This window comes from Curtobacterium aurantiacum, assembly GCF_018598555.1.
GTDB classification, from domain to species: domain Bacteria; phylum Actinomycetota; class Actinomycetes; order Actinomycetales; family Microbacteriaceae; genus Curtobacterium; species Curtobacterium aurantiacum.
Window position 1 is genome coordinate 55,676 of sequence record NZ_JAHEWN010000002.1, and the last position, 56,642, is coordinate 112,317.

Below are 56,642 nucleotides of genomic sequence, written 5' to 3' on the forward strand. Positions count from 1 at the left end.
GTCGGTCGTGTGCGTCCTGTTCGCCGGAGCCGTCGGGTTGGTGATGAATGTCCTCGTCTGATGCACGCAACAACGCGGCCGCGTACCTGGGCCTCGGGTCGGTGCTGGCCGCGGCGCTCTGCACGCTGTGGCTCGCACTGGTCGGGCACCTCGACCTGTACATCAACCCGCGGTACTCGGTGTTCACGGTCGTGCTCGCGGCCGTGGGCGTGCCCGCGTCGATCGCCGCCCTCGTCGTCATCGCCCGGGGCCACGGCCACACCCACGGCGACGACGACGACCTCGATCTGCACCAGCAGCAGCGGACGGGAGGCCGCGGTCGCGCCGTCCGCATCGCCCTCGGCGGAGCAGCGGCCATCATCACGATCGGCGTGACCGTCGCGATGCTCGTCCTGCCCCCGACGACCCTGTCCGCCCGCACCGCACAGCAGCGGAGCGTCGACTCGGCGACCCTGTCGAACGCCACCGGTTCCGAGGCCGCGGTGTCGCTGCTCGGCAGCGAGGGCGTCGACACCTCGGAGTACGGCGTCAAGGACTGGGCCGCCCTGATCCGGCAGACCACCGACACCACGGCGCTGGTCGGCAAGCAGGTCGAGCTGACCGGCTTCGTGGTGCCCGGCGCCGACGGGTCCTTCACCCTCACCCGCTTCGTCATCAGCTGCTGCGCCGTGGACGCGCAGCCGGTCGGTCTCGGCGTCGTGACCGGCGACGGCTCCGTCCCCGACGAGGGCCAGTGGGTCACCGTCCGCGGAGCCCTCGCGGCCAACCCGGACCAGTCCGCCGACGCCCGCATCGTCGTCAGGGCCGCGAAGATCACCGACATCGCACAGCCCGAGGACCCGTATGAGTTCTGAGCGGCGCGGTGACCAGCGCCGCGAGCGGCGCGGTGACCAGCGCCGCGGGCGGCGCCCCGTCGCGCACCGGTTCCACCGCCGGTACGTGGCCGTCGTGGTGGTGCTGGCCGTGGTGGCAGCGCTCGCCGCGGTCGTCGGCTCGCAGCAGGGCCCCAGGCTCCGCGACGTGTCCTACGACGCCACGGGTCTCGTCACCCGCCCGGCCCAGCGCGTCATCCTCACGGCGAACCAGGCCCTGCAGAAGGTCTCCGCCGCCGACGTCCGGGTCAGCCCGGCAGCGGCGCACACCGTGACGTCGAGCGGCAACACCATCGCCGTGGAGTTCGCCGGACCCCTGGCCTACGACCGCGACTACACGGTCACGGTCGCGGGCGTCCGGGCGCCCGGGCAGCGCGCCACGTCGGACCTGACGGCGTCGATCCGCACCGGCAGCACCGACGTGCTCGCACTCGTGCCCGGTCAGGCCGGGGCGAAGGACCGCATCGTCCGGCGCTCCCTCGACGCCGGCGGCGCGACCACCGTCTACGAGGGCACCGCGATCTCCGAGTACGCCAGACTCGGCCGTTCCCTGGTCGTCGTGAGCGGCACGGACGCCAGCTCGTCGGTCGACGTCGTGGCCCTGAGCGGCGGCGTGCAGGACGACGACGCCCCCGTCGAACACCTCACGCTGCCGACCTCCGAGGGGCGGGTCACCGCGCTGCACGTCGCCGACGACGGTGCCTCGTTCGGGTTCGAGTACGCCGACACCTCCACCGGGCAGTCCCGGAACACCGGCCTGTACGTGGTCGACATGACGGGCACGCACCTGCCCACCGCCATCGCGGCGAACGGCAAGCCGACGACGGGTGCCGTCCCGATGACGGTGGCCCAGTGGGCCTACGTGCCGCGTACTGAGAGCGCACTCGTCCGGACGGGCAGCGACGACCTGGTGCTGGTCGACATGAGCGGACGTGCCGACCCGGTCCGGCTCGGCAGCGCCACGTACCTGCACGGCTTCGTCGGCACCGGCACCACGGCCGTCGTCGAGACGGGCACCGGCATCGAGCGGCTGGACCTCACCGACGGGTCGAAGTCGGCGTTGCAGGCCCCCGCCGCGAGCACCGACGCGGCCGTCCTCGGCCGCATCGCCCAGCTGACCGACGACACGTACCTGCGCGTGCTGGGGGACGTGCGGTCGGACGGCACGATCTCGGCACGGATCGTGCGTGTGGACGGAGGACGGGCCTCCCGGCTGCCGGTGACCATCCCGGACGACGCGAGCGTCACCGCGGTCTGCCCGTCCCCGAACAGCCAGTTCGTCGCGGTCGCGACGAAGTCGGCGACCGGCGAGCTCGTGAGCATCGTCGACGCGGCCTCCGGCGCGCTCGAGGCGAGCATCGACGCGGGCTCCGTCGACTGGTGCGGCGCGCTGCCGTCCGGTGACGAGGTCGGCTGACGGCACCGAGACCACAGACGGGAGGCCCGTTGCCAGCCGGCAACGGGCCTCCCGTCTGTCAGGTGGTGACGACTACGCCAGCGTGGCCGCGTCGATCACGAAGCGGTAGCGGACGTCCGAGGACAGCACGCGCTCGTAGGCCTCGTTGATCTGGTCGGCGCTGATGAGCTCGGTCTCCGGGAGGATCCCGTGCTCGGCGCAGAAGTCGAGCATCTCCTGGGTCTCCTGGATGCCGCCGATGGCGGAACCGGCCCAGCTGAGCCGACGCGGGATGAGCGCGAAGGCCGGCACCTCGAGCGGCTCGGCCGGAGCACCCACGTTGACGAGCGTGCCGTCGACCTTGAGCAGGCCGAGGTAGGCACCCATCGGGATCTTCGCCGAGACGGTGTTGATGATGAGCTCGAAGGAGTTCGCGAGCTTCTCGAACGTCTCCGGGTCCTTGGTCGCGTAGTGGGCCTTGGCACCGTAGCGGAGCGAGTCCTCCTGCTTCGAGGTCGTCTGCGACAGGACGGTGACCTCGGCGCCGAGCGCGACGGCGATCTTGACGGCCATGTGACCGAGTCCGCCCATGCCGACGACGGCGACCTTGGTGCCGGGGCCGGCGTTCCAGTGGTGCAGCGGCGAGTAGGTGGTGATGCCGGCGCAGAGCAGCGGCGCGACCTTCTCGATGTCGAGCGACTCGGGGACGCGGAGGACGAAGTCCTCGTTCACCACGACGGCCTGCGAGTACCCGCCCTGGGTGATCGAGCCGTCGGCCGGGTCGACGCTGGCGTAGGTGCCGATGTTGCCCTTGAGGCAGTACTGCTCCTGGCCGGCGACGCAGTTCTCGCACTCGCCGCACGAGTTCACCATGCAGCCGACGCCGACGCGGTCGCCGACCTGGTGCTTGGTGACGTTCTCGCCGACCTCGGTGACGTGGCCGACGATCTCGTGGCCGACGACCTGCGGGTACTGGATGGGGCCCCACTCACCGCGGACGGTGTGGATGTCCGAGTGGCAGATGCCGGCGTAGGCGATGTCGATCGCGACGTCGTCCGGGCCGACGTCGCGACGGGTGATGGTGGTCTTGACGAGCGGCTCGGTGGCTGACGGTGCCGCGTACGCGTTGACGGTGCGCAATGATCTCCTCGTGGGGGTGGTGCGTTGCGGGCCGGTTCCGGCCCGGAACCAGTGTGCGCGCAGCCGTGGCCGGGTGGGAGGTACAACCAGGACACCCCTGTGCCCGCGGACGGGCGAGTCGCGGCGCGGCGGTGCCGTGCGCTGCGCTGTGCTGTGCTGTGCTGTGCTGTGCTGTGCTGTGCTGTGCTGTGCTGTGCTGCGCTGTGCTCGCTCAGGCGAGCCGGGCCAACCGCTGCCCCGCGATCGTGGCGAAGCGCAGCGGGTCGGCCAGGGCGTCGTCGGGCTCGCCGGTGGTCTGCGTCGCGAGGACGGTGAGCGAGGCGGCAGCGGCGTAGTCGTCGAGCGGTGCCTCGATCGCGCCGGCGACGAGCATCGACCGGGCTCCGGGAGCGTGCGCCACGGCCAGGTCGCGGACCACCGAGGGCACCTTGCCGACGGCGCTCTGCCCGTCGAAGCGCCCCTCGCCGCTGATCACCACATCGGCGCCGTCGAGCAGCGCCGGCAGCCCGAGTACCTCGGCGACGGCCGCGGCCCCACCGGCGAGCGTGGCGCCCCACACCAGCAGGCCGAACCCGACACCGCCCGCGGCTCCGGCCCCCGGCGTGCTCGGGTCGATGTGGGGGAAGCGTGCGGCCCAGGTGGCGAGCCGCTCGTCGAAGGACGCCACACGGTCGGGCGTGATGCCCTTCTGCGGGCCGAAGACGGCGGCGGCACCGGTCGGGCCGAGCAACGGCGAGGTGACGTCGGTGAGCACGGTGACGCCGAGCGGGGGGAGTGCGCGGAGGCCGCCGGCGCCTTCGCTGTCGAGGCCGAGCGCCTCGAGCACCGGACGCCCGCCGTCGGTGGACGCGCTGCCCCCGATGCCGAGCACGAGCCCCGTGGCACCGGCGTCGAGCGCGGCGGCGACCGCCTCGCCGAACCCACGGCTCGTCGCCGTGTCCGGCATCGGTGCGTCGAGCAGGGGGAGGCCGCTCGTCGCCGCGAGCTCCACCACCGCGCGACCGTCGGGCAGCCGCAGCCAGTGGGTGTCGACCGGCGTGCCGCCCGGCCCGGTCACGGTGACGGGGGCCCGGACGGCTCCGGGGACGGCGGTCTCGAAGGCGTCGAGCGTGCCCTCGCCGCCGTCGGCCATCGGGACGAGCACCACGTCGTCATCGGGGCGTTCGGTCAGCCAGCCGTCGCGGACGGCCGCAGCGATCGACGCCGCGGTCGCGGTGCCCTTGAACGAGTCCGGAGCCACGATGATGCGCACGGCTCCCACCGTAGTGGCCCGTTACGAGACGCCGGCGTGTGCGCGTTTGCGAGACGCCGGCGTGTGCGCAGGACGCCGCGTTGTCCGCGAGACGCCTCCGGATCCGGCGGCGTCTCGACGACATGGCGGCGTCCAACGAACACGCCGGCGTCTCGCGAACGACCCCGCGCTGGCGTCAGTGCGCGGGCACCGCCGCCGGCAGGGCGAAGCGCGGGTGCGGCGCCCCACCCGTCGCGAGGTCCGCGAGCATCTCCCCGAGCAACGGCGCGAACTTGAAGCCGTGCCCGGAGAACCCGGTCGCCACGGTGAGCGGCCCCACCCGGTCCATCACGAAGTCCTCGTCGGGGGAGTTGTCGTACAGGCAGCTGATGAACGTCGGCCGGGTCGCGTCGACCCCCGGCACGTACCGCGCGACGTACGCCTGCAGCCGCTCGGCCTCGGTCGGCACGGGTGCGAAGTCCCGGTTGTCCGGTTCGACGACGGGACCGGTGCCGTGGAACCCGACCTTGACACCCTCGCCGGGCGTCAGCAGCCCGTACACGTCGTCACCGTCGGCCCAGTGCACGAAGCTCGGCCAGGCCTCGTCCGGCAGGTGGCTGGGGAAGTGGGCGGGCTGCTCCTGGGTGACGCGGATGGCCGGGAGGTCCGCCCCGCGTCCGGCGAGCAGCCCGCCGACCAGCACGGGGGCCCACGACCCCACGGCGGCCACCGCGGACGCGGTGCGGATGGCGGTGCCGTCGGACAGGACCACGGTGACGTCGTCACCGTGGTCCTCGAGCCCGGCGACCCCGGTGTCGAACCGCAGGTCGGCGAGACCGGTCCGCTCGGCCAGCGTCAGGAAGACCTCGATCGCCCGATCGGCGCGGATGCGTCCGGCGGAGGCATGGGTCAGCACGCGCCCCTCGAACGCGATGCCGGGCCAGCGCGCCGCTGCGTCGTCCGGGGTCAGCACCTCGTGCGGGATGTCCGCGTCGGTGAGGGCCGCGGCGATCGCGTCGACGACCTCGGGCCGACCGTGGTCGACGGCCCCCGTGCGGACGATGAGCTCCTCGCCGGCAGCGGCCTCGAGCGCTTCCCACAGTTCCAGCGCCCGGGTGGTCAGGGCGACGTACTCCGCGTCGGCGTAGCCCTGCCGGAAGATCCGGGTCGCACCGTGCGAGGAGCCGAGGTGGTGTCCGCGGGCGTGCTGTTCCAGAAGCAGGACGCGCTCGCCGCGGGCGGTGAGGGCGAACGCGGTCGCAGCGCCGACGACCCCGGCACCGATGACGACCACGGGTGCGACGTGTTCGGGGGAACCGGGAGAGGAGGACATGCGGCGAGCGTACGTCCGACGGAGCGAGTGACGGGAATCGAACCCGCGCTACCAGCTTGGGAAGCTGGAGTTCTACCATTGAACTACACTCGCGCGCCCCGGTGAACGGGACTCGGCAAGCCTAGCGGATTCTCGCCTGGAAGCCAGCCGAACGTGCACCGTACGCCTCCTGCCGGGCGTGTGTCGCGCCTCCCGAGTCTCCGCTGTGAGGGTGCGAGCCTGACGGACAGGTGTCGTACCCGTGTGTACCGTCCAGGGAGTTCCAGCCCCGAACCCGAGGAGGCCCCGGATGGTCAGGCATCCCCTCATCGACGACGTGGTCGGCCCCGCCATCGTGGTCGAGTCGGCCTCGCCCGTCGTGTGGCTGACCGACGCGCTCGCCTCGCTGCTCCGCCGGTCGGCGGACGCCGGACGGACGGTCGTGCTCCGCACCGGACGTTCGGCGGCGATCACCCCGGCGCTCCGGCACGCACTCGGTGCGTACGGTGCCGCGTGGGCCGTCTCCGACTTCGACGGCACGCTGCGGGACGGCCGGACGGGCGTCGCCGCATCGGGCATCGAGGACTTCGTGCACCGCGGCCCCGAGCTCGTGGGCACGCCGTCGCCCGAGCACCCGGTCTCGGCCGACTCGGTGCGTCAGATCAGCATCGACCTGACCCTCCGCCACCACCCGGGCCGCGCGGTCGACATGGGGTCCGCCATCGAGGCGCTGTGCCACACCGTCGGCACCTGCCCGACCCGGTGGGGTACCGCAGAACCACTCACCGTGCCGTGGGACCGCTGGGTCGTCACGCAGTACGCGAAGCACGAGGCGCCCGGCATCTCGACCTCGTACGCCGTCGGCGAGGGCTTCTCCGCGACGATGACCGCGCACCTGGTGGGCGGAGTGGTCGTCGAGACCATGTCCGCCGTGCTCACCGTGCCCGAGGAGAACACCGATCCGGGCCTGGCCAACCGCATGTTCGACGCGGTGCAGCGGGTCGCCGACCAGGTCGTCCCCGTCTTCGGCGTCGTCATGCAGCGCCGCGGCGACGCCGACCACCTGGTGCGGGCCGTCTCGCACGGCGAACCGTCACCGCTCGCCGTCGTCATCGGACCCGAGGCCGCCGGCTTCCTGGACCGCGACGGCGTCTGGCCTCCGCCGCGCACCACGACCGCAAGGTTCGCAGCCGGCACCGGCCCGTCGACCCGCCCGGGTTCCGACGCCGACGCCGACGGCGGGATGATCGTCCGCTTCGAGGACGGTTGGGAAGCGCTCGAGGCGTTCCTCGACCGCATCGACGAGGACCGCTTCCTGCAGCTGGTCGGCGGCGCGCCGCTCGACCCCGCCCACGACGAGGGCACGCTCGACGGCCACGTCCGTGACGACCGGATGGTGGGCGGCCACGGTGCCGCGTGACGTCACCATCCTCTGCCGGCAGCCGGTGGAGGCGCGCGACGTCGCCGAGGCGCTCCTGCTGCACGACGAGACCTGGGGAGTCCGGGCACTCGACGACGGTCCGATGATGCAGGTCTGCCGTGACGCCACGCACCCCGTGATCACCGTGCTCGGCGTGCGCCGGGTGGACTCCTTCGACGAGGTCGAGCGGATCCTCCCGGACGCCCCGACCCTGGCGACGCCGCTGTGGTGGGTCGACACCGTCATCCCCGCCGGCCCGGACGGCGAGTCCGGGATCTCGGCCGCGCTCGAGGCCGCGATGGACCTCGACGCGGTCTGCATCGTCCACGGGGACTGAGCGCGGCCGCACTCACCCCGGGCCCGGTGCGGCTCAGTCCCGCTTGCCGGGCGCGGCTCAGTCCCGCTTGCTCATCGCTGCGAGGCGCTCGTTGTACGCCTTGAGGTCGGCGTCGCCGTCGCGCTCGGCCTTGCGGTCCAGGCGCTTCGCGTCGCGCTTGTCCGAACGCATCCAGTTCCGCACGACGAGCAGCGCCACGAACACCATCGGCAGCTCGGATGCACCCCAGGCGATGCCGCCACCGGTGTGCTGGTCGTCGAGCAGCGCGGCGTCGTTCGTCTGCCCGAGAGCGTGGAACCAGTCGACCGCGAACACCGACTGCGACGTCATGACCGCGACGCCGAAGAACGCGTGGAACGCCAGGGTGGCCAGCAGGGTGATGATGAGCATCGGGTACGGCGGACGCTGCGGGCCCGGGTCGACCCCGACGAAGACCCAGAAGAACAGGTACCCGCTCAGGACGAAGTGGATGATCATCGCGACGTGCCACTCGTGCGACTGCATCGCGGCCTGGTACGCCGGCGTGAAGTAGAACACCACGAGGGACCCGGCGAAGATGATCCCCGCGACGGCCGGCTTGCCGAGGAACTGCATCCAGCGGGAGTGCACGAAGAGCATGAGCCACTCGCGGGCTCCGCGTGAGCCGTCGTTGCGGACGGGCAGGGTGCGGAGCGCGAGCAGCACCGGGCCGCCGAGCACGAGCGGCAGCGGGACGAACATCATCAGCAGCATGTGCTGGAGCATGTGCGACGAGAAGTGGATCATGCCGTACACGGCAGGACCGGCCGACGTGGTCCAGATGAACAGGGCGCAGCCGATCAGCCAGGCGATGGTGCGACCGACGGGCCAGGCGTCGCCGCGCTTCCTGAGCTTGCGCACCGCCAGCAGGTACCAGACGGCCCCGACGACGGCCAGGCCGAGCCACACCCAGTCGATGTGCCACTGGGTCAGGTAGGTCTGCGTGGTCTGTGCCGGCGGGAACGGGAACCCGATCAGGCCGGAGCGGGTGTCCTCGCCCGTCGCGGGGGTCTGCGGGATCGGCGGCTGCGAGCGGGACACGGCGACCGAGACACCGATGGCCACTGCCATGAACACGATCTCGGCCAGGGCGAACCGGGTGAACAGGCGGCGGTCGAGCGGCGCGCGGAGCAGCCCGGGCACGAGCTTCCGACGCTGCACGACACCGGCGATGCCCAGAAGCACGAGGATGAGCGCCTTGACGGTGATGAGCCAGCCGTACGTCGTCGTGAACAGGTCGAGCGGGCCGGTCAGACGCAGCGACGCGTTGACGATGCCGGAGAACGCCACGGCCCCGAACGACCAGCCGGCGAGCGTCGAGTACCGGGCGATCACGCGGCCGGTCGCACCCTTGGTACGGGTGCGGAGCAGGACCACGGCGACCAGGCCGCCGGCCCACACGCACACCCCGACCAGGTGGATCGCGAGCGAGTTCACCGCGTTCGCGTGCTCGAGCGACCCGGCAGCGTGGCCGGACAACGCCAGCGGGAGCAGGGCGAACAGGCCGATCACGGTGGCGAACGCCAGGGACGTGACCCGGGTGGCGAAGGCGGCGATCACCGTGGCGACCAGGATCGCGACGGCGGACACGACGAGGGCCTGGCCGATCTCGACCTGGAACGCGAAGAGCATGAAGTTGCGCGCGAACACCGGGCTGGTGAGCGGGACGCCCAGGGTGTTCGCGCCGGTCAGCACGATGCTCACCGCGGCCGCCAGGAACCAGACGGCACCGGTCGCTGCGGCCCACCGGGTGGCCCGGTGCTGCACGCTCGACAGGGCGCCGTGGTCCTTCTTCTGCGCGGGCAGCGCGAAGGCCGCGACGATGAGGAGCCCGACGGTGAGTGCCGCCATCGTGTCGTGCACGACGCGGGCGATCGGCAGGCCGTACTCGACGACCTCGCCGGCGGACACCAGCTGCTGACTGGCGCTGAAGGCACCGGTGATCGTCAGCCCGAGGATCGAGCACGCGACGGCGAGCGGGATCGCGATGACGAGGACCGTCGCGACCGTGGACGAGCGCCCGGTGGTGGGGGCGGCGTCCGGCGCTGACCCGGTGGGCTGGGTTTCGGGTGACGTGACGGTCATGACCGTCCAATGGTAGGCGCGTCGGCTGGCAACCGGCCCCTCGGATGCGCGCTCAGACCCGCCGTTCCCAGATGCCCTCGCAGCCGACGCCGACGAACCCGACGGCCTCGTTCACGTCGAGCATGTGGCGGTTCTCCTCCGCGTTGAACGTGATGATCGAGGGGCGCCCCGGGAACCGTCGCTCGAGCTCCTGGATCCCGACGACCTTGAGCAGCCAGCCGAGCCGGTGCCCACGGTGTTCGCGCAGCACCAGGGTGTCCCACTGCTGTGCCGGACGAGCGGGGTCGTTCGGCACCGACAGCTGCGTGAAACCGGCCAGGGCGGTGCTGGGCACGTGCTCGACGGCCACGGTCAGCAGGGCGCGCGGGGCCGTGGCGAGTTCGTCCTCGTGCTCCCGGAGGCGTTCGGCGGTCCAGACGTCCTCGGGCTCCTCCATGTCCCCGGCGGGTGCGTCGGTGCTCATCCGGGTCTCGAGCAGCGCGATGCCGTCCAGCCACTGTTCCGGGGTACGCCCGGTCCAGGCGTGCACGCGGTACTGGTGACCAGCGGCGGCGGACGCCCGGTCGTGCAGGCCGCCCACCACGGACGCGTCGGCGGGCAGCGGGAGCCGGCTGATCCGGTTCACCTGGCCGAAGTGCCAGCCGCGAGCGGTCAGGAAGCGCACCCCGGCCTCGTCCTCGGGGACTGCGCCGAACCCCGTCGGGGCCTGCACGTACCCGGGTCCCGAGGCGGGGCCGACCTGCCGTGAGACGGCGTAGGTCTTCCACTGCGTCCGGCCGTCCGCACGGGCCATCGCCTCGAGGTGGTCGGCGAGCAGCGTCCCGACGCCACGGCGCTGGTGCTCGGGGGCGACGCCGACCGACATCCAGCAGTTCGTGGTGCCCGGCTCCTGCTTGGTGTCGTAGGAGCCCGCACCCACCACGGTGCCGTGCTCGTCCCGCGCGACGACGAGCCGGCTCGGGGCACCCGGCTCGCGGCACAGCGGCAGGTACTCCTCCGGGGTCCAAGCGAGCTCGCGCAGCCCGTGCACGGCGGCCTCGGCCCCGTCGGACACGGCGAGCCACGCGGCGAAGGTCGCCACCGTCACGGGGTCGTCATCCATGGTGGCGGGGACCGTGATCTCGTCGACGGTGTACGTGGTCATGGCTGCTCCGAACGCCGCCCGCCCGGGTGGTGGGCAGCCTGGCAGCATACCGGCGTCGCGACGGCTGCCGCTAGGCTTCGTGCGTGCTGCTCTCCGACCGCGACATCACCGCCCAGCTCGCCGAAGGCCGGATCGGCCTCGACCCGTACGACGCCTCGCTCGTGCAGCCGTCGAGCATCGACGTCCGGCTCGACAAGTTCTTCCGGCTGTTCGACAACCACAAGTACCCGCACATCGACCCGGCGGTGGACCAGCCCGACCTGACCCGCCTGGTCGAGACCGACCCGGACGAGGCGTTCGTGCTGCACCCGGGCGAGTTCGTCCTCGGCTCCACGTTCGAGGTCGTGACGCTGCCCGACGACATCGCCGCGCGACTCGAGGGCAAGAGCTCGCTCGGTCGCCTCGGGCTGCTGACGCACTCGACCGCCGGGTTCATCGACCCGGGGTTCTCGGGGCACGTGACCCTCGAGCTGTCGAACGTCGCGACCCTGCCGATCAAGCTCTGGCCGGGGATGAAGATCGGCCAGCTCTGCTTCTTCCAGCTGTCGAGCCCGGCCGAGAAGCCCTACGGCTCGGCCGAGTACCAGTCGCGCTACCAGGGGCAGCGTGGACCGACCGCGTCCCGCTCGGCCCAGAACTTCCACCGCGCGGACGTCTCCGGGCGCCACTGAGCCTGCGCCGCTCCGGCGCGGACGAAATGTTGCATGCTGTGTATCGTTGCAGCATGTCCGCTGATCTCCCACGGTCCGCTCCGCCACTGTCGGCAGCACTGCTCATCCGCGACGCCCGCGAACGTGCCGAACTGACCCAGGTCCAGCTCGCCCGGCGTGCGGGTGTGACGCAGAGCGTCATCAGCACCTACGAGAACGGTCGGCGGGAGCCCTCCCTCGCCGCGCTGCAGCGCATGCTCCGCGCCGCGGGCTTCACGACCACGATCGACCTGCAGCCGGTGCAGGAGCCGCCGCCGCTCCGTGACCGCGTCGCGGGCCACCGGCAGGACCTCGTCGCGATCGTCGAACGGTTCGGTGGGCGGAACCCCCGCCTCTTCGGCAGCGTCGCCCGGGGCGAGGACGGTCCGGGCAGCGACGTCGACCTGATGATCGACGTCGACCCGGGGCTCGGCATCTTCGCGTTGATGCGGATCCAGGACGCCGCCGAGCGGCTGCTCGAGGTGCGGGTGGACGTGGTCGACGCGGCCGGCATGAGCGACGCCGTCGTCCGGACAGCGGTGCCCCTGTGATCCCGGTCGCCGGTCGCGACGTCCGGGACCGCCTCGACGACGTCATCGACGCCTGCGAGGCGATCCGGCGCTACGTCGACGACGACCGACTGCCCGAGGACCTGGTGCACGACGCGGTCCGGATGCGCCTGGTCGAGATCGGCGAGGCCGTCCGCGTGCTCCCCGCGGCGGTGACCGCGGTCGAACCCAGCATCCCGTGGTCGCGGGTGTCCGACCTGGGGGAGCGGCTCACCCGCCGCTACTTCGACACGACCCGCGCGCTGGTGTTCGGGACGGCACGGACCGACGTCCCGCACCTCGCCGCCGCGGCTCGGCGGCTGCGCGCAGCCCACCCCTGACCACCGGCTCCGGCGGACCGGGCGCGATCGCGCGAACTGGCCGGACCACGCGTCGGACGGGAGGCACGGATCGCCACGTGCACCGCGCCTCCCGTCCGCCCGGGGCCGGCCACCGGACGACGCAGGACGGCCCCGTCTCGCCGAGGCGAGACGGGGCCGTCCGTGGTGCTGGGGAGATCAGCCCTTCTTGGCGAGCTCCTCGAGGGTGTCGTTGCCCTTGTAGGCATCGACGGCGTTGTCCTTGGTGACGAGGACCGGTGCGAGCTCGATCGCGGGGACCGTCTTCACGCCGTTGTAGTTGTTCGTCTTGTCCATCTTGGTCTCGGGCTTGTCGCCCTTCGACAGGGTGGAGACGAGGTCGACGGCAGCCTGGGCTTCCTTCGTGGTGTCCTTGAAGATCGTCGAGTACTGCGTGCCCTGCATGATGAGCGGGATCGACGCGGTCTCCGAGTCCTGCCCGGTCACGACGGGGTTCTCCTTGCCGGCGGCCTTGGTCGCGGTGAGGATCGCACGGGCGAGGGTGTCGTTCGGCGACAGGACGCCGTCGAGCTCGGTGTCACCCGTGTAGTACTGCGCGAGCAGGTCGGTCATGCGCGACTGGGCCTTCTGCGCGAGCCAGCCCTGCGTGACGGCCTTCTGGAACGTGGTCTGACCGGAGACGACCTTGATGGTGCCGTCGTCGATCTTCGGCTGGAGGACGTCCATCGCACCGTTGAAGAACACGGTGGCGTTGGCGTCGTCCGGCGAACCGGCGAAGAGCTCGACGTTGTACGGCTTGTCGCCCTTCTTCTCCTCGAGGCCCTGGAGCAGCGCCTCGGCCTGGAGCTGGCCGACCTTGAAGTTGTTGAACGCCACGTAGTAGTCGACGTTCTTCGTGTTCAGGATGTTGCGGTCCCAGGCGATGACGACGGCGCCGCGGTCCTTGGCGGACTTGACCTGCGCGGTCAGCTGCGAACCGTCGGCGGCACCGATGATGACGGCCTTGGCGCCCTTGGTGATCATGCCCGAGATCTGCGACTGCTGGTCCGGGACCGGGTTGCCGGCGTTGGCGTACTGGATGTCGGCCTTGAAGCCGGCGTCCTCGATCGACTTCTTGAACGCGGCACCCGCGAGGACCCAGTTCTGCGAGGTCTTGGCCGGCAGGGCGACGCCGATGAGGTCGCCCTTCTTGATGGTGCTGGTGCTGCCGGCGTCGTCGGACGAGCCGCGGGCCGAGCAACCGCTGAGGGCGAGGCCCGCGATGAGCGCCAGGCTGAGGCCGGCGACGATCTTCTTGCGCATGTGAGTGCTTTCTCTTCGTTGAGGAGGTGTGGGGCCGGGGCCCCGGTGTGGGGAGTTGGGACTAGGGGAGGGTGATCTTGTCCGGCTGGTCCTCGATGGACCGCGGCTGCTGGGCGGACACCGTGTTCTCCTCGGTGTCCTTCCGCTGGAACTGCCGCATCATGCCGCCGATGAGGGACGGACGACCCTGCGACTTCGAGTAGACGTCGAAGGCGACTGCGACGAGCAGGACCAGACCGCGGATGATCTGCACCTGGTTGGACTCGAGGCCCATCAGCTGCAGGCCGTTCGACAGCAGCGCCATCACGAGACCACCGATGATCGAGCCGGAGATCGTGCCGACACCACCGGCGACCGCTGCACCACCGACGAACACGGCGGCGATCGCGTCGAGCTCCCAGCCGGTGCCGTCCGCGGGGCCCGAGGCGCCGGAGTAGGCGACGAACACCATGCCGGCGATCGCGGCGAGGACCGACATGTTCATCATGACGAAGAAGTTGACCTTCTTCGCGGAGACCCCGGAGAGGACCGCGGCGTTGGCGTTGCCACCGACGGCGTAGACCTGGCGACCGAAGATCGTGTTCTTCGTGACGAAGCCGTAGACGATGGTCAGGACACCGAGGATGATCGCGACGATCGGGACCGAGGTGCCGGCCGGGCCGGCGGCGAACAGGTACGTGGCGACGAGGGTGACGGCGACCAGGATGCCGGTGCGGACGATCGAGACCCACAGCGGCGGGACCTCGGCCTGCATCTTCTTGCGGCGGGCACGACCACGGGCCTCGATGATGATGAGCGCGAGGATCGTGACGAGACCGATGAGCAGGGTGCCGTTGCTGAAGCCGAAGTCGGGGCCGAAGTCACCGAGGAAGCCGGCACCGATCGGGGTGAAGTCGTTCGGCACGGGGACGGACGTCGAGTTGCCGATGATCTGGTTCACACCGCGGAAGATGAGCTGACCGGCGAGCGTCACGATGAAGGCCGGGACCTTCACGAACGCCACCCAGAAGCCCTGCCAGGCACCGATCGCGGCACCGCAGGCGAGGCCCAGGATGATCGCGGCCCACACCGGGAAGTCCCACACGGCCATGGACTGCGCCACGACGATGCCGACGACCGCTGCGACCGAACCGACCGACAGGTCGATGTGCCCCGCGATGATGACCATGACCATGCCGAGCGCCAGGATCAGGATGTAGGAGTACTGCAGGAACAGGTTGATGACGTTGGTCGGCTCGAGGATGAGCCCGTTCGTCGTGATCGAGAAGAAGATCAGCAGCACGATGAGGGCGATGATCATGCCGTACTGGCCGATGCTGTTGCCCTTGCCGAAGAGCAGTTTCAGGTTGTTCATGAGGCGGTGGCGCCCTTCCGCGCGGAGGTCATGCTGCGCATGAGCGATTCGGGATCGGCCTGGTCGGCCGGGAGGTCAGCGGTGATCTGGCCCTCGAAGATGGTGTAGATCCGGTCGGAGAGACCGAGGAGTTCGGGGAGCTCGGACGAGATGAGGATGATGCCCTTCCCCTCGGCCGCGAGCTGCTGGATGATCCCGTAGATCTCGAACTTGGCACCCACGTCGATGCCGCGGGTGGGCTCGTCGAGGATCAGGATGTCCGGGTCGGTGAACATCCACTTGGACAGGACGACCTTCTGCTGGTTTCCGCCGGAGAGCTTGCCGACGTTGTCCTCGACGCTCGGCACCTTCGTGCGGAGCATCTTGCGGTACTTCTCGGCGACCGAGTACTCCTCGAGCGAGTCGACGACACCGGCCTTCGAGATCTTCTTCAGGTCGGCGGCGACCGTCGAGCGCTTCACGGTGTCGAGCAGGTTCAGGCCGAGCGCCTTGCGGTCCTCGGAGACGTAGCCGAGGCCGTTCTCGATCGCCTGCTGGACGTTGGTGACCTTGATCTCGCGGCCGTCCTTGATGATCTGGCCGTCGAGCCAGGTGCCGTAGGAGCGACCGAACAGGCTCATCGCGAGCTCGGTGCGGCCGGCGCCCATCAGACCGGCGAATCCGACGATCTCGCCCTTGCGGACGTGGAAGTTCGACGCCTTGCAGACCAGACGCGACGGGTCGATCGGGTGCTGCACGGTCCAGTTGCGGACCTCGAAGAAGGTCTCGCCGATCTTCGGGGTGCGGTCGGGGAAGCGCGACTCGAGCGAGCGGCCGACCATGCCGCGGATGATGCGGTCCTCGTTGACGCCGTCCGCCTTGACGTTGAGCGTCTCGATGGTCTTGCCGTCGCGGATGATCGTGATCTCGTCAGCGATCTGCTCGATCTCGTTGAGCTTGTGGCTGATGATGATGCTCGCGATGCCCTTGGCCTTCAGCCCGACGATCAGGTCGAGCAGGTGCTGCGAGTCGTTCTCGTTGAGCGCGGCGGTCGGCTCGTCGAGGATCAGGAGCTTGACGTCCTTGTGCAGGGCCTTCGCGATCTCGACGAGCTGCTGCTTGCCGACACCGATGTTCTTGATCTGCGTGTCCGGGTCGTCGGCCAGGCCGACGCGGGCGAGCAGGTCCTGCGCACGGAGCTGCGCGGCGGTCCAGTTGATGACGCCACCGCGGCTCGGCTCGTTGCCCAGGAACAGGTTCTCGGTGATCGAGAGCTCCGGGACGAGCGCCAGCTCCTGGTGGATGATGACGATGCCGGCCTGCTCGGACTGCTTGATGTTCGAGAAGCGGACTTCCTCGCCCTCGTAGACGATCTCGCCCTCGTAGGTGCCGTAGGGGTAGACGCCCGACAGGACCTTCATCAGGGTCGACTTGCCGGCGCCGTTCTCGCCGCAGATCGCGTGGATCTCGCCGGCACGGACGCTGAGCGAGACGTCGGACAGCGCCTTCACACCAGGGAACTCCTTGGTGATCGAGCGCATCTCGAGGATCGTCTCGGGTGCGGTGATCGACCGGGTCTCGAGGCCGGTGTCGATCGGGGTTGACGCCACAGTGCATCTCCTTCTGCCGCTTCGGTGCGGCAGTGTGTTCGGGTGGTTCTGCTGCGGCAGCGAAAGCACAGGGGGCCTGTGTGGACTTCGTTGTCGCGTCCGGATCCGGCTCGGTGTGACGCTCATGTGAACGGTCACATCGGCTGGACGGAGGCAATTTACGCACAGCCTCGGTGCGGCTGTCAATTCGGTTTGGTCGCGTTTTCGTAACGGGCTGCGTGATCCGGAGGGAACGTCCCCCGGGTTGGGGCCAGGGCGCTCGGGAGCGGCCGTTTCGTTGCGCGGATCCGCACCTTCGGACGGGAGGCCCGTGGCGGCGTCGCCACGGGCCTCCCGCCCGCCCTGCGGTCGCGTCCGGTGCTCGCGGGCCGGTGCGTGCCGGGCGCGTTCGGGCGTACCGGGTGGATTCGGGCGTACCGGGTCGGAAGTTCGTGGCAGGTACGCCCGTTCCTGGCAGGTACCCCGGTGGCACCGGGTGGTTCCGGGCATACCTGGTGGTTCCGGGCATACCTGGTGGGATCGGGCGTACCTGGTCGGAAGTTCGTGGCAGGTACGCCCGTTCATGGCAGGTACTCCGGCGGGCTCGCGGGCGGCAGGCCCGAGCCCGAGGTGCGTCAGCGCGTGCGGGGCGCGCTCGTGGAGGCGCGCACGACCAGCTGCGGGACGATGTCGATCGGGCGGAGCAGTTCGCCCTCACTCGGCAGCAGCAGGTCGACGCAGCGACGACCGAGTTCGGCGAAGTCGACCTGCACCGTGGTGAGCGGCGGCCAGAAGTGCTTCGCCTCGGGGATGTCGTCGTACCCGACCACCGACAGGTCACCCGGCACGTCGAGTCCGTACGAGCGCGCCGCGTGCATCACGCCGAGCGCCATCTGGTCGTTCGAGCAGAAGATCGCGGTGCAGTCCCGCCACCGCAGCAGCTCGCGGCCGGCGTGGTAGCCGAAGTCGGCGGTCCAGTCGCCCAGGATCGGCGGAGAGACGGCCTTGTCGCGGTCGGACATCTCCCGCAGGAAGCCCTGCATGCGGGCGTCGGCCTCGATCCAGTCCTGAGGCCCGGCGATGTGCCGGACGTACTCGTGACCGAGGTCGAGCAGGTGCGCGGTCGCGAGTCGTGCACCCTCCATCTGGTCCACCCACAGGGCCGTCGGGTCCTCGCCGACACTGGCGCGCATCGTGACGTAGGGGGTGCGGATGCCGAGTTCGGCGATCAGGTCGAAGACACGCTGCTGGGGCGCGATGACGACGATGCCCTCGACGTCGAGGTCGAGCAGGTGCCCGAGTCCCTCCCGCACGGCGGTGTCGGTCGCCTCGGCGATGTTCGCCGTCGTGACCGAGTAGCCGCGGAGCATCGCGGCGTCCTCGATCGCCTGCAGCGCGACAGCGGGACCGTAGTGGGCGCGGCGTGCCGTCAGGACGCCGATCGTGTGGGTCCGGCTCGTGACCAGGGCGCGTGCGGCCCGGTTCGGCCGGTACTGCAGCTGCTCCATGGCCGCCAGGACCTTGTCGCGCGTCTCCGCCCGGATGGCGTCCGAGTTGTTCAGCACCCGCGAGACGGTCTGGTGCGAGACGCCCGCGATCCGTGCGACGTCACGGATGCTGGGCGAACGCGGTTGCTGTGTCCGCGATGACGCCATTGCTTGCTCGTTTCCGCTCGGGTGTCGTGGACATCGATGTGCACGTTCACATCCTGAGCCAGATCATTATGCACGTCCGGCGGATCGACGCCACCTGTGCATCGATCCGCCGTCCGCTCAGAGCCCGTCGCGCTTGCGGAAGATCGACCAGAGCACGCCCGTCAACAGGAGCATGCCGAGGATCGCGACCGGGTACCCGGAGTGGCCAGTGCAGCTCGGGCACGTGGTCGAAGTCCGTCCCGTGGGCACCGGCGCTCCGCCAGGCGCAGGAACGTCAGCGGGTGACGTGCAGCCCGGCGGTCTCGAGTTCGGCGAGCTGCCACCCGAGCCACGGGCTCCAGGCGAACGGCGCGCCGGCGACGGCCTGCCTGAGAGAGTCCTCGGACACCCATGCCCACTCGGCGACCTCGTCGTCGGCGGGCGCCGGGGTGTCGTCGGTCACGGCACGGAAGACGGGGCAGACCTCGTTCTCCACGATGCCCGAGGCGTCGACCGCGCGGTACCGGAACTCCGGCAGCACGACCTCGACGTCGCGCACGGTGATGCCGAGCTCGCGGGAGGCCCGACGGGCGATGGCGTCCTCGAAGGACTCGTCCGGCCCGGGGTGGCCGCAGAAGGTGTTCGTCCACACCCCCGGCCAGGTCTTCTTCGACAGTGCTCGTCGGGTCACCAGGACGTCGCCGTCGGTGTTCCGGACGTGGCAGGAGAACGCCAGGTGCAGGGGCGTGTGGGCGGTGTGGACCGTGAACTTGTCAGCCGTGCCGATCGGGGTACGGTCGTCGGCCAGGAGCACCACGGATTCAGGGAAAGCGTTCATCTGTGTCGATAGGTTAGGCCAATGAGCGAGGAAGCGACCACCGTGCCGCACATCGACCTCGCGCTCGTCGACGACTGCCTCGAGCGCTTCTTCACCGTGTCGTCGGCACGCGCCGCTCGGTACGGCCGCCCGTCGGAAGAACTGTGGCGTGTGCTCCGCAAGGCGAGCATGGGCGGCAAGCGCTTCCGCCCCCGCATGGTCCTCACGGCGTACGCCGGCATGGGCGGCACCGACGCGCACGCCGGCGCCCACGTCGCTGCCGCCTACGAACTGCTGCACACCGCACTCGTGGTGCACGACGACGTCATCGACCGTGACTGGTCGCGCCGTGGTCAGCCGAACGTCGCCGGGTCCTTCCGCGACACGGGCACCACCGGCGGACTCCCGCTGCCGACCGCCGAACACCGGGGGATGAGCGCCGCCGTCATCGCCGGTGACCTCGCGCTCGCCGGTGCGCCCCGGTTCATCGAGGCCGCGGGCGTCGACGGCACCCGCCGCGAGCGACTGCTCGAACTGCTCGACGAGGCCGTGTTCGCCAGCGCCGCCGGTGAGATGACCGACGTCGACCTGGCCCTCGGTGTGATGCCGACGGTCGACGAGGTCCTGGCGATGGAGCGAGCGAAGACGAGCGTGTACTCGTTCGAGGCGCCGCTGCAGTCCGGTGCCGTGCTGGCCGGCGCCGACGAGGAAGTCGTCACGGCCCTCGGCGCCTTCGGCCGCGAGATCGGCATCGCCTACCAGATCGTCGACGACCTGCTCGGGGTGTTCGGCGACGAGACCATGACCGGCAAGACCGTCCTCGGGGACCTGCGCGAGGGCAAGCGCACCATGCTCATCGCCTACGCCGCGACCACCGATTGCTGGCCCGACCTCGAGCCGTACCTCGGCGACCCGGACCTCACCGAGGCCCGCGCCGACGAGGTCCGTGCGACCCTGGTGTCCTGCGGTGCCCGTGCCGCCGCCGAAGCGCGGGTGGCGGAGCACACCGCACTCGCCCGGGCCGAGCTCGCCCGGCTGCCGTACGACCTCGCCGACCGCCTGGAGGCCCTCGTGACCGAACTCGTGGAGCGCGCCCGGTGACCCACAGCACCACCACGGCGACCGGATCCCGTCCGGCTCGCCTCCAGCTCTACGACGCCACGGCCGAGGCTGCCTCGGGTGTCGTCATCGACCGCTACTCCACGTCGTTCGGGCTGGCGAGCAGGATGCTCTCCCGCGACACGCGCGAACACATCCGGAACGTCTACGCCCTGGTCCGTGTCGCCGACGAGGTCGTCGACGGCCCCGCGACCGAGGCCGGACTCGACCGCGAGCTCGCCCGGACGGTGCTCGACGAACTCGAGGCCGACACCGAACGGGCCATCGCGCTCGGCTTCTCGGTGAACCCTGTCGTCCACGCGTTCGCCCGGACCGCCCGCACCACCGGCTTCGGCGCCGAGCTCACCGCCCCGTTCTTCGCCTCGATGCGCATGGACCTCGAGCGCACCGAGCACGACGACGCCTCGTTCGACGCGTACGTGTACGGCTCGGCGGAGGTCGTCGGGCTGATGTGCCTGCGTGCGTTCGTGTACCGCGCCGGTCGCCCGACGTTCGACCAGGCCGAGCTCGTGGCCGGTGCGCGCGCGCTGGGTGCGGCGTTCCAGAAGGTGAACTTCCTGCGCGACCTGCACGCCGACTTCGAGGTGCTCGGTCGCTCGTACTTCCCGGGCGTCGACATCCGCTCGTTCGACGAGGCCACGAAGGACCGCCTGGTCGCCGACGTGCAGGCCGACCTCGACCACGCCGCACGGACGATCCGGCTCCTGCCGGCCGACGCCCGCAACGCGGTCGGGCTCGCGCACGCGCTGTTCCAGGAACTCAACGACCGTCTCGCGCGCACCCCGGCCACCCGCCTGGTGACGACACGCGTGCGCGTCCCCAACCCGGTGAAGGTGCGCCTCGCGGCGCAGGTCCTCGCCGGACGCGCACCGCTGCGGTCGCGCGCAACCACCCACCGGCCGGGAGGCTCGTCATGACCCCGCCCCGCGCCTCCCGACCGAACGCGGTCGCCACCACCACCCGGCGCAAGGTGCCCGCCCGACGCGCCGTCGTCATCGGCGGCGGCATCAGCGGCCTCGCCGCCGCCGCGCTGCTCGCGCGCGACGGCTTCTCGGTGACCGTGCTCGAGCAGCGGACGCAGCTCGGCGGTCGTGCCGGGTCGTGGGAACAGGACGGCTTCCGGTTCGACACCGGGCCGTCGTGGTACCTCATGCCCGAGGTCTTCGACCACTTCTTCCAGCTGCTCGGTACTTCTGCCGAGGCCGAGCTCGACCTGGTGAAGCTCGACCCCGGCTACCGCGTCTACAGCGAGGGCCACGACGAGCCGATCGACCTGCGCGCCGACGCCGAGGCCAACATCGCGCTGTTCGAGTCGATCGAGCCCGGTGCCGGTGAGCGGATGCGCAAGTACCTGGCGTCGGCCGAGGACACCTACACGATGGCCGTGCGCCGGTTCCTCTACACGACGTTCCAGGACCTCACGAAGCTCGCGGCGCCGGACGTGCTCCGACGCCTGCCCAAGCTCGCGCGGCTGCTGCTCGAGCCGCTCTCCACCTTCGCCGAGACGGCCGTGCGCGACCGGCGGCTCTGGCAGATCCTCGGCTACCCGGCGGTCTTCCTCGGCACGAGCCCGTACGCGGCACCGAGCATGTACCACCTGATGAGCCACCTCGACCTCGCCGACGGCGTGCTCTACCCGAAGGGCGGCATCACCGAGGTGATCTCCGCCGTCGAGCGGGTCGCCCGGGCCGAGGGCGCGAAGATCATCGCCGGTGCGAAGGTCGAGCGGATCGTCGTCGAGGACGGCGTCGCCACCGGGGTCGTCCACCGCGACCGCGACGGCGTGCAGCACACGGCACCGGCCGACCTCGTGGTCAGCGCCGCCGACCTGCAGCACACCGAGATGCAGCTGCTCGACCGTGAGCACCGCACCCACGGCGCCGACCACTGGAAGAAGCGCGACCCGGGCCCGAGCGCGGTGCTCGTGTACCTCGGCATCGACGGTCCGACGCCGGGCCTGCTGCACCACACCCTGATGTTCACCGCGGACTGGAAGGCGAACTTCGGCGCGATCTTCGGCGATGACCGGCACGTGCCGGACCCCGCCTCGATCTACGTCTGCGCCCCCTCCGGCATCGACCCGACCGTCTCCCCGCCCGGCACCAGCAACCTGTTCATCCTGGTGCCGCTGCCCGCCGACCTGTCGATCGGCAAGGGCGGCATCGACGGTGCCGGGGACTACCAGGTCGAGCAGATCGCCGACCGGGCCATCGACGTGCTGGCCGAGCGAGCCGGGGTCCCCGACCTCCGCGACCGCATCCGGGTCCGTCGCACGATCGGACCGCGCGACTTCGCCGACGACCTGAACGCTTGGAGCGGCTCGATGCTCGGGCCGGCGCACACCCTGAAGCAGAGCGCGTTCTTCCGCGAGAAGAACGCGTCGAAGAAGGTCGAGGGCCTGTACTACGTGGGCGCCTCGACGATCCCGGGCATCGGTCTGCCGATGTGCCTGATCAGCGCCGAGGTCCTGCTCAAGCGCATCCACGGCGACCGGAGCACCGAGCCGCTGCCGACACCCCTCGGGGCTCCGCGGGACCGGACCGAGACCGCCTGATGCCCGGGCTCTACCTCGCCGGCCTGGTGGTGTCCCTGGTCGGCATGACCGTGCTGGACGCCCGCTTCCGCCTGTTCTTCTGGCGGGCACCGTGGCGGGCGGCGGCCGTGATGGTGGTCGGTGTCGCGTTCTTCATGGTGTGGGACGTCGCCGGTGTCGCTGCCGGCATCTTCTTCATCGGTCCGCAGAACCTGCTCACCGGGGTGCTCCTGGCGCCCGAGGTCCCGCTCGAGGAGCTCTTCTTCCTGCTGCTGCTCTGCTACTCGACGATGGACCTGGTCGGGTTCGTCCGGCCCCTGGTGCAGCGGGCGACCGATCGGCGGCGCTCGTGACCGGGGCCGGGGCGTACGCGCTCCTCGCCCTGCCGTTCTTCGCCGTCACGGCCGTCGTGGCCGTGGTCGCCGGCATCGTCGCCGCCCGCCGGGCCCGGGCGGCGGGTCGACGGCCTGCGATCGGGCGCCGGGTCGCGGTGCTCACGTCGGTGATCGCCGGCGTCGCGCTGCTGGTGATGACGATCGTGTTCGACAACGTCATCGTCACCCTGCGCATCGTCGCCTACGACCCCTCGCTCATCAGCGGTGCGAAGATCGGTGCGATCCCGGTCGAGGACCTCGCCTACGCGATGTCGGCCATCGTGCTGCTGCCCAGCCTGTGGGTCCTGTTCGACCGGACGGGCGGAAACGACCGGACGGGCGGACACGACCGGACGGGCGGACGCGACCGGACGGGCGGACGCGACCGGACCGGCGCGCGCCCCGCGCCCGACCCGACCCCAGCACCAGCGGAGGACACGAAGTGAACGCCAGCACCGCCTCCAGGCCGTCGACCATGCGTGCCCTGTTCGTGTCGTCGCGCCCGATCAGCTGGGTGAACACCGCCTACCCGTTCGGCGCCGCGTACCTGCTCGGCAGCGGGGTCGGCGTCGAGGGCGGCGGCGGGTTCTCGCTCGTCGCGTTCCTCGTCGGCGTCGTGTACTTCCTGGTGCCCTACAACCTGGCGATGTACGGCATCAACGACGTCTTCGACTACGAGTCCGACCTGCGCAACCCGCGGAAGGGCGGCGTCGAGGGGGCCCTGCTCGACAAGAGCGTCCACCGCACGACACTGTGGGCCGTCGTCGTCACGAACGTGCCGTTCCTGGTGGCCCTCGTGGTGCTCGGCGCGATGAGCGGCAACGGCCCGTGGTCGTGGCTCGTCCTGGCGATCAGCGTGTTCGCGGTCATCGCGTACTCGGCGCCGGGGCTGCGGTTCAAGGAGAAGCCGTTCCTCGACTCGCTCACGTCGAGCACCCACTTCGTCTCGCCGGCGGTCTACGGCCTCGCCCTGGCGGGTCCGCACTGGACCGGCGAGCTCGTCGCCGTGTGCATCGCGTTCTTCCTGTGGGGCGTGGCCTCGCACGCGTTCGGTGCCGTGCAGGACGTCCTGGCCGACCGGGCCGGCGGCATCGGATCCGTCGCGACCGTGATCGGCGCCCGGGCCACCGTCCGCCTGGCCTTCGTCGCCTACCTGGTCGCCGGGGTCGCGCTGCTGTTCTCGGCCTTCCCGGGGCCGATCGCCGCCGTCGTCGTGATCCCCTACGCGCTCAACGTGCTGCCGTGGTGGAACATCACGGACCAGGGGGCCGAGGCCGCGAACGCCGGCTGGAAGCGGTTCCTCTGGATCAACTACCTGGCCGGGTTCATCGTCACCATGGCACTCATCACCTACGCCTTCACGCACTGACAGACTGGACGCACGCACCGCGGCGACCGTGGTGTGACACCAGCCACGACGGCAGCCACGAAGGAGTGCACGCATGAGCGTCCGGATCATCCACGTCGGTCTCGGAGGGTGGGGCGGCAACTGGGCCCGCACCGCCATCCCCGAGGTGTCGGAAGTGCAGGTGGTCGGGATCGTCGACCCGTCGGCGCCGACGCTCGAGGCCGTGCGGACCGACCTCGGGCTCCCGGCGTCCGCTGCGTTCGCGTCCCTCACCGAGGCGCTCGCCGGGGTCGAGGCCGACGCCGTCGTCATCACGGCACCCGCGGTCACCCACGTGCCGCTCGCCCTCGAGGCCCTCGAGGCCGGCAAGCACGTCCTGGTCGAGAAGCCGTTCGCGAACACCACGGCCGAGGCCGTCGTCGCGGTCCGTCGCGCCGAGCAGCTCGGCCTGGTGCTGCAGGTCAGCCAGAACTACCGCTGGTACCCGGCGCCCCGGGTCGTGCAGGAGATGCTCGAGGCGGACGTCGTCGGCGAGGTCTCCGCGATCAACGTCGACTTCCGGCAGTGGGACAACGACCAGCCCGCGGCGACGTACCCGCACTACCGGTTCCCCCACGCGATGATCAACGACATGGCGATCCACCACTTCGACCTGCTCCGGATGATCACCGGACAGGAAGCCGTGCGGGTCTTCGCCAAGGCGAGCTACCCGGCGTACAGCAAGTACCAGGACGAAGCGGTCGCCTCGATGATCATCGAGCTCGACGGCGGCACGGTCGTCAACTACCGCGGCAGCTGGCTGAGCCGTGGCCCGCGAACCGCCTGGGCGGGCGAGTGGAGCATCGAGGGCGAGGACGGCGAACTCTGGTTCACGAGCCGCGACGGCGAGCCGAACGCCGTGGAGGGCGACCGGGTCACCCTCCGTCGCACCCAGGACGACGCGGCCGAGCTGGTCGAGCTCCCCGTGCTCGCGCACACCGACCGCCAGGGCGGGCTGCAGGCGTTCGCCCGCTCCGTGCAAGGTGGCCCGGCGCCCGAGACGAGCGGCCGCGACAACCTGCGGAGCCTCGCACTGATGGAGGCTGCCACGCGGTCGGCCGCATCCGGCCTGCCCGAGGACGTCGTCGTCCCGTCCTGACCAACCACCCACCGTCTGGAGGCGCGGGGCGGGCCCGCACCGCGCCTCCAGTCCGGCCGTGGTCGCGCCCACCGCGTCGGCGACGTTTCGCGCTCACCGACAGTCCACGCGTCGGAGCGCCCGTGAGGTGTCGCTGCGCGCGTGGACTCGCGAGCTGGTCGCGCGTCAGGCGGCGCCGGCCACCCGCCGCGCCTGCGCGACCGCCCGCCGCACGCCGAGTGACCAGCCCGGCCCGTGGCCGGGCAGCACGTGCTTCGCCTCGGTGTCCGTGAGCCGGTCGAGCGACGCGACCGCCGTGTCGACGTCGGAGGTCGCCGCAGGTGCGACGATCCGCGGTCCGATCCCGCCCGTGTACGGGTCGAAGGTGACGAGCGCGTCCCCGGCGATCACGGCGTCGCGGTCGGCGAAGTGCAGCGCCACGTGGCCGTCGGTGTGCCCCGGGGTCTCGATGATCCACGGATTGCCCGGCACGTCGGCGCGGTTCTCCAGCGGTTCGGTGTCCGCAATGCCGTCGACTGTGACCGCACCGGCGAGCAGCATCCGGCCCAGGGGGCGCAGACCACCCGGGTGGAGCGCGACGAACCCGAAGCGGTTCGTCTGCGGTCGGTACGAGTACGGGTGCGCGGCGAGGTGCCGATCGCCCGGGTGGACGAACACGGGCGTGCCCCAGTCGCGGTGCATGCGTGCGGCGGTGCCGACGTGGTCGAAGTGCCCGTGCGTGAGCAGGAGCCCCTCGACCCGGTCGGGGGTGTAGCCCAGGTCGTGCACGGCGAGCTGCAGGTGCGGCCACGCGGCGGGCAACCCCGCGTCGACGACGAGCAACCGGTCGCCGGTCTCGACGAGGTACGTGTTGGTGTGTGCGATCTCGAGGCGGTGGATCCCCTCGGCGGCGTCCCGGAAGAGCATGTGCGGCACGGTAGACGCGGCCTGCTGGGCACGGTCCCGGGTGGGACGTGTACGAAATGGGGAATGGCCAAGGACAGTCTGCCCGAGCTCGAACTCGCCAACGTGCGCACCCGCGAGGGCATCACGGACACCGTGACGGAGCTGAAGCGGCGTGCGGACCTGCCCGCCCGGACGCGGCTCGCGGTCGCCAAGACGAAGCAGCGGTGGCACCGCGACCCCACGCCCCTGGTGGCGATGGGCATCACCGGGCTGACCGGTGTCGCGGCGATCGTCCTCGGCATCGCGCTGCGGAACCGCCCGGCCGGGCACCTCGCCGCGCCGCCCGCGAACTCGGCGTTCACCGCGCTGCTGCCGTTCGGCGCGCGCGGCGACGCCCCCTCGGCGAAGGAGCAGGCGCAGGGTGGACGGAAAGGCCGCAAGGCGCGGGCGAAGGCCGCCGAGGAAGCCCTCGAGCGTGACCCGGCGCACAAGGCGCGGGTGAAGCAGCAGGTCGGCATCGCGGCGGTCCAGCGACGGGCGACCAAGAACCGCAAGCAGGCGGTCAAGCGGTCGAAGCAGGCCGCGAAGGCGAGAGGGTAGGCACATGGCGCACGAAGAGCAGAAGCCGGATCCGGACGACTCCCGGAAGCCCGACAACCCCACCGACCTCAAGAAGCCGACGCTCGTCTACACGCTCAAGAAGACGCTGCGCGAGTTCACGAGCGACCAGTGCACCGACCTGGCGGCGAGCCTGACGTACTACTCGGTGCTCGCGCTGTTCCCCGGGCTGCTGGCGGTCGTGTCGATCCTCGGCCTGGTGTCGGATCCGGCGAAGACCATCGACGCCCTGCTGCAGGTGATCCGCAACGTCGGGGGCGGTGACGTCGCGAACCTGCTGAAGGAGCCGGTGAACGGCCTGGTCCGCTCGCCCGCCGCCCCGGTCACGTTCATCGTCGGTATCCTCGGTGCGCTCTGGTCGGCCTCCGGCTACGTCGGCGCGTTCGGCCGTGCCATGAACCGGATCTACAACGTCCGCGAGGGCCGTCCGATCTGGAAGCTCCGTCCGATCATGCTCGGGGTCACGGTGACCACCGTCGTCCTGCTCGTGATCGGTCTGCTGGTCCTGGTGAGCGCTCCGCTCGCCCGCAGCTTCGGCGACGTCATCGGCCTCGGCGACGTGGCCGTCACCGTCCTGTCGATCGTGCAGTGGCCGATCCTGCTCGTCATCGCGATCATCGTCGTCGCGGTGCTCTACTACTGGTCACCGAACGTCAAGCAGCCGAAGTTCACGTGGGTCAGCGGCGGCTCGATCCTGGCGCTCCTCATCTGGATCATCGCGAGCGTCGGCTTCGGGTTCTACGTCGGCAACTTCTCCAACTACAACGCCACGTACGGCTCCCTCGGTGGGGTCATCGTGTTCCTGCTGTGGATCTGGATCACGAACAACGCCCTGCTCTTCGGTGCCGAGTTCGACGCCGAGATCGAGCGGGGTCGCGAGCTGCAGGCCGGCATCCGCGCGGAGGAGGACATCCAGCTCCCCGAGCGCGACACCCGCCAGATCGAGAAGCAGGACGAGAAGCGGGCGCAGGACGTGCTCGAGGGCATCCGCATCCGCCAGGGCGTCGACAACGACTGAGCGTCGCGCGTCCGACCAGCGCTGACGGGCGCTCTCCGGGTCGGGGCGCTACGGTGCGAGCGTGCCGTCCTTCCTCGAGGGGCTCCCGTTCCGGTGGCTCGTCCTCGCGCTCTTCGTGATCGTGTTCTGCCGTGCGCAGGCCACGTACTGGGTCGCGCGGCTCGCGGTGACGGGTGCATCTCGATCGCGGTGGGGTGGCTGGCTGCGGTCGCCGGCCGTCCGTCGCGGTTCGGCGCTGCTCGAACGCTGGGGCCTGCCCGTCGTGACGGTGAGCTTCGTCGTGGTCGGGTTGCAGACGGTGATGAACGCCGCAGCGGGGCTCGCCCGGGTCGCCTGGTGGCGGTACACGATCGCGATGGTGCCGGGGTGCGTCGCGTGGGCCTTCCTGTACGCGACCGTCGGGCTCGCCGTCTTCTGGGCGGTCGTCGCGGCGCTCGCCGGCTCGCCGTGGGGCATCGCGGCGCTCGCGGGTCTCGTGGTCGCCGCCGTCGTCGCGCTGACGGTCCTGCGTCGTCGCCGCGACCGCACAGGAGGCCCGGCCCGGCTTCCGTAGGCTGACCTCCGTGACGACAGACCAGCTCCAGAACCGTCCGGTCGCCCTGGTGACCGGAGCCACCCGCGGCATCGGCCGCGCGATCGCCGCCGACCTCGGCCGCACCCACCACGTGCTCGTGGGCGGTCGGTCCGCCGACGCCGTGGACGCCCTCGTCCAGGAGCTGCCGAGCGCGGCGCCGTTCGTCGGTGACCTGGGCGCGGGCGAGGTCCCCGCGCTGCCGGAGCGGCTCGACGTGCTCGTGCACTCCGCGGGCGTCGAGCAGGGCACCACCGTCGCCGACACCCCGCGCGCGGTGTGGGAGCAGGTCTTCGCGACGAACGTGTTCGCGGTCGCCGACCTCACCCGGCTGGCGCTGCCGGCACTCCGCGCGGCGCGGGGCATCGTGGTGCCGATCAACAGCGGCTCCGGGTTCCACTCCGGCCCCGGCGGTGGCGTGTACGCGGCGTCGAAGTTCGCGCTGCGGGCCTTCGCCGACGCCCTGCGTGAAGAGGAGCGGGCGAACGGCGTGCGGGTGTCGAGCGTGCACCCGGGCCGGACCGACTCGGACATGCAGCGGCAGCTCGTGGCGAAGCTCGGGGAGTCCTACGACACCGACTACTACCTGGCGCCCGAGGACGTGGCCGCCGCGGTCCGCACCGTCGTCGACCTGCCCGAGCGCGGCACCGTCGAGTCACTCGCGATCCGGCCGACCCGACGGCGCTGACACGCTGACGGTGACCATCGGCTACCGCAGCTCGATCCGGTCGTCGAGCTCGAGCCGTTCCAGGAACGTCTCGTCGTGGCTCACCACGACGAGGGCTCCCCGGTAGGCCCGCAGCGCGTCGACGAGCTGGTCGACGCTCGTCAGGTCGAGGTCGTTCGTCGGCTCGTCGAGCACGAGCAGCTGCGGTGGTGGGTCGGCGAGCACCAGGGCCGCCAGCGCCACCCGGAAGCGCTCGCCGCCGGACAGGTCCCCGGCCGGGCGGTCGACGGTGTCCCCGCGCACCAGGAACTTCGCCAGCCGGTTGCGGACCTCGGCGACGGGCACGTGCGGGGCGTCCCGGCGCACGTTGTCGAGGACCGTGACGGTGTCGTCCAGGCTGTCCTTCCGCTGCGGCAGGTACGCGATCCGGTCGACGTGGGCGAGGGCCGTGGTCTCGGGCAGCGGGTGCTCCCGGGCGGCGGGGTCACCGACGAGCTGCTCGAGCAGGGTGGACTTGCCGACCCCGTTGTCCCCGGTGACGGCGATCCGTTCCGGCCCTTGCACGACGACGTCACGCCCGCGGACGGTCACGGTGGCGATCCGACGCGAGGCCGGCACGTCCGGGTCGGGCAGGGTGACGTGGATCGACTCGTCGTCGCGCAGACGGAGCTCGGCCTCGCGCTTGGTGGCGAGGGCGGCAGCTTCGTCGCCCGCGTACCCGACGCGCAGTCGGCCGGCGGTCTCCTGCGCCTTCTTCCGCTGCTCGTTCGCGAGGATCTTCGGCATCGAGCGGCCCGCTTTCTCGCCGGCCTTCGCACGCCGGGTGATCTTCGTCTCGGCCTCGATGCGCTGCCGCTTCTCGGTGCGGTGCCGCTGTTCGGCGACCCGGACCTCGCGCTCGACGGCGGCCTGCTGCACGGCGAGGTGTTCCTCGAACGCGCTGAACGTCCCGCCGAACACGGTCATCGCCCCGGCGCGGAGCTCCACGGTCTCGTCGACGTGCTCGAGGAGTTCCCGGTCGTGGCTGACGAGCACCAGGGTGCCCCGCCAGTCGTCGACCAGGTCGAGGAGCAACCCGCGGGCCCGGCGGTCCAGGTTGTTCGTCGGCTCGTCCAGGAACACGATCGGCCGGGCGCGCAACCGAACCCCGGCGACGGCGACGAGCACCGACTGCCCGCCGGACAGCGTCGACACCGGCCGGTCGAGGTCGGCGCCGTCGAGCCCGACCCGGTCGAGCACCGCGGCGGCCCGTTCCTCCAGGTCCCAGTCGTCGCCGACTGCCTCGAGCTGTGCTGCCGTGGCGTCGCCGGCCAGGACGGCCCGGAGCGCGGTGAGTGTGGGACGGACGCCGAGCAGGTCGGCGACGGTGTCGTCCCTCCCGGTCGCGATGCGCTGCGGCAGGTGGTCGACGGGACCCGACGTCGCGATGCTGCCCGACGTGGGGTGGAGCCGGCCGGTCGCGAGCCGGACCAGCGTGGACTTGCCGGCCCCGTTCCTCCCGACCAGGCCGGTCCGGCCACGCCCGAAGGCGGCGGTGAGGTGGTCGAGCGCGACGGTGCCGTCGGGCCAGGCGAAGGTGACGTCGTGCAGGACGACGGACGGACTGGTGGGCATGGGGGTGTCTCCCGGTGTCGATGCTGGGCGCACGACACCGAGGCCACCGCGGTGCGGTGGAGCGCCCGACGGGGCGCGCGATCACGGTGTCAGCGCGTGGGCTGAGCGGTACCGGTGATCGACAGCAATCCGTCTGCTTCCGTCGGGGGCCCCCGTGTCCGCCATCCGTTCCGCCGGTCGGTCTCCCGCCCCGGCGGCCCCGCGATGACGACGAGGTGACCTCCACGGTAATCCCGTGACACGGGCACCCGCAAGGGATGACAGGCTGGGGGCATGCCGGAGAACCTGTTGCCGACCCCGTCGTCGAACCCCGAGACCCTGCTGCCCGCCGAGCCGGAGGTGACCGCCGCGCTCGAGGCGGAGGCCCCCGTCGCCAGCGTGGTGGTGTCCTACCCGTCGTCGAGCCTGGCGTGGGCGCTGCTCGCCGACGAGGCGTGGGCGCGCGGCGCGACCCTCGAGTCCTACGCGTACGCCCGTGTCGGGTACCACCGCGGGCTCGATGCCCTGCGCAAGGCCGGCTGGCGCGGTGTCGGGCCGGTGCCGTGGTCGCACGGCCCCAACCGTGGCGTGCTGCGGGCGCTGTTCGCCCTGCGCCGTGCGGCCGAGGCGATCGAGGAGCCGGGCGAGGCCGAGCGCCTGACCGACTTCCTGAACGCGAGCGACCCCGAGGCGCTGCCCGCCCTGTCCGCCGGCGCCTAGGGCCTGGTCGCAAAACACCGGTGTTCGCACTGCACGCCGTGGGATGCGGGTGTGCAACGTGCGAACACCGGTGTTTTGCGGGGGGCCGCCTAGCCCAGCGCCACGCTCCAACTGAACGCCTGCGGCCAGAGCTGGTGCTCGGGCAGCACGTCGAGCCCGCACGCCCGGCTGCCGAGCCCGTGCTGCGCGGCGTCGAGGTACAGGTACAGGTGGTCCGACGTCGGCAGCTCGTACGGGTGCTCGGCACGGTCGATCTGCTGCGAGGTCCACGGCGACAGGGTGAACCCCGCACGGTGCGACCCGACCGTCGACACGGTGAACGGCCCGACGGACAACGAACGCAGGCCGGGCCGGTGCCCGGTCTCCTGCGGCCGCGAGTACTCCACCCCGAGTGACCGCACCGGAGCGGTGAACCGGCCCACACGGGCAGCGTGCGAGGAATCCGCGTACGACTCCAGCGGTCCGGTCCCGAACCAGGTCGCGTCCGCATCCGCCAGCGACGCCGGCAGGTCGAACCGCACCCCGATCCGCGGCCACGTGACGTCCCAGGCGCCGAACGGCACGGCGTCGGTCTGCAGCACGAGCCCGTCGGACGTCAGGGTCCAGCGGTGCGTGACCTCGAGGCCCCACCCGCTGTTCGCCGCCGCCACGCGGACACGCTGCTCCAGACCGGAGTCGGTGCGCGACACCGACACCAGCCGGTGCGTCAGCCGGTCCAGCCCTCGGTCGCGCCAGCGCGACGCCGACGGGGGAGCGGTCGGGTCGCCGACCCCGTGCGTGAGCACCGGGTCCGCGGTCTCGTAGCCGCCCTGCGACGCCAGGCGGTCGTTGTCGGTCGGTGCACGCCAGAGCTCCAGCCGGGGCCCCGCGACCTCGTGGCCCTTCCAGGACACCAGGTCCCCGCGGGGGGTGAACTCGCCTTCGCCGAGTCGGTCGCCGTCCCACCCCTGCCGGGAGGCCCGTGGTGCGTCCGCAGCGCGCGCCGCGACGAGCCGCTGGGTGCGTGCGACGACGTGGCCGGTGTCCGCCCACGCGGTCGGCCCCGCCAGTTCCACGGTCAGGTCGAACCAGAGCTCGTCGCCGGGTGCGAGTTCGGACGTGGCCGCGTCGAGCACCTCCGAGGGCACCGGGACCGTCGCCGACTCCCGGGCCGCGACGATGCCCGTGGACAGGCGCCCCGATGCCTCGACGACGCCGTTGCGCGACAGGGTCCAGCACAGCCGGAGCCCGGCGGTCGAGGCCGAGTGGTACCGGTTCTCGACCAGCACAGTGGTGTCGGAGACCGCCAGGCGGATCGGGGCCACGACGGCCGCGAACTCGGCGAGCCCCGGGGTCGGGGTGTCGTCGGGCAGCACCAGGCCGTCCATCACGAAGTTGCCGTCGTGCACGACCTCGCCGAAGTCCCCGCCGTAGGCGTAGTAGTCCTCGCCCGTGGGCGTCTTCGCGAGCAGGCCGTGGTCCCGCCACTCCCACACGAACCCGCCGTGCAGTCGTGGGTACCGGTCGACCAGGGCCTCGTACTCGGCGATCTGCCCGGGGCCGTTGCCCATCGCGTGCACGTACTCGCAGTGGATGAAGGGCTTCGACCGCTGCCGTGCGGCCTCGGCCGGGCCGCAGCCGAGCAGGGGAGTCGGGGTGCCGCCGCCGATCGACTCGGTCTCCTGCAGCGTCGGGTACATCCGCGAGTACACGTCGGTGTACTCGCCCGTGTAGTCGCCCTCGTAGTGCACCGGGCGCTCGGCGTCGCGGTCGTGTACCCACTGCGACATCGCCGCGAGGTTCCGGCCGGTGCCGGACTCGTTGCCGAGCGACCACATCACGATCGACGCGTGGTTCTTGTCGCGCTCGACGGTCCGGGCGATGCGGTCGAGGTACGCGTCCGCCCACGCCGGGTCGTCGGAGGGGTTGCCGACCCAGTCGGTGAACAGGAACCCGTGGGTCTCCAGGTCGCACTCCAGGATCACCCAGAACCCCAGCTCGTCGGCCAGGTCGAGCACGCGGGGGTGCGGCGGGTAGTGCGAGGTGCGGATGGCGTTGACGTTGTTCCGCTTCATCAGCGCCATGTCGGCGCGGGCGTGCTCCTCGTCGAACACCCGGCCGCGCACGGGGTGGGTCTCGTGCCGGTTCACGCCGTGGAACACCACGCGCTCGCCGTTCACCAGGAACCGGTCGCCGACGATCGACACGGTGCGGAACCCGAGCCGGAGCGACACCGTCTCACCGCCCGAGGCGCCCGAGCCGACGGCCGCGCCGGCCGCCGCGGAACCCGTCGACAGCGTCGCGTCGTACAGCTTCGGCAGCTCGGCACTCCACGGCTCGACGCCCTCGACCTCGATCGGCGCGACGTCGTCCGCCGTGGCCCAGGTCACGTCGACGCCCAGGTCGGGCACCGCGAACCGCACCGGGAACACCGCGTCGAGCGTCGGGAACGTGATCGTGCCGGTCCCCGTCTCCGGCCGTCCCGACGCCGCGGTGCCCGCCGAGGCAGCCGTGCCGAGCGCCGCTCGCCAACCGGCGCGCACGAACACGTCGTCGATCGGCGCCGTGGGCCGGGCGAGCAGGGTGACGTCGCGGAAGATGCCCGGCAGCCACCACTGGTCCTGGTCCTCCAGGTAGGACGCCGCCGACCACTGGTGCACCCGGACCGCGAGCTCGTTCGCCCCCGACCGCAGCAGGTCGGTGACGTCGAACTCGGTCGCCAGGCGCGAGCCCGTCGACCACCCCACGAGCGTCCCGTTCAGCCACACCCGGAAGTGCGACTCGACCCCGTCGAACCGCAGCAGCACCCGGCCCGCCGCGGCGAACGACGACGGCAGCTCGAACGTGCGGCGGTGGTCACCGGTCGGGTTCTCCTCCGGCGGGTGCGGCGGGTCGATGGGGAACGGGTACTGCAGGTTCGTGTAGCTCGGTGCCCCGTGCCCGTGCAGCACCCAGTGCGACGGCACCGGGAGCTCGCCCCAGGCCGGGTCGTCGTCCTCCCCGCCCTCGGTCGCGAAGTCCTCGGAGACCGAGGCGACGGGCGACCACCGGAACCGCCAGTCGCCGTTCAGTGACAGCGACGGGGCGTCGGTGTGCAGCCAGGCACGGGGTGCCAGCCGCGAGTCGGAGCCGGGTGCGGTGGACGAGAGTGCGGAGTGGGTCAACCCTTGACCGATCCTTCCGTGAGGCCTCCGCGCCAGAAGCGCTGGAGGACGATGATGGCGATGACGAGCGGGATGACCGACACGAGCACCCCGCCGGTGGTGAGCTGGTAGAACTCCGGCAGGCGGTCGACCTGCGAGCGCCAGTTGTTCAGACCCAGTGTTATCGGGTACAGCTTCTGGTCTGCCAGCATGATGAGCGGCAGGAAGAAGTTGTTCCAGATCCCGACCACCTGGAACAGGAACACGGTGACGAGCGCCGGGGTCATCTGCCGGAGCACCACGGTGTGGAAGATCCGCAGTTCCCCGGCGCCGTCGATGCGTGCCTGTTCGAGCAGGGTCGTGTCCACCGAGGCCTGGGCGTACACGCGGCACAGGAACAGGCCGAACGGGGACACCAGGCTCGGGATGAGCACGCTCCAGTACGTGTCGGTCAGGCCCATCGACGAGAACAGCAGGAACAGCGGCAGCGCCGTCGCGGTGCCGGGCACGAGCACGCCGCCGAGGATCGTGCCGAACACGAACTGCCGCCCCCGGAAGTCGTACTTCGCCAGCGCGTACCCGCCGGCCGCGGCGAAGTAGGTCGCCAGGACCCCACCGACGCCGGAGTACAGGACGCTGTTCGCGATCCACCGGACGAAGATGCCGCCGTCGTAGGTGAACACCTGCTGCAGGTTGCTCCAGAGCGCGAACTCACCGCCGAACCAGAACCCGGGGGTGGAGAACAGCGCCCCCGTGGTCTTCGTCGCAGCGATGATCACCCAGTAGAGCGGGACGAGGAAGTACAGCGCCGCGATGACGAGGATCCCCGTCACGACGATCTGCGACCGGGGGGACCGGTCGAGCTTGCGCCGCTGGTGTGCCGAGATCGACGTGGTGTCCACGGGGACGGCGGACTTCGCCGTGGCCGGCGCTTCGATGGCTTCGCTGGTCATGCGTCCGCCCCCTTCGTTCCGTTCTGCAGACCGGACCTGGCCTGGGCCCCCGGTGGCCGGTTCCGGAGCGTCGCGGAGCTGGCGGAGCGACGTTCCGGCCGTGCCATTGGGGAGAGGCCCGGTGCGGCTTGGGTGGTGACCGTGCTGCCCGCCGCAGCGCGCGTCCGGAGCGCGGTGCGGGCCTCCCGGCCGTCGCGCCGTGCACGCTTCCGCCGGTCGCGTTCGTCCTTGGGCGGCCGGTTCGTCAGCGCGAGGAACGCGAACGACAGGATGAACGCGGCCAGGGCGATGATGACCGCCTGCGCGCTCGCGACGCCGTACTCGTTGAACGCGAACGCGTTCGTGTAGGCGGCGTAGTTCGGCGTGTACTCGGTGTCGATCGCCGGAGCGACGGTCGACAGGATCTGCGGCTCCGCGAAGAGCTGCAGCGTGCCGATGATCGAGAACACCGTCGTGAGCACCAGGGCCGGTGCGATGAGCGGGATCTGGATCCGCCACGCGACCTGGAACGCGTTCGCGCCGTCGACCTTCGCGGCCTCGTAGACCTCGCCGGGGATCGACTTCAGCTGCGCCACGATGATGAGCATGTTGTAGCCGGTGTAGGTCCACGTGACGATGTTCGCGATCGACCAGAGCACGCTGTTCGCGCCGAGGAAGTCCGGCTGCAGCCCCATCGACTGCAGCAGCGACACGATCGGCGACAGGCCGGGCACGTACAGGAACGACCACAGGATCGTGGCGATGACCCCGGGGACGCCGTAGGGCATGAAGTAGATCGCCCGGAAGAAGCCCGGCCAGCGGGCGCTCGCCGACTCGAGCAGCAGCGCGAGGATCGTGCAGGCGATGATCATCACCGGGACCTGGACGATGCCGAACAGCAGCATGCGGCCGATCGAGGCGACGAACCCGCTGTCCTGCAGGGCGATCGCGTAGTTGTCGAACCCGGCGAACCGGCCGACGACGCCGTCCTCGCCGAACAGGCCCTCGCGGTCGACGGTCGTGAACGACTGGAACAGGGCGCTGATGATCGGGATGACGAACGTCAGCAGGAACAGGGCCAGGAACGGGGCGAGCAGGATCCACGGGGCACGCTTCTGCGCGCTCGTGGCCTTCGTGCTCGTGCGGAAGGCGGGCGTCGTGGTCGTCGCCCGGCCGGTCGTCGGCCGGGTCGTGGTCTGCTGGGTCATCGTGCCGTCCTGACGCTGAGGCCCTTGTCCTTGAAGGACTGGACGATCTCCCGCTGTGCGAGCTCCACCGCGTCACTGAGCTTCAGGCCCGAGGTGAGCTTGCGGCGGAACTGGTTCTGCAGTGACGTGAAGGCCGACTGGGTCACCGGGGACCACGACCACTCGACGTTCTGCTCCTGGGACGCCGGCACGAAGACCTCTTCGTTGTAGTTCTGCCCGGAGAACCACTTCGACGGCTGCTGGCGCTGTGCCCCGATGTAGTCGACGGCGGGCGACCAGCCGATGCCGCAGTACTTGATCATCGCGTCGATGCCCGCCTTCGAGGTGGTCATCCACGTGATGAACTCGAGCGCCTCCTTCGGGTGCTTCGCGTTCGCCAGGACCGCGGCGGTCGACCCGCCGATGGCGCTCGAGCCGAAGCCGTCGGCGCCCCACTTCTGCATCGGGGCGACCTTCCACTTGCCCTCGCCGCCCTGCACCGACTCGATCAGGGCGTCGCCCCAGCTCGCGCTCGTGACCGCGGCGATCTTGCCGCTCGCGGCCGCGGCGTACCACCCGGGGGAGTAGGCACCGGCGCTCGTGTCGACCAGCTCGTCGTCGATCACCCCGTCGAAGAAGTCGGCGACCATGAGGGTCTTGTCGTCGGTCATGTCGACGACCCACTCGTCGCCGTCCACCTTGAACCAGCGCGCACCGGCCTGCTGCGCGTACGCGGCGAACGGCGACGCGTCGGCGACCGGGAACACCTCGAGGTAGTTCTGCCCGCCGGTGCTCCGGACCTTGTCGGCCAGGTCGCGCCACTCGTCCCACGTCGTCGGGGGTTCGCCGCCGGCCTGCTCGAGGATCGCGGTCTGGTAGTAGAAGCCCATCGGGCCGGTGTCCTGCGGGATGCCGTAGATGCCGTCGACGAACGACACCTGCGCCCACGCGGCCTCGTCGTACTTCGACTCGAAGTCCTTCGCGCCGTACCGGGCCAGGTCGACCAGGCCGTTCGCGAGCATGAACTCGGGGATCTGCCGGAGCTCGACCTGCCCGATGTCCGGGCCGCCGCCGGCCGCGAGCGCGGAGTACATCTTCTGGTACCCGCCGCTGTTGCCGCCGGGGATCCAGTTCGCGGTCACCTGGATGTCCGGGTGCGTCCTGTTCCAGACGTCGCAGACCTTCTGCAGGTCCTTCAGCCAGGCCCAGTAGGTGAGCTGGACGGTCTCACCCGACGCCGCGGCGGGCACGAGGGCCGCCTTGTTCACGTTGGTCGAGCCCGGGACCGCGCAGCCGGCGAGGAGCCCCGCCGCTGCCGTGCCGAGGCCGAAGCCCAACAGGTGTCGTCTCGTGATGGGTCGTTCCGGTGGCGCCATTGCCACACTCCGTTCGTCGTTGATCGGGGTTGCCCACACCCAACCACAGAACCGAACAGCGGTGTGGTTTCGTGACCGTACCGACACTGCGCATTCCCGGCTGACCTTGGAACGGCCCCAGGCCCGGGCGCGGACGGTGGGTCCAGCAGACACCGACGCCCCGGACGGCGAAGGCCGCCGGTGGCACGACCGGGAGGAGAAGCGATGATCGAACGCGGGAACACCACCCACCGCGCCGAACTCGACGAGCAGCTCGCGCACGAGGCGCAGAGCATCGTCCAGGGGCACGGCAGCAACGCGCACGTCGAGGAGTTCCGACAGTCGGAGCCCGTCCCCGACGACACCGACGCCCCGGAGACGGTCACCGCCTCCGGGTACGACGGCGAACTCGAGGGCGAACTGCAGGACGACGCCACCAACGTCCTCCCCGAGGACGACGCGGACCTGGCCGACCCCCTGCCCTCCGGCGAGGGCGACGGGGCCGACGCCACCGTGTACCGCACCGAGACCGGGGAGGGCAGCACCGATGGCACTGACGCAGAATGAGGCACCGCACCTGCAGTCCGGCATCGCCGAGCGGCTGAAGCGTGGCGGCACCTGGACCTGGGCGTACGTGGACGCATCGGGCGACCGCGAGGACCCGCAGCACCTCGCCGCGCTGCAGCGCCGGAAGGCCGAGGACGTGCTCCGGTCGGCCGGTGCGGACGCCGACGTCATCGACACCGTGATGGCCGAGCTCGAGGAGACGCCCGGGGTGCCGGCGCCGGTCAGTCGGTACGTGCTCGTGCACGACGGCGAGCTCGTGCTCAGCGAGGTCCTGCCCGGCGCGATGCACGCACCGACCTCGATCGGCCACGACCCCGTGCCCGACCTGCTGCCGCTCCTGGCGCACCGGCCGCTCGACCTGCCGTTCCTGATCGTCGAGGTGGGCCGTGAAGGTGGTGGCTACCGCGCCTACCGCCTGGGCCACGCCGACGTGCCGGACCAGCGCGACGAGCAGCGCGTGCAGGGACGCACCGACACGCTCCACAAGTTCCAGGGCGGCGGCTGGGCGCACCTGCGGTGGCAGCACCACACCGAGGAGATCTGGCGCGACAACCAGAACGAGGTCGCCACCGCCATCGACGAGGCGTTCCGGCGGTTGCAGCCGAAGCTCATAGTGGTCGCGGGGGACATCCGCGCACGGGGGCTCCTGCTCGACCAGTTGTCCACCGAGGCGCGCGCCGTCGTCTCCGAGGTCCCGGTCGACACCCGGGCGTCGGACGCGTCGGAGACCGCGCTCGTCGAGCACGTCGACATCGCGCTCGCCCGGGTCATCGCGACCCGCCGGCACGACTTCGAGGACCTGCTCCGAACCCACGTCGGCCGCGGGGACAACCAGACGGTCGCCGGCATCGGCTCCGTGGTCGAGGCGCTGCAGCAGGCGCAGGCCTCGGTCGTCGCGATCGACGCCGCCGCGATCGGCGACCGCACCCTGCTCGCGCTGGGAGCGGTGCCGTGGATCGCCACGGCACCCGAGCAGGCGGCGGGCGCACCGGTCATCGGACCGGTCCCGGCCGTGTGCGCGATCGTCCGGGCGGTCGCCCTCACCGACGCGGAGCTGCTGCTCGTGAACGCCGCGTCGCTCCCGAACGGTGCGCCCGCCGCAGCGTTGCTGCGGTGGCCGGTGGGACCGGCGGTACCGGCCGCCTGAGCGGTGACCGGACGACGGACGGGAGGCCCGGTGCCAGCTGGTACCGGGCCTCCCGTCCGTCTCGGCGCGATCCTGCGGGCCGCCCCGACGGCCGCGTATAGCGTCCCGGCCATGACCGACGACCGCCGACGTGAGCTCGGCACCAGCGACGCACCCGTGGAGGACGAACTCGCGGAGTCCTTCGACGCGACCATCGAGGAGGGCGCGGAGCGGCTGCAACGGACGACCCGGGCCGTCCTCGTCACGGGGTTCTTCGGCGGCCTCGAGGTCGGTCTCGGGGTGATGGCGTACCTCGCCGTGCTCACCGAGACCGACAGCCACCTGCTCGCCGGGCTGGCCTTCGGCATCGGCTTCATCGCGCTGCACCTGGCGCACAGCGAACTCTTCACCGAGAACTTCCTGATGCCGGTCGCGGCCGTGGTCGCCCGCGAGGGGACCGTCCTGCAACTCGTGCGACTGTGGGGCGGCACCCTCGTGGCGAACCTGGCCGGGGGATGGGTGTTCATGTGGCTCGTCGTCCAGGCGTTCCCGCAGTGGCACGCCACGCTCTCGGAGTCGGCGCACCACTACGTCGACGCGCCGTTCGGACTGCAGAGCATCGTGCTGGCGGTCCTGGGCGGCAGCACCATCACCCTGATGACGCGGATGCAGCAGGGCACCGACTCGGACCCCGCGAAGCTCGTCGCCGCCGTCGCGGGAGGCTTCCTGCTCGCCGGGCTGCAGCTCTTCCACTCGATCCTCGACTCGCTGCTCGTCTTCGGGGCGGTCCAGTCGGGTGCGGACATCACCTACGGGCAGTGGCTCGGCTGGTTCGGGTACACGCTGCTGTTCAACGTCCTCGGTGGGCTGGTGCTCGTGACGGCGCTGCGCCTGCTCCGGACGAAGGAGCTCATGCAGGACCGCCGACGGGAGTCCCAGGACGATCCCGAGCGCGCCGACCACGAACAGGGCTGACGGGGGCGGCGCGAACGGTCAGTCGTGCGAACGGTCGCGTCGGGGCACCAGCGGGACCGCGAGCAGCGGGAGCACCGCCACGATGCCGAACGACGCCGCGAAGCCGAGCGCACCGACCAGCGCCCCGATGCCCGGAGCGACGGCGCTCGCCGCGATGAACTGCCCGGTGTTCTGCGCCCCGAGCGCGCGCCCCGACCAGAACGGTCCGGCCGCCTCGGCGACCGACGTGTACGCCAGCCCGTTGTCGGCGACCGTCACGCTCGTCGCGAGCACCAGGAACACCGCAGCCCCGGCGAGATGCGACGCGTCGACGACCGCGAGGACCGCCATCACCACCGCCGCACTGACCGCGACGATCCGCAGCGGACCGACGCGCGACCCGGCGCGGTCACTCCAGCCACCGACCAGGATCCGGCCGATCGCCCCGACGAACTGCGCCGCGCCGACCAGCAGCCCGGCCGCCGGCGTCGACCAGCCGAGACCGACGAGCCAGACGAGTCCGTACGTCGACAGCGTGAACTGCGGCACCACGAGCAGGACCGACACCGCGTGCACCCGCCACAGGAACCCGCTCGACCGGTAGGGGTTCGCGGTCGCCGTCGTCGCCACCGCAGCTCGGGCAGGGCGTGGCGGGTCCGTGATCCCGATCGCGCAGCAGACGGCGAGCACCGCGCACAGCACGATCGGCAGGACCAGGGCCGCGCGGATCCCGGAGCCCTCGGCGAGCTGCGGCACCGTGACCGCCGCGAGCGTCACCCCGAGCGGCTGCGACATCTGCCGGATCCCCATCGCGAGTCCCCGGCGCTCCTTCGGGAACCACCCCACCACGACCCGGCCGCTCGCCGCGTTCGTCGAGGCGCTCGTCATGCCGCCGGCCAGGAACGCGAGGCCGAGCAGCACCGGGTCACCCGCAGCCAGCCAGGCGCCGACCACGGCCAGCGTGGTGAGCACGAGTCCGCCGGCGATGACGACGCGCTCGCCGAACCGGTCGGTGATCGCGCCCCAGGCGATGAGCGTCAGGACCATGCCGAAGGTCGGGGCGGCGGCGAGGACCCCGGCGACCGGCAGGGACGTGCCGCGGGTGAGCAGGTGGGGGATGAGGAGCGCCGGCGCGGACACGACGAGCGTCCCCGCCGCCTGGGCCGCGACCCCGAGCGCGAGCATCGTCCAGGCGCGGGCGGTGACCGGCGTCGTCGGAGTGCTCCGGTGCGGGGCGTCGGTCGTCGACATGGCATCGTTTCGTCACGGAACGGATTGGTATACCATCACGGTATACCATTCCCGCCATCCCGCCGCTAGGCTTGTCCGCCGTGACCGACCCGACCGACGATGCCCCCGTGTCGCAGACGGCGCAGCTCTACGACAACCTGCGCGCGGCCATCCTGACCCTCGACATCGCACCGGGTGAGCGCATCTCCGAGCGCGGCCTCGAGGCGCGGTTCCACGCCTCACGCACACCCGTCCGCGCTGCACTGTCGCGGCTCGAGCGCGAGGGCCTCATCCTGCACGAGGGGCGCTCGTGGACGGTCACGCCCATCGACCTCGACGAGATCGCCTCGCTCGCCGAACTGCGCGGCATCCTCGAACCCGCTGCTGCGCGGTTGGCCGTCCAGCGCGCCACCCCCGAGCAGCTCGCCGATGTCCGCGGGCACCTCGACGCCCTCCGGCCGACGCCGGACCAGCAGGCCGGGATCCGGATGGGGTCGACGTTCCACCTCGACCTCGCCGCGCTCGGGGGCAACCGGTTCGTCACCGACGCCATCGCCGACGCCCTGACGCGGCTCGAGCGCACCCGGTGGATCGAGGTCCGTACTCCCGAGGCGCGCGACGCCGCCTGGGACGAGCACAGCGCCATCATCGACGCGGTGCGGGACGGCGACGCCGACCGAGCGGCGGAACTCGTGGCCGCGCACGTCGCCGGCACGAACGACCGGCTGCTCAGCTGGATCGCCCAGGAGCGCCGACGCCTGCGCGGTGCGGGCATGACGATCGTGGGCGCGACCGAGCGCTGACGCTGGCGGCGTGTGCGAGGTGCGCCGGGCCTCCTGGCCGTGACGGGGGAGGCCCGACGCGAGCCGCTAGCGCAGCTCCGTCGTCTCCTGCGACGCGTCGAGGTCGTCGAACGTGCGGATCGAATCCGTGCGTTCGAGCAGCGCGTCGCGCACCTCGGCCTCGTCGTGGCTCGCGCGGAGTGCGAGCTTGCTCCCGGAACGTGTCGACTGTGACATGTCGTGTCCTTCCCCTGCGTGTGGGCAACCTGATCGGTGCGGGCACGCGGCCCGCTGGTGCGCTTCCTCACGGGACGTACTGAGGTCGGAACAGTGTCGCGCGACCCCCGCTGTCCCGCAAGCGTTTCCGGCACCGTGTGGAGAACTCCCGGGACACGGCATGCCTAGGATGGTCCGGCCGCACAGCGCGAGGCGCGGCACCAGCGGACGTCGAAGGGGAGGCACGGGTTGGCCGACCAGCGCACCGCACCTCCCACGGTCTACGACGTCGCCTCTGCAGCCGGCGTCTCCATCGCCACCGTCTCGCGCGTGCTCCGCACCCCCGACGCCGTCCGCGAGGGCACCCGGGACCGCGTGCAGGCGGCGATCCGGAGCCTCGGGTACGTCCCGTCCGGCAACGCCCGGGCCCTCGCCGGCAAGCGCACCGGCGTCGTCGGACTGCTGCTGCCCGGGTTCGACGTGGTGCCCGACGAGCGGCCGGACCTGGTCACCGACGGTGGCGTCCGCGTGGTCGACGACCGGCGCCACGTGACGCAGCCGTTCTCGTCCAACCTGTACTTCGACGAGGTCCTGCGCGGCGCCGAGACCGAGGCCTGGCAGCGCGGTCTCGCGCTCATGGTCGCCGCCGGCCGGGGATCGTCGCGCGACGTCATCGTGAACGACGTCGCCGGCCGCGTCGACGGCCTCGCCGTGCTGGCGCAGACCGTCCCCGACGACCTGCTCGAGCACGTCGCCCGGCGCATCCCGGTCGTGGTGCTCGCCGACGACCGGCGCTCGCACGGGTTCGACTCCGTCAGCGTGGACAACGCCGCGGGCATGCGGACCCTGGCGTCGCACGTGATCGGACGCCTCGGCATCCGATCCCTCGCGTACGTCGCGGGTCCGATCGACTCGCCGGACGACATGGAGCGCTCGGCGGGGTTCCGCGCGGCGCTGGCCGACCACGGGGTGCCGGCCTCGGCGGTGCGGATCGTGCACGGTGACTTCGGGCGGGCCCGGGCGCGGGAGCTCGCGGTGTCGCTGCTGTCGGACGACGTGCCGCGCGCCGTCGTCTGCTCGAACGACCAGTCCGCGCTCGGGGTGCTCGACGCCGCCGCTGCCCGGGGGCTCCGCGTGCCCGAGGACCTCGTCGTGACCGGGTTCGACGGGATCGACGCCGGTCGGTTCTCGTCGCCGCGGCTCACCACGGTGCACCAGCCGATGGGGGCGCTCGGGCGTGCTGCCGTGCTGGCGATCGTCGACCGGCTCGAACGTCGCGAGGGACCGCCGCGCGCCGTGCGTCTGCCCGTCGAGGTGCTGCTGCGCGAGAGTTGCCCGCCCGCGCTGTAGTCGTCGTGCGTGCCGTCGCGAGGCCGCACCGTGCGACGTTGCGCATTCCGTGCGACCTTCCGCGCCCCGTGCGAGCCCGCAGCAGTGCACAGAGCGGGCAACCTCGCACCAGTCGGCGCACCTCGCACCGTGCGCCGCCCGCCCTCAGGACGGCAACCTCGCACCAAATGATGACGGCCGCACCGTGCGACGCTCGACGCCGCCGCCCCCACTCCACCGTGCCGCCCCTCGAAACAACGCCCGCGCTTGCACGCCACGATGTAAGCGCATACATTGTGCACGTACCGAATCGACATGGAGGTCGACCGAGCAATGACGCTTCCCCCACAGCGCACGCGCGGCACGCGTGACCCAGGCCCCCGCCGCCGAGGCCGCCTCGTCGCGGCCATCGCCGGCCTCGCCGCAGTGGCCCTCGTGGCCACCGGCTGCAGCATCCAGGTCCGCTCCGAACCCGATCCCACCATCGGCAAGGACACGATGCTCATCAACGCGGACCGCGGCAACCCGCTGTTCGACCGCAACTTCAACCCGTACATCACCAACGCCCGGACGGCCTCCAAGTGGATGTACGAACCCCTCATCGAGGTGAACCCCCTCGACGGCAAGCGCAACCCCTGGCTCGCCAGCGCGTGGAGTCAGCCCGACGCGAAGACGATCGACATGACGATCCGCTCCGGAGTCGAGTGGTCCGACGGTTCACCGTTCAGCGCGAAGGACGTCGTCTTCACCTTCGACCTGCTCAAGAAGTTCCCCGCCATGGACGTCAAGGGCGCCTGGCAGCACATCGAGAGCATCGAGCAGGACGGTGACCACGTCGTCTTCCACCTCAAGAGCGAGGACGTCCCGAGCCTGACGATCATCGGCCAGACGTACATCCTCGGCGAGGACCACTGGAGCGGCGTGAAGGACCCGACGACCTGGCGCGACCCGAACCCGGTCGGCACCGGGCCGTTCGTCCTCGGCAACTACACCGACCAGCAGTACTCGATGGACAAGAACCCGAAGTACTGGCAGGCCGACAAGATCGCCATCAAGCACCTCATCCTGCCGGCGACGAACACCCAGCTCGACACCGTCACCCGCGGCTACGACTGGGCGTACTCGTTCATCTCCGACGTCGAGGGCACCTGGGGTGCCGCGTCGAAGACGAACAAGTACTGGTTCCCACCGGGCGGCATCACCGGCCTCATCCCGAACCTCACGAAGGCGCCCTTCAACGACGTCAACGTCCGCCGGGGCATCTCCCTCGCCCTCGACCGCGATGCCATCGCCGAGACGGCCACCGAGGGCAACCTGCAGGCCGCAGCACAGACCGGCCTGATCCTGCCCAACCAGGAGCGCTACCTCAACCCGGACATCCCCGACAAGGGGATGATCACGCAGGACCTCAAGGCCGCGAAGGCGAGCTTCGCGAAGTCCGGGTACGTGGAGCAGGGCGGGAAGCTCGTCAAGGACGGCAAGCAGCTCTCGATCACGATCACCACAGCCAACGGCTACTCCGACTGGCTGCGCGCAGTGCAGGAGGTCCGCAAGAACCTCGCCGCGGTCGGCGTCAAGGTGACGATCAGCGCACCACAGCCCGCCGGTTACCAGCAGTCGATCAACAACGGCGAGTTCGACATGGCGATGGGCGGCATGGGCAACGGTGACGTCTACCAGGCGTTCAACTCCCTGCTCAGCACCGAGTTCTACCAGCCCGTCGGCAAGTCGACGGTGAACAACTACGAGCGCTACAAGAACGCGGACACCCAGAAGCTCCTCGACGAGTACAAGGCCACGACGGACACCGCGAAGCAGCAGGAGATCCTCGACCAGCTGCAGCAGACCGTCTACGACGAGCTCCCCGTCATCGGCATGTACTACGGCGGACTCTGGGGCCTGTTCAACACCGGCAAGTTCGTCGGGTGGCCGAGCGCGAAGGACCCATACATGGCACCGCAGAACTACGACTCGGCACCGCTGCTCATCTTCACCAAGCTCCGTCTGCGTGACAGCGCCGCCGGACAGGCGATCCTGAAGCAGCAGGACGACGAGCAGCAGGAGGACCAGAAGTGAAGTACATCCTCCAGAAACTCGTCCTCTTCGTCCTGACCCTCTGGGCCGCGGTCACGCTGAACTTCGTGCTCCCGCGCCTGATGCCCGGCAGCCCGTCCGACGCCGCACTGGCGAAGCTCGGCCAGAACGGTCCGGTCACCGACGCCACCAAGAAGGCCATCGAGGCCCAACTCGGGGTGCCGACCGGCAACCTCTGGGACCAGTACGTCAGCTACCTGCACCAGGTCATCACCCTCGACTTCGGCACGAGCTACACGTTCTACCCGCAGCCCGTCGGCGACCTCGTGTCGAAGGCCCTGCCGTACACGCTGATCCTGGTCGGCGTCGTCACGATCCTGGCCTTCGTGCTCGGCACCCTGATCGGTGTCGCCGCAGCGTGGAAGCGCGGTACCTGGCTCGACTCCCTCCCCACCCTGTCGGGCAGCTTCATGTCGACGTTCCCGTACTTCTGGACCGCCCTGCTGCTGCTGTTCTTCCTCGGCTACGTGCTGCACTGGTTCCCGACCACGGGCGCCTACTCGGCCACGACGACGCCGGGCCTGAACGGTGCATTCTTCGGTGACGCACTGCAGCACGCGGTGCTGCCGGCGGTCACGATCCTGGTGACGAGCCTCGGTGGCTGGATCATCGGCATGCGCAACGCGATGATCAACACCCTCGGTGACGACTACGTGACCTTCGCCGAGGCCAACGGCCTCCGCGGGCGCACCGTGGCCATCCGCTACGCGGCCCGCAACGCGATCCTGCCGAACCTGACCGGTTTCGGTCTGGCGCTCGGTGGCGTGGTCGGCGGTTCCGTCCTGGTCGAGCAGGTCTTCGGCTACCCGGGCATCGGCTACCTGCTGTTCAACGCCGTCATCGGGCAGGACTACCCGCTCATGCAGGCCCTCTTCCTGATGATCACCGTGTCGGTGCTCATCGCCAACTTCATCGTGGACGTCATGTACGGCGTCCTGGACCCGAGGACGCGTCGATGACCAACGCAACCGTGTCGGTGCGCACACAAGAGAACGCACCCAACGAAGAACAGCAGGCGCCGTCCAAGTGGCGCGCCGCCGCCCGCCAGTTCGGCGTCGTCTGGTCGAACGGGAAGGCCCGGACCGGCATCATCATCCTCGGCGTCTTCGTGTTCGTCGCGGTCTTCGCCCCGCTCCTGGCTCCGTACGGCGCCAGCCAGAACGGCTTCGCCCGCTCTGCCGACGCAACGCCCGACCACTGGATGGGCACCACCGCCGCCGGCGAGGACGTCCTGTCCCAGATCATCTACGGCGCCCGCATCTCGGTCATGGTCGGCGCGGTCGCGGGCATCCTGTCCACGCTCGTCGCCGTCGCGATCGGCCTCAGCTGGGGCTACGTCCGTGGCTGGATCGCCGAGGTCATCGGGTTCATCGTGAACCTCTTCCTCGTCATCCCGGGCCTGCCGCTCATGATCGTCATCGCCGCGTACCTGCAGAACGGCGGCATCGCGGTCATCATCGCGGTCATCGTCGTGACCGGTTGGGCGTGGGGCGCTCGCGTGCTCCGCTCGCAGACGCAGTCGCTGCGCGGCCGGGACTTCGTCACCGCCGCCCAGTTCTCCGGTGAGGGTGCGACCCGTATCGTGTTCCGCGAGATCCTGCCGAACATGACGAGCCTCATCGTCGGCAGCTTCTTCGGAGCCGCCACCAGCGCCATCCTCGCCGAGGCGGGCCTCGAGTTCCTCGGACTCGGCGACTCGTCGATCGTCAGCTGGGGCACGATCCTGTACTGGGCGCAGAACTCGAACGCGCTCCTCACCGGGCAGTGGATCCTGCTCTTCGCGCCGGGCCTCTGCATCGCGCTGCTCGCGATGAGCCTCACCCTGATCAACTTCGGCGTCGACGCCGTGTCCAACCCGCGGCTGCGCGACGGCGCACGGCCCCGTAAGGAGAAGCGCGCATGAGCGGCTTGCCAGAAACGCACCCGGCAGACGGCCTGGAGGGGCTCACCGGCGCCGCCACGGGCCTCCAGTCCGACAGCGGTGACGTCCAGGGCGACGCCTCCGTCCTGCTCGACGTCCGCGACCTGTCGGTCGTCTACGAGTCGGCCGGCCAGAGCGCCGTCCAGGCCGTCGACCACGTGTCGTTCCAGCTCAAGAAGGGCGAGTTCGTCGGCCTGGTCGGCGAGTCCGGTTCGGGCAAGTCGACGCTCGGCTACGCGCTGACCCGGCTGCAGAAGCCGCCGGCACGCACGAACGGCGGCAGCATCGTCTTCGCGGGGAAGGACATCCGCGACCTCGACGACGAAGCCCTGCGCCAGCAGCGGCAGGGCGGCTTCGCCATGGTGCTGCAGTCCGGCATGAACGCGCTCAACCCGGTGCGCACCATCCGGAACCACTTCATCGACGTCTTCAAGGCGCACGGCCACGTGTCGCGCGACCGCTGGGACGCCCGGATGAAGGAGCTCATCGAGAAGGTGAAGCTGCCGACGTCGATGCTCGCCCGGTTCCCCGGGGAGCTCTCCGGCGGCATGCGGCAGCGCGTCTCCATCGCCCTGGCGCTCTCGCTCGAGCCGCAGCTCATGGTGTTCGACGAGCCGACGACGGCGCTCGACGTGCTCGTGCAGCACGCCGTGATGGACACGATCATCGACCTCCAGCGCACCGAGGGCTTCACGGCGATCCTGATCAGCCACGACCTCGGCATCGTCCTCGAGGCCACCGAGCGCGTCCTCGTCATGCACGAGGGCCGCATCGTCGAGGACGGCGGCTCCCGCGAGATCCTCCGTGACCCGCAGGACGAGTACACGCAGATGCTGCTGTCGCACTACGCCGACCCCCGCGCCGAGGTGGTGTCGTTGCCGGGCTTCCCGGACCGCTCGCTCCGTGCCGAGGCCGGCGAGAAGCGGCAGGAGACGACCTCGTCGTTCAGCACCGTCGGCTCCCGCGAGCGCAGTGCCGCCCGCAACCCGATCGTCGTCGACCACATCGTGAAGACCTACCCGGCTCCCCGCCGCGGTGAGCAGCCGGTGCAGGCCGTGCGCGACGTGTCGTTCACCCTCGAGCCAGGGCAGTCGCTCGCCCTGGTCGGCCAGTCCGGTTCGGGCAAGTCGACCATCGCGAAGCTGCTCACCGGCGTCGAGAAGCCGACCACCGGCACCGTCCGGTTCGGCGACCTCGACGTCGCCCGCCTCGGCAAGCGCGGCCTGCGGGACCTGCGCTCCGAGGTGCAGATGGTGTTCCAGGACCCGTACTCAGCGCTCAACCCGCTGCACACGGTCGAGTACACGCTGTCCCGGCCGATCGCGAACTACACCGGTCTGCGCGGCCGTGATGCCCGCCGTCGCATGCTCGAGCTGCTCGAGACCGTCGGCCTCACCCCGGTGGAGCAGTTCGCCCAGAAGCTCCCGCACCAGCTCTCCGGCGGGCAGCGGCAGCGTGTGGTGATCGCCCGGGCGCTCGCGAGCGACCCGCAGGTGATCATCGCCGACGAACCGGTCTCGATGCTCGACGTGACGCTGCGTGCCGGTGTGCTCGCGCTGCTCGAAGACCTCCGCGAGCAGTGGGGCGTGTCCCTGCTCTACATCACGCACGACCTGCTGAGTGCGCGGCTCATCACGGACGACATCATGGTGCTCCACGAGGGCGCCGTGGTCGAGCGGGGTCACACGGCCGAGGTGCTGCAGAACCCGCAGGACCCGTACACGATCGCCCTCCTCGACGCCGTTCCCAACCCGCGGAGGACCCTGCGCGCATGACGAACCTGCACGACTTCCCGACGGTCCCGCCGTTCGGACACCTGCCCACCCCGGACGGCGTCGACGTGGTCGGGATCGACGTCCCGGTCGGTCGGCTGACGGCCTACCGGATCGTGCCGGAGGGGGTGTCGAAGGGCGTCGTGCTGATCGTCCCCGGGTACACCGGCTCGAAGGAGGACTGGCGGACCTTCCTGCCCGTCCTCCGCGACGCCGGCTGGACCGCGGTCGCGATCAGCCGACGCGGTCAGGCCGACTCGGCCGCGCCGACGGAGCCGCGGGACTACTCCCTCGACGAAGAAGCGGCCGACGTCGTCCGGGTCGCACGCCTGCTCGACGACGGCGCCCCCGTGCACCTGATCGGGCACTCACTCGGCGGTGTGATCGTCCGGGCCGCCGCGCTCCAGGACCCGACGGCGTTCCGCGACGTCGTGCAGTTCTGCTCCGGCCCGCACGGCTGGCCGTACCGCAAGGTCGCCGAGTTGACGATCCTGCACGACACCGGCGGGAACCTCCGGCAGCTGTTCGACTCGACGAACCCGCTCTGGGCGTACCGGCCCGACGACGAGCTGCCCGATGACGTCCGGATGGTGCGCGACCGGTTCGACGCGACGAGCCCGCTCAGCGTCGTCGCCGGTGGCCACATCCTCGAGGACCACACCGACGCCTCCGACGAACTCCGTGCCACCGGCCTGCCGGTCCTCGTCGCCCACGGCGAGTGGGACAACGCCTGGCCGATCCCGTGGCAGCGGGCGATGGCCGAGCAGACCGGCGCCGAGTACGTCGTCATCCCCGCGAGCTACCACGGTCCCCAGGTCGAGAACCCGCTCGGGACGGTCGCCGTCTTCGACGCATTCCTGAGCCAGCACTGACCTGAGCCAGCACTGACCTGAGCCAGCACTGACTCGAACAAGCACTGAAAGGCACCATCATCTCCACGCTGCAGTTCCCCGACGGCTTCCTCTGGGGCGCCGCCACCGCCGCCCACCAGATCGAGGGCAACAACGTCAACAGCAACTGGTGGGTGCACGAGCACGAGCCGGACACCACCATCGTCGAGCCCTCGGGCGACGCGGCGGACAGCTACCACCGCTACCGCGAGGACATCCGCATCGCCGCCGAGCTCGGGCTGAACTCGTACCGGTTCAGCATCGAGTGGGCCCGCATCGAGCCCGAGCGCGGGTTCGTCAGCCGTGCCGAGGTCGACCACTACCGCCGCATGGTCGACGCCTGCCACGAGTTCGGCATCGAGCCGATCGTCACGCTCATGCACTTCACCGTGCCGCGCTGGTTCGAACGCGACGGTTTCTGGCGGGCACCCGACGCCGCCGACCTGTTCGCCCGCTACACCGCGGCCGCGCTCCCCGTCGTGCAGGACGGCGTCCGCTACGTCTGCACGATCAACGAACCGAACATCGCGGCCATGCTCGCGGGCGGCGAGGACGCGGCCAACCTGGTGGCCTTCGGCCTGCCGAACCCGGACCTGGGAGTCGCCGACGCCCTGCTGGCCAGCCACAAGCGGTCGCGCGAGGTCCTGTCACAGGTGTCGGGCCTCCAGTCGGGGTGGACCATCGCGACCCAGGCGTTCAAGTCGTCCGGCGAGCCCGGGGCGGACGCGATGCTCCGGGAGTACGGGTACCCGCGCGACGACTGGTACCTGGAGCAGGCCGCCGGCGACGACTTCCTCGGCGTGCAGGCCTACACGCGCACGTTCATCGGTCCGGACGGGCCGCTGCCCGTCGCAGACGACGTCGAGACCACCCTCACCGGCTGGGAGTTCTACCCCGAGGCCTCGGCCGACGGGCTCCGCAGCGCGTGGGAGCTCTCCGGTGGCGTCCCGCTGATGATCACCGAGAACGGCATCGCCACCACCGACGACTCCCGCCGGCAGGCGTACACGCAGGGCGCGCTCGAGGGCATCCACCGCTGCATCGAGGACGGCATCGAGGTCCTCGGCTACCAGCACTGGTCCCTCCTCGACAACTACGAGTGGGCCTCCGGCTTCCGCCCGACCTTCGGGTTGGTCGCGTGGGACCGCGAGACCTTCGAGCGCACGCCGAAGGACTCCGCCCGCTGGTACGGGCGGATCGCACAGGCGAACGCCCTCGAGTCGGTCACCGTCTAGGACGGTCGGCCCCGCAGGCGCGCGGCGGACGGGAGGCCCTGCTCCCGTCCGCCGCGCTTCGTCACGTCCGGCCCGTGGCCGGGCCACCAGCCGTGGTCCGGCCGCGCGGGCCGGGGCACTCCGCGCTCAGGCCGTGGTCGCGAGCAGGTCGGCGACGGCCGGTTCGCGGAGCAGTTCGGCGCGGGCCGCGGCGGTCGCGCCCTCGTCGTCCTCGGCGTCGCGGTCGACGTCGAGCGCCAGCACAGCACGGACCGTGTCGACGTCACCGGAGTCGACGGCGGCGATCAGCAGCGTCGCACCGCGTGACCCGCGCGCCCTGGTGTCCGCACCCGCGGCGGCGAGGGCACGCACGATCGCGGCGTGGCCACCCCACGCAGCGCGGATGATCGGGGGGTTGCCGTCGGCGTCACGCGCCTCCAGGTCGGCACCAGCGGCGACCAGCACGTCGACGGCTCGTCGCGCGTCGCGGTCGATCGCCAGCGTCAGCGGCGTCCGCCCCTCGGTGTCCACCAGCTGCAGCGTCGCGCCGCGGCGCAGGAGCTCCTCGAGCATCTCGGGATGGTCGAACCACGCGGCGGCGTGCAGCGGGGCGAAGCCCCAGCGGGGGTCGACGTCGTCGACGTCACTCGCGTCGTCGGCCAGGTGCAACCCGCCGAGGTCGCCGTACGCCGCGGCACGCACCACCTCGGTCGCCCACTCCACCCAACCGTCCGGCACCGGGCCGTGCCAGCCGCGTGCCGGGCGCGCCTCGAGGCCCGAGTAGACGGTCTCGGCGACGCTCCGGATCGCCACCCGCACGCCGCGGAACCGGATCGCGACCTCACCGACGGGGGAGATCAGCAGGCGGAGTTCCCAGGCGTCGTGCTCGTTCAGGTACTCGAGTTCGCCCCTGGCGACGTGCGCGTCACCGGCGAGCAGGGCGGCGGGGTCGATGCCGGGCGGGTCGATGACGGCGTCCCGGAGCCGGAGCGACACCCTGGCGTGGTTCCACCGGCGCCACAGGCCGCTCGGGGTGTCGAGGACCTCGTCGTTGCGGACCACGATGTCGGCGTGCACGACGACCGGGTCGGGCACACCGTGCCCCGGCAGGTCGACCGGGGTCGTCACGTCGTCCTCGTCGGCGTCCGGGTCGATGACGGCGTCGGCGGACTCCACGACCCAGCGCTCGATCCGAGAGTCGGTCCACTTGACCGTCAGGAGTGCGGCGACCGTGGGCGGGGCGTCCTCGAGGAGCCGGGTCACGTGTTCGCGCTGGCCGTCGAAGTCCTCGAGGGAGACATAGCCAACGGAGGGCCAGTTCACTCGACTCCAACGCACGAGGACGACACTAGCGGGCGTTGCGGCGCGGACTCTGGCGGGGATGCCCCGGGCGATCGACTGGCCAGCGCCGTGCCGCACAGTGCCAGCGCGAGCCAGAGCACGGTCGACGCGGCCGACATCGTCGCGAACCCGGAGTAGCAGAACCCCAGGACGACGCCGGCCACCACGGCGACACGAGACCCGACCGGCGCGGATCCGTCGAGCGCGGGACGCAGCAGGACGAGCACGAACACCACCACCGGGACCAGACCGAGGTCGAAGGCCAGGATCGCGAAGGAGTTCTCGAGACTCGTGCGGAGGACCTCGCCCTTCAGCTGCCACGAGGCTCCCCACCCGCCACCGATGAACGTGTGGTCCCAGATGTGCTCGACCACGTACTGCGCTGCCGCCCCACGTGCAGAGGACGAGCTCCCGTCGTCACCCGTCACGCGCTCGACCAGTCCGCTGAGCATCGACGTCCGCAGGACCACGAACACCGCTGCGCAACCACTGATGACGATCGTCAGGACTGCGACGAAGGACCGTGTCGAGCGTGCGACGACCCAGACGGTCGCCACGACCGCGACGGCGGTGGGCGCCCGTGATGCCGTGAGGACGACCGTGCTCAGGAGCATCAGCGCGACGACCAGTCGGACCGGCGCACGGTGGATGAACGAGGTCAGCGGGATGGCGACCGCCGCCGCGAACCCGAGGTCGAGCGGACTGTCCAGCGTCCCTCGGGGGCGGAACTGGACGATCCCCGAGGTCCCCTGCCCACCGGACAGCCCCCAGGGCAGGTCGGATCGCAGGACGACCTGGACGACGACCACGGCCGTGACGACGAGCATCACCCCGAGGAAGACCACGGCCAGCCGGCGCAGTGTCCCTGGGACGGCCTGCTCACCCGTGCGCGCGACGAAGCACAGCAGCATCGGTGCCAGGACGGCATTGGTCAGCCCGAGGAGCGACGCCGGCCCGCTCCCGACGACGGCCTGCACCACGAGCAGGAACGCGACCACGACCAGACCGGCGTACCAACCGCGGCGCGGTGCCACCTCGGCGACCACGCTGTTCCACTGACCACGGAGGCCGAACACGCAGTACACGACGAGCAGGACCGTCGCCGGGTGGAGCGCGGCGTTCCCCTCCCAGTCCCCGAGGAGGAGCCCCCCGGCGGTGGACGGCACGAGGAGGCGGAGCGCGACGACGGCGGAGAGGACCACCACCGGCCGCGACTGCTGGGTCGCGACGACGACGAGACAGAACACGACCCAGATGGCCAGACGGAGGAGCTCCACGGTCACCCCCTCGCCAGCACTGGTCGGACGAGCCGGACGGCCAGGGCACCGACACGGCGTGCGTCGGCGGGACGGACGGCGTAGAAGTCACGCATCCGGGCACCGGTGAGGCGAGCGGCCCAGCGCACGCTGCCGTTGCTCGAGAGCAGGTTGCCGACCAGCGCCGCCGTGGCAGCACCGACGGCACCCAGGACCGGGACGAGCACCACGAGGGCCACGACGTTCGCGACGCACCCGATCGTGATGCTCATGCTGCGGAGTTCGGGACGCCCACGAGCGGTCAGCGTGCTCCCCGCGATCGAGCCGGGCACACCGATCACCACGGCGACGATCGAGATGGCCATCACGGGCACTGCGGCGGCGAACGCCTCGCCGAACACGAACGGGACCCAGAACGGCGCACTGCACCCGAGGGGCAGCGCGATCGCGACGGCGAGCACGGCCGCGGACCGAGCGACTCGGGGCACGCGCACGTCGTCCGCGTCAGCGGCGTCGTTGGAGAGCATGACCTCTCGGATCGCGTTGGTGACGATCACGGGGACCTCGGCCACGTTCACCGCCACGGCGTAGAGCCCGAGCTGCTCGGCGCTCGCCAGCGGGAGCACCAGGAGCTGGTCGAGCCGGACGAGCAACACACCGGCGGCCGAGCCGAGCCAGCTGCGGAGCGAGAAGCCCAGCATCGAGCGTGCGTGCACGACCGCTGCGGCGTCGGCTGGCGGAGTCGCGCGCGGCATGAACAGGTAGACGACGCCACCCACGACGGGGGAGAACGCGATGATGGCGACGGCGGAGGGGAGATCGAGTCGGTCGAAGCCGGCCAGCACCAGGGTGCCGACGATCTTGACGCTGGCCGCAGTGACCCGTTCCGCGGTCACGAAGCCCCACGCATGACGACCGGCCGCACGGCCCCGTAGGAGCGCGACGAAGAGCGCGGGAGCGGTGGCGGCCGTCGCGACGGTCACGAGGGCGGTCAGATCGGCAGCGTCGGTCCCCACGATGAGCGGCGCGGCGACCGTCACCGCGGCCAGGGCAGCGATCCCGCCGACGGCGAGCAGCAGCCAGGCGAGCCACCACCCGGAACGTGCCACGCGACGGCCGGAAGCGATCGTCTGGGTCACGGCGTCAGGGATGCCGAACGTGCCGATCGACAGCGCGAGGAGGAACGGCGCCGTCACGGCGGCGAGTTCCCCTCGACCGTCGACACCGAGCGAATGCGCCAGGAACGGAGCCATGACGAAGGTCGCCGCCGGCGGGAAGACGTTCCCGACGACGAGCATGACCGTGCTCGCCGTGATCGGCCGGCGGGTGCTCACGGGGTGGTCTCGTCGCGCACGACCCGCAGCAGGTCGGGCGTCAACGTCGCCGCGATCTGCGCGTCGTTGCCACCGTCCGTCCCGTTGCTCCGGGAGAGCGCCGACCGCTGTCCGCCGACGATCGTCTGCCAGACCCGAGGGGTGGCGTCGACCTGTGCCACGCGGACGCCGTTCGCGATCGCCCTCGCCGTCAGCCAGACGTCGTCGGCGTGCGGTGCGGTCTCCCGGAACCCGTCACCGTCGTCGCGC

Annotated in this window: 53 protein-coding genes, 1 tRNA gene and 1 pseudogene (2 of these 55 running past the window's edge); 31 read left to right on the forward strand and 24 right to left on the reverse strand. The window is 71.1% G+C overall.

The annotated features are described in order from the left end of the window. The 3 genes in view from KK087_RS02200 to KK087_RS02210 are tightly spaced (each overlapping or abutting the next) and all read left to right on the forward strand, a layout consistent with a single transcriptional unit that may run on beyond the window. Window positions 1–61, forward strand: partial view of a permease gene (locus KK087_RS02200; protein ID WP_214564061.1) — the end only. Its footprint begins 953 nt before the window's first position; the window shows 61 of its 1,014 coding nt (coding positions 954–1,014); the start codon falls outside the window, past its left edge; its stop codon occupies window positions 59–61. Beyond that, on the forward strand, window positions 48–854 hold the full coding sequence (locus KK087_RS02205; protein WP_214564062.1) for a TIGR03943 family putative permease subunit: 807 nt from the start codon (window positions 48–50) through the stop codon (window positions 852–854). Before KK087_RS02200 ends, KK087_RS02205 begins: the two co-directional genes overlap by 14 nt. Then, a complete protein-coding gene (locus KK087_RS02210) occupies window positions 844–2,289 on the forward strand; it encodes a hypothetical protein (RefSeq protein WP_214564063.1) in 1,446 nt (481 codons plus the stop codon). Before KK087_RS02205 ends, KK087_RS02210 begins: the two co-directional genes overlap by 11 nt. Before the next feature lie 72 nt (window positions 2,290–2,361). Here KK087_RS02210 and KK087_RS02215 read toward each other — a convergent pair whose 3' ends face one another. From KK087_RS02215 to KK087_RS02230, 4 genes are all read right to left on the reverse strand, one after another. Beyond that, complete coding sequence (locus KK087_RS02215; protein ID WP_214545074.1) at window positions 2,362–3,408, reverse strand: NAD(P)-dependent alcohol dehydrogenase; 1,047 nt, start codon at window positions 3,406–3,408, stop codon at window positions 2,362–2,364. Window positions 3,409–3,619: 211 nt separating this feature from the next. Next, window positions 3,620–4,660 carry a glycerate kinase gene (locus KK087_RS02220; protein WP_214564064.1) on the reverse strand — a complete coding sequence of 347 codons (1,041 nt, stop codon included), beginning with the start codon at window positions 4,658–4,660 and terminating at the stop codon, window positions 3,620–3,622. 175 nt (window positions 4,661–4,835) lie between these two features. After that, entirely contained in the window at window positions 4,836–5,972 is a 1,137-nt protein-coding gene (locus KK087_RS02225; protein WP_214564065.1) for an FAD-dependent oxidoreductase, read from the reverse strand. 22 nt (window positions 5,973–5,994) lie between these two features. After that, window positions 5,995–6,065: transfer RNA gene (locus KK087_RS02230), tRNA-Gly, on the reverse strand. A 196-nt stretch (window positions 6,066–6,261) separates the two neighbouring features. Here KK087_RS02230 and KK087_RS02235 point away from each other — a divergent pair. Together KK087_RS02235 and KK087_RS02240 are read left to right on the forward strand one after the other, a co-directional pair. Continuing rightward, window positions 6,262–7,371: a DUF6177 family protein gene (locus KK087_RS02235; RefSeq protein WP_214564066.1), complete on the forward strand. Its 1,110-nt coding sequence runs from the start codon at window positions 6,262–6,264 to the stop codon at window positions 7,369–7,371. Continuing rightward, complete coding sequence (locus KK087_RS02240) at window positions 7,334–7,708, forward strand: hypothetical protein (protein WP_214530005.1); 375 nt, start codon at window positions 7,334–7,336, stop codon at window positions 7,706–7,708. The genes KK087_RS02235 and KK087_RS02240 overlap by 38 nt, the downstream gene beginning before the upstream one ends. Before the next feature lie 57 nt (window positions 7,709–7,765). Here KK087_RS02240 and KK087_RS02245 read toward each other — a convergent pair whose 3' ends face one another. Both KK087_RS02245 and KK087_RS02250 read right to left on the reverse strand, forming a co-directional pair. Then, a complete protein-coding gene (locus KK087_RS02245; protein WP_214564067.1) occupies window positions 7,766–9,811 on the reverse strand; it encodes a bifunctional copper resistance protein CopD/cytochrome c oxidase assembly protein in 2,046 nt (681 codons plus the stop codon). Between the two features lie 52 nt (window positions 9,812–9,863). Next, window positions 9,864–10,955, reverse strand: a complete 1,092-nt coding sequence (locus KK087_RS02250) for a GNAT family N-acetyltransferase (protein WP_214564068.1) — start codon at window positions 10,953–10,955, stop codon at window positions 9,864–9,866. Window positions 10,956–11,038: 83 nt separating this feature from the next. On the opposite strand from KK087_RS02250, the gene dcd reads away from it, so the two are divergent. The 3 genes from dcd to KK087_RS02265 are packed head-to-tail and all read left to right on the forward strand — an operon-like array spanning window position 11,039 to window position 12,533. Next, entirely contained in the window at window positions 11,039–11,626 is a 588-nt protein-coding gene (gene dcd / locus KK087_RS02255; RefSeq protein ID WP_214530002.1) for a dCTP deaminase, read from the forward strand. Window positions 11,627–11,679: 53 nt separating this feature from the next. Then, on the forward strand, window positions 11,680–12,195 hold the full coding sequence (locus tag KK087_RS02260; RefSeq protein WP_214564069.1) for a type II toxin-antitoxin system RelB family anti-toxin: 516 nt from the start codon (window positions 11,680–11,682) through the stop codon (window positions 12,193–12,195). Continuing rightward, complete coding sequence (locus KK087_RS02265; protein ID WP_214564070.1) at window positions 12,192–12,533, forward strand: HepT-like ribonuclease domain-containing protein; 342 nt, start codon at window positions 12,192–12,194, stop codon at window positions 12,531–12,533. Before KK087_RS02260 ends, KK087_RS02265 begins: the two co-directional genes overlap by 4 nt. A gap of 177 nt (window positions 12,534–12,710) precedes the next feature. On the opposite strand, the gene KK087_RS02270 is transcribed toward KK087_RS02265, so the two are convergent. The 6 genes from KK087_RS02270 to idi all read right to left on the reverse strand — a co-directional run bounded on the left by KK087_RS02270 (window position 12,711) and on the right by idi (window position 19,208). Beyond that, the gene (locus KK087_RS02270; RefSeq protein WP_214564071.1) at window positions 12,711–13,814 is read right to left on the reverse strand and encodes a substrate-binding domain-containing protein; all 1,104 of its coding nucleotides are present in this window, start codon (window positions 13,812–13,814) and stop codon (window positions 12,711–12,713) included. Window positions 13,815–13,875: 61 nt separating this feature from the next. Beyond that, window positions 13,876–15,168, reverse strand: a complete 1,293-nt coding sequence (mmsB, locus tag KK087_RS02275; RefSeq protein WP_214564072.1) for a multiple monosaccharide ABC transporter permease — start codon at window positions 15,166–15,168, stop codon at window positions 13,876–13,878. After that, complete coding sequence (gene mmsA, locus KK087_RS02280) at window positions 15,165–16,688, reverse strand: multiple monosaccharide ABC transporter ATP-binding protein (RefSeq protein WP_214530041.1); 1,524 nt, start codon at window positions 16,686–16,688, stop codon at window positions 15,165–15,167. Before mmsA ends, mmsB begins: the two co-directional genes overlap by 4 nt. Before the next feature lie 683 nt (window positions 16,689–17,371). Then, window positions 17,372–18,391: a LacI family DNA-binding transcriptional regulator gene (locus KK087_RS02285; protein WP_214564073.1), complete on the reverse strand. Its 1,020-nt coding sequence runs from the start codon at window positions 18,389–18,391 to the stop codon at window positions 17,372–17,374. Window positions 18,392–18,508: 117 nt separating this feature from the next. After that, window positions 18,509–18,640 carry an LPXTG cell wall anchor domain-containing protein gene (locus KK087_RS02290; RefSeq protein WP_214564074.1) on the reverse strand — a complete coding sequence of 44 codons (132 nt, stop codon included), beginning with the start codon at window positions 18,638–18,640 and terminating at the stop codon, window positions 18,509–18,511. A 25-nt stretch (window positions 18,641–18,665) separates the two neighbouring features. Continuing rightward, window positions 18,666–19,208, reverse strand: coding sequence for an isopentenyl-diphosphate Delta-isomerase (gene idi / locus KK087_RS02295; protein WP_071246200.1), 543 nt, complete (start codon window positions 19,206–19,208; stop codon window positions 18,666–18,668). A gap of 21 nt (window positions 19,209–19,229) precedes the next feature. On the opposite strand from idi, the gene KK087_RS02300 reads away from it, so the two are divergent. The 7 genes from KK087_RS02300 to KK087_RS02330 all read left to right on the forward strand — a co-directional run bounded on the left by KK087_RS02300 (window position 19,230) and on the right by KK087_RS02330 (window position 25,699). Continuing rightward, window positions 19,230–20,288 (forward strand): polyprenyl synthetase family protein, encoded by a 1,059-nt coding sequence (locus KK087_RS02300; RefSeq protein ID WP_214529995.1) that lies wholly within the window; start codon window positions 19,230–19,232, stop codon window positions 20,286–20,288. Beyond that, a complete protein-coding gene (locus KK087_RS02305; protein WP_214529994.1) occupies window positions 20,285–21,223 on the forward strand; it encodes a phytoene/squalene synthase family protein in 939 nt (312 codons plus the stop codon). The genes KK087_RS02300 and KK087_RS02305 overlap by 4 nt, the downstream gene beginning before the upstream one ends. Then, complete coding sequence (gene crtI / locus KK087_RS02310; RefSeq protein WP_250896730.1) at window positions 21,220–22,860, forward strand: phytoene desaturase family protein; 1,641 nt, start codon at window positions 21,220–21,222, stop codon at window positions 22,858–22,860. Before KK087_RS02305 ends, crtI begins: the two co-directional genes overlap by 4 nt. Continuing rightward, window positions 22,860–23,192, forward strand: coding sequence for a lycopene cyclase domain-containing protein (locus KK087_RS02315; protein ID WP_214564075.1), 333 nt, complete (start codon window positions 22,860–22,862; stop codon window positions 23,190–23,192). The genes crtI and KK087_RS02315 overlap by 1 nt, the downstream gene beginning before the upstream one ends. After that, the gene (locus KK087_RS02320; RefSeq protein WP_214564076.1) at window positions 23,189–23,659 is read left to right on the forward strand and encodes a lycopene cyclase domain-containing protein; all 471 of its coding nucleotides are present in this window, start codon (window positions 23,189–23,191) and stop codon (window positions 23,657–23,659) included. The genes KK087_RS02315 and KK087_RS02320 overlap by 4 nt, the downstream gene beginning before the upstream one ends. 29 nt (window positions 23,660–23,688) lie before the next feature. After that, on the forward strand, window positions 23,689–24,582 hold the full coding sequence (locus KK087_RS02325) for a prenyltransferase (protein ID WP_214564234.1): 894 nt from the start codon (window positions 23,689–23,691) through the stop codon (window positions 24,580–24,582). A 73-nt stretch (window positions 24,583–24,655) separates the two neighbouring features. Further along, window positions 24,656–25,699 carry a Gfo/Idh/MocA family protein gene (locus KK087_RS02330; RefSeq protein ID WP_214564077.1) on the forward strand — a complete coding sequence of 348 codons (1,044 nt, stop codon included), beginning with the start codon at window positions 24,656–24,658 and terminating at the stop codon, window positions 25,697–25,699. 165 nt (window positions 25,700–25,864) lie between these two features. Here KK087_RS02330 and KK087_RS02335 read toward each other — a convergent pair whose 3' ends face one another. Beyond that, window positions 25,865–26,605 carry an MBL fold metallo-hydrolase gene (locus tag KK087_RS02335; protein ID WP_214564078.1) on the reverse strand — a complete coding sequence of 247 codons (741 nt, stop codon included), beginning with the start codon at window positions 26,603–26,605 and terminating at the stop codon, window positions 25,865–25,867. A 63-nt stretch (window positions 26,606–26,668) separates the two neighbouring features. On the opposite strand from KK087_RS02335, the gene KK087_RS02340 reads away from it, so the two are divergent. From KK087_RS02340 to KK087_RS02355, 4 genes are all read left to right on the forward strand, one after another. Next, a complete protein-coding gene (locus tag KK087_RS02340) occupies window positions 26,669–27,184 on the forward strand; it encodes a hypothetical protein (RefSeq protein ID WP_214564079.1) in 516 nt (171 codons plus the stop codon). Between the two features lie 4 nt (window positions 27,185–27,188). Next, window positions 27,189–28,220, forward strand: a complete 1,032-nt coding sequence (locus KK087_RS02345; protein WP_214564080.1) for a YihY/virulence factor BrkB family protein — start codon at window positions 27,189–27,191, stop codon at window positions 28,218–28,220. Between the two features lie 61 nt (window positions 28,221–28,281). After that, window positions 28,282–28,773: a VTT domain-containing protein gene (locus KK087_RS02350; protein WP_214545092.1), complete on the forward strand. Its 492-nt coding sequence runs from the start codon at window positions 28,282–28,284 to the stop codon at window positions 28,771–28,773. Window positions 28,774–28,783: 10 nt separating this feature from the next. After that, window positions 28,784–29,479, forward strand: coding sequence for an SDR family oxidoreductase (locus KK087_RS02355; RefSeq protein ID WP_214564081.1), 696 nt, complete (start codon window positions 28,784–28,786; stop codon window positions 29,477–29,479). A 21-nt stretch (window positions 29,480–29,500) separates the two neighbouring features. On the opposite strand, the gene KK087_RS02360 is transcribed toward KK087_RS02355, so the two are convergent. Further along, a complete protein-coding gene (locus tag KK087_RS02360) occupies window positions 29,501–31,072 on the reverse strand; it encodes an ABC-F family ATP-binding cassette domain-containing protein (RefSeq protein WP_214564082.1) in 1,572 nt (523 codons plus the stop codon). A 273-nt stretch (window positions 31,073–31,345) separates the two neighbouring features. Here KK087_RS02360 and KK087_RS02365 point away from each other — a divergent pair, with 273 nt between their 5' ends. Next, the gene (locus tag KK087_RS02365; protein ID WP_214564083.1) at window positions 31,346–31,771 is read left to right on the forward strand and encodes a DUF3151 domain-containing protein; all 426 of its coding nucleotides are present in this window, start codon (window positions 31,346–31,348) and stop codon (window positions 31,769–31,771) included. An 89-nt stretch (window positions 31,772–31,860) separates the two neighbouring features. Here the strand turns inward: KK087_RS02365 and KK087_RS02370 are convergent, their stop codons facing one another. The 4 genes and pseudogenes from KK087_RS02370 to KK087_RS02385 form a co-directional block, all read right to left on the reverse strand. Further along, window positions 31,861–34,914 (reverse strand): glycoside hydrolase family 2 TIM barrel-domain containing protein, encoded by a 3,054-nt coding sequence (locus tag KK087_RS02370; RefSeq protein WP_214564084.1) that lies wholly within the window; start codon window positions 34,912–34,914, stop codon window positions 31,861–31,863. Beyond that, complete coding sequence (locus KK087_RS02375) at window positions 34,911–35,846, reverse strand: carbohydrate ABC transporter permease (RefSeq protein ID WP_250900753.1); 936 nt, start codon at window positions 35,844–35,846, stop codon at window positions 34,911–34,913. The genes KK087_RS02370 and KK087_RS02375 overlap by 4 nt, the downstream gene beginning before the upstream one ends. 236 nt (window positions 35,847–36,082) lie before the next feature. Then, a pseudogene (locus tag KK087_RS02380) lies at window positions 36,083–37,033 on the reverse strand (carbohydrate ABC transporter permease); the annotation flags it as partial. Further along, window positions 37,030–38,388, reverse strand: coding sequence for an ABC transporter substrate-binding protein (locus KK087_RS02385; RefSeq protein ID WP_214545097.1), 1,359 nt, complete (start codon window positions 38,386–38,388; stop codon window positions 37,030–37,032). The gene KK087_RS02385 and the pseudogene KK087_RS02380, both read right to left, overlap by 4 nt. A gap of 204 nt (window positions 38,389–38,592) precedes the next feature. On the opposite strand from KK087_RS02385, the gene KK087_RS02390 reads away from it, so the two are divergent. The 3 genes from KK087_RS02390 (at window position 38,593) to KK087_RS02400 (ending at window position 41,035) form a co-directional block, all read left to right on the forward strand. Next, window positions 38,593–38,934 (forward strand): hypothetical protein, encoded by a 342-nt coding sequence (locus tag KK087_RS02390; protein ID WP_111224780.1) that lies wholly within the window; start codon window positions 38,593–38,595, stop codon window positions 38,932–38,934. Next, a complete protein-coding gene (locus KK087_RS02395; protein ID WP_111224781.1) occupies window positions 38,915–40,081 on the forward strand; it encodes a baeRF2 domain-containing protein in 1,167 nt (388 codons plus the stop codon). The genes KK087_RS02390 and KK087_RS02395 overlap by 20 nt, the downstream gene beginning before the upstream one ends. Window positions 40,082–40,192: 111 nt before the next feature. Then, on the forward strand, window positions 40,193–41,035 hold the full coding sequence (locus tag KK087_RS02400) for a formate/nitrite transporter family protein (protein WP_214564085.1): 843 nt from the start codon (window positions 40,193–40,195) through the stop codon (window positions 41,033–41,035). A gap of 18 nt (window positions 41,036–41,053) precedes the next feature. On the opposite strand, the gene KK087_RS02405 is transcribed toward KK087_RS02400, so the two are convergent. Continuing rightward, complete coding sequence (locus KK087_RS02405; protein ID WP_214564086.1) at window positions 41,054–42,265, reverse strand: MFS transporter; 1,212 nt, start codon at window positions 42,263–42,265, stop codon at window positions 41,054–41,056. An 80-nt stretch (window positions 42,266–42,345) separates the two neighbouring features. On the opposite strand from KK087_RS02405, the gene KK087_RS02410 reads away from it, so the two are divergent. Next, window positions 42,346–43,047 carry a GntR family transcriptional regulator gene (locus tag KK087_RS02410; protein ID WP_307858382.1) on the forward strand — a complete coding sequence of 234 codons (702 nt, stop codon included), beginning with the start codon at window positions 42,346–42,348 and terminating at the stop codon, window positions 43,045–43,047. A 66-nt stretch (window positions 43,048–43,113) separates the two neighbouring features. On the opposite strand, the gene KK087_RS02415 is transcribed toward KK087_RS02410, so the two are convergent. Continuing rightward, window positions 43,114–43,263 (reverse strand): hypothetical protein, encoded by a 150-nt coding sequence (locus KK087_RS02415; RefSeq protein ID WP_214529978.1) that lies wholly within the window; start codon window positions 43,261–43,263, stop codon window positions 43,114–43,116. 228 nt (window positions 43,264–43,491) lie between these two features. Between KK087_RS02415 and KK087_RS02420 the strand changes: the two genes are divergently transcribed. From KK087_RS02420 to KK087_RS02450, 7 genes are all read left to right on the forward strand, one after another. Beyond that, window positions 43,492–44,592, forward strand: coding sequence for a LacI family DNA-binding transcriptional regulator (locus KK087_RS02420; RefSeq protein ID WP_214564087.1), 1,101 nt, complete (start codon window positions 43,492–43,494; stop codon window positions 44,590–44,592). 312 nt (window positions 44,593–44,904) lie between these two features. Beyond that, a complete protein-coding gene (locus tag KK087_RS02425) occupies window positions 44,905–46,647 on the forward strand; it encodes an ABC transporter substrate-binding protein (RefSeq protein WP_250900755.1) in 1,743 nt (580 codons plus the stop codon). Then, window positions 46,644–47,624: an ABC transporter permease gene (locus tag KK087_RS02430; protein WP_209132966.1), complete on the forward strand. Its 981-nt coding sequence runs from the start codon at window positions 46,644–46,646 to the stop codon at window positions 47,622–47,624. Before KK087_RS02425 ends, KK087_RS02430 begins: the two co-directional genes overlap by 4 nt. Then, window positions 47,621–48,568: an ABC transporter permease gene (locus KK087_RS02435; RefSeq protein ID WP_214564088.1), complete on the forward strand. Its 948-nt coding sequence runs from the start codon at window positions 47,621–47,623 to the stop codon at window positions 48,566–48,568. Before KK087_RS02430 ends, KK087_RS02435 begins: the two co-directional genes overlap by 4 nt. After that, window positions 48,565–50,361 (forward strand): ABC transporter ATP-binding protein, encoded by a 1,797-nt coding sequence (locus KK087_RS02440; protein WP_214564089.1) that lies wholly within the window; start codon window positions 48,565–48,567, stop codon window positions 50,359–50,361. The genes KK087_RS02435 and KK087_RS02440 overlap by 4 nt, the downstream gene beginning before the upstream one ends. Continuing rightward, window positions 50,358–51,230 carry an alpha/beta fold hydrolase gene (locus tag KK087_RS02445; protein WP_214564090.1) on the forward strand — a complete coding sequence of 291 codons (873 nt, stop codon included), beginning with the start codon at window positions 50,358–50,360 and terminating at the stop codon, window positions 51,228–51,230. Before KK087_RS02440 ends, KK087_RS02445 begins: the two co-directional genes overlap by 4 nt. A gap of 56 nt (window positions 51,231–51,286) precedes the next feature. Then, window positions 51,287–52,483 carry a glycoside hydrolase family 1 protein gene (locus KK087_RS02450; RefSeq protein ID WP_439647684.1) on the forward strand — a complete coding sequence of 399 codons (1,197 nt, stop codon included), beginning with the start codon at window positions 51,287–51,289 and terminating at the stop codon, window positions 52,481–52,483. A 126-nt stretch (window positions 52,484–52,609) separates the two neighbouring features. Here the strand turns inward: KK087_RS02450 and KK087_RS17760 are convergent, their stop codons facing one another. The 4 genes in view from KK087_RS17760 to KK087_RS02470 are tightly spaced (at most 2 nt apart) and all read right to left on the reverse strand, a layout consistent with a single transcriptional unit that may run on beyond the window. After that, window positions 52,610–53,800: an ankyrin repeat domain-containing protein gene (locus KK087_RS17760; protein WP_214545102.1), complete on the reverse strand. Its 1,191-nt coding sequence runs from the start codon at window positions 53,798–53,800 to the stop codon at window positions 52,610–52,612. Next, on the reverse strand, window positions 53,782–55,080 hold the full coding sequence (locus KK087_RS02460; protein ID WP_214564091.1) for an O-antigen ligase family protein: 1,299 nt from the start codon (window positions 55,078–55,080) through the stop codon (window positions 53,782–53,784). Before KK087_RS02460 ends, KK087_RS17760 begins: the two co-directional genes overlap by 19 nt. A 2-nt stretch (window positions 55,081–55,082) precedes the next feature. Then, complete coding sequence (locus tag KK087_RS02465; protein ID WP_214564092.1) at window positions 55,083–56,393, reverse strand: lipopolysaccharide biosynthesis protein; 1,311 nt, start codon at window positions 56,391–56,393, stop codon at window positions 55,083–55,085. Beyond that, window positions 56,390–56,642, reverse strand: the end of a protein-coding gene (locus KK087_RS02470; RefSeq protein WP_214564093.1) for a hypothetical protein. 626 nt of this gene lie beyond the right edge of the window; 253 of the gene's 879 nt are visible here — the last part of the coding sequence; its start codon lies beyond the right edge, outside the window; the stop codon is at window positions 56,390–56,392. Before KK087_RS02470 ends, KK087_RS02465 begins: the two co-directional genes overlap by 4 nt.

Bases quoted from the DNA above. Each gene is read 5' to 3' on its own strand.
- KK087_RS02375 (WP_250900753.1), bottom strand. From the start codon at position 35,846: ATGACCAGCGAAGCCATCGAAGCGCCGGCCACGGCGAAGTCCGCCGTC.
- KK087_RS02250 (WP_214564068.1), bottom strand. From the start codon at position 10,955: ATGACCACGTACACCGTCGACGAGATCACGGTCCCCGCCACCATGGAT.
- mmsA (WP_214530041.1), bottom strand. From the start codon at position 16,688: ATGCGCTCGATCACCAAGGAGTTCCCTGGTGTGAAGGCGCTGTCCGAC.
- KK087_RS02385 (WP_214545097.1), bottom strand. From the start codon at position 38,388: ATGGCGCCACCGGAACGACCCATCACGAGACGACACCTGTTGGGCTTC.
- crtI (WP_250896730.1), top strand. From the start codon at position 21,220: ATGACCCCGCCCCGCGCCTCCCGACCGAACGCGGTCGCCACCACCACC.
- KK087_RS02440 (WP_214564089.1), top strand. From the start codon at position 48,565: ATGAGCGGCTTGCCAGAAACGCACCCGGCAGACGGCCTGGAGGGGCTC.
- KK087_RS02365 (WP_214564083.1), top strand. From the start codon at position 31,346: ATGCCGGAGAACCTGTTGCCGACCCCGTCGTCGAACCCCGAGACCCTG.
- KK087_RS02400 (WP_214564085.1), top strand. From the start codon at position 40,193: ATGACCGACGACCGCCGACGTGAGCTCGGCACCAGCGACGCACCCGTG.
- KK087_RS02300 (WP_214529995.1), top strand. From the start codon at position 19,230: ATGAGCGAGGAAGCGACCACCGTGCCGCACATCGACCTCGCGCTCGTC.
- KK087_RS02210 (WP_214564063.1), top strand. From the start codon at position 844: ATGAGTTCTGAGCGGCGCGGTGACCAGCGCCGCGAGCGGCGCGGTGAC.
- KK087_RS02390 (WP_111224780.1), top strand. From the start codon at position 38,593: ATGATCGAACGCGGGAACACCACCCACCGCGCCGAACTCGACGAGCAG.
- KK087_RS02445 (WP_214564090.1), top strand. From the start codon at position 50,358: ATGACGAACCTGCACGACTTCCCGACGGTCCCGCCGTTCGGACACCTG.
- KK087_RS02395 (WP_111224781.1), top strand. From the start codon at position 38,915: ATGGCACTGACGCAGAATGAGGCACCGCACCTGCAGTCCGGCATCGCC.
- KK087_RS02245 (WP_214564067.1), bottom strand. From the start codon at position 9,811: ATGACCGTCACGTCACCCGAAACCCAGCCCACCGGGTCAGCGCCGGAC.
- KK087_RS02270 (WP_214564071.1), bottom strand. From the start codon at position 13,814: ATGCGCAAGAAGATCGTCGCCGGCCTCAGCCTGGCGCTCATCGCGGGC.
- KK087_RS02315 (WP_214564075.1), top strand. From the start codon at position 22,860: ATGCCCGGGCTCTACCTCGCCGGCCTGGTGGTGTCCCTGGTCGGCATG.
- KK087_RS02260 (WP_214564069.1), top strand. From the start codon at position 11,680: ATGTCCGCTGATCTCCCACGGTCCGCTCCGCCACTGTCGGCAGCACTG.
- KK087_RS02340 (WP_214564079.1), top strand. From the start codon at position 26,669: ATGGCCAAGGACAGTCTGCCCGAGCTCGAACTCGCCAACGTGCGCACC.
- KK087_RS02415 (WP_214529978.1), bottom strand. From the start codon at position 43,263: ATGTCACAGTCGACACGTTCCGGGAGCAAGCTCGCACTCCGCGCGAGC.
- idi (WP_071246200.1), bottom strand. From the start codon at position 19,208: ATGAACGCTTTCCCTGAATCCGTGGTGCTCCTGGCCGACGACCGTACC.
- KK087_RS02225 (WP_214564065.1), bottom strand. From the start codon at position 5,972: ATGTCCTCCTCTCCCGGTTCCCCCGAACACGTCGCACCCGTGGTCGTC.
- KK087_RS02335 (WP_214564078.1), bottom strand. From the start codon at position 26,605: ATGCTCTTCCGGGACGCCGCCGAGGGGATCCACCGCCTCGAGATCGCA.
- KK087_RS02235 (WP_214564066.1), top strand. From the start codon at position 6,262: ATGGTCAGGCATCCCCTCATCGACGACGTGGTCGGCCCCGCCATCGTG.
- KK087_RS02325 (WP_214564234.1), top strand. From the start codon at position 23,689: ATGCGTGCCCTGTTCGTGTCGTCGCGCCCGATCAGCTGGGTGAACACC.
- KK087_RS02405 (WP_214564086.1), bottom strand. From the start codon at position 42,265: ATGTCGACGACCGACGCCCCGCACCGGAGCACTCCGACGACGCCGGTC.
- KK087_RS02425 (WP_250900755.1), top strand. From the start codon at position 44,905: ATGACGCTTCCCCCACAGCGCACGCGCGGCACGCGTGACCCAGGCCCC.
- mmsB (WP_214564072.1), bottom strand. From the start codon at position 15,168: ATGAACAACCTGAAACTGCTCTTCGGCAAGGGCAACAGCATCGGCCAG.
- KK087_RS02435 (WP_214564088.1), top strand. From the start codon at position 47,621: ATGACCAACGCAACCGTGTCGGTGCGCACACAAGAGAACGCACCCAAC.
- KK087_RS02345 (WP_214564080.1), top strand. From the start codon at position 27,189: ATGGCGCACGAAGAGCAGAAGCCGGATCCGGACGACTCCCGGAAGCCC.
- KK087_RS02360 (WP_214564082.1), bottom strand. From the start codon at position 31,072: ATGCCCACCAGTCCGTCCGTCGTCCTGCACGACGTCACCTTCGCCTGG.
- KK087_RS02205 (WP_214564062.1), top strand. From the start codon at position 48: ATGTCCTCGTCTGATGCACGCAACAACGCGGCCGCGTACCTGGGCCTC.
- KK087_RS02285 (WP_214564073.1), bottom strand. From the start codon at position 18,391: ATGGCGTCATCGCGGACACAGCAACCGCGTTCGCCCAGCATCCGTGAC.
- KK087_RS02330 (WP_214564077.1), top strand. From the start codon at position 24,656: ATGAGCGTCCGGATCATCCACGTCGGTCTCGGAGGGTGGGGCGGCAAC.